This window comes from Paenibacillus ottowii (assembly GCF_050516475.1).
GTDB lineage: Bacteria > Bacillota > Bacilli > Paenibacillales > Paenibacillaceae > Paenibacillus > Paenibacillus ottowii.
In genome coordinates this window covers 2,026,482-2,084,152 of sequence record NZ_CP191577.1, presented here as the reverse complement: position 1 = coordinate 2,084,152, position 57,671 = coordinate 2,026,482, and the positions used below count along the sequence as shown (strand labels likewise).

The 57,671-nt window shown below is 45.7% G+C and carries 52 protein-coding genes, 2 tRNA genes and 1 pseudogene (2 of these 55 cut by a window edge); 42 read left to right on the top strand and 13 right to left on the bottom strand.

Annotated elements, in window-relative coordinates; genetic code table 11:
- The 6 genes from ACQQ6X_RS09930 to ACQQ6X_RS09905 all read left to right on the top strand — a co-directional run.
- Positions 1-305, top strand: partial view of a GNAT family N-acetyltransferase gene (locus tag ACQQ6X_RS09930; protein ID WP_305165183.1) — the 3' portion only. 283 nt of this gene lie to the left of the window's left edge; 305 of the gene's 588 nt are visible here — the last part of the coding sequence; the start codon falls outside the window, past its left edge; the stop codon is at positions 303-305.
- A 192-nt stretch (positions 306-497) separates the two neighbouring features.
- Positions 498-980 (top strand): DUF2809 domain-containing protein, encoded by a 483-nt coding sequence (locus ACQQ6X_RS09925; protein ID WP_305165182.1) that lies wholly within the window; start codon positions 498-500, stop codon positions 978-980.
- Positions 981-1,040: 60 nt separating this feature from the next.
- Positions 1,041-2,252 carry a rhamnogalacturonan acetylesterase gene (locus ACQQ6X_RS09920; protein ID WP_305165635.1) on the top strand — a complete coding sequence of 404 codons (1,212 nt, stop codon included), beginning with the start codon at positions 1,041-1,043 and terminating at the stop codon, positions 2,250-2,252.
- 115 nt (positions 2,253-2,367) lie between these two features.
- On the top strand, positions 2,368-3,312 hold the full coding sequence (locus tag ACQQ6X_RS09915) for a class I SAM-dependent methyltransferase (protein WP_305165181.1): 945 nt from the start codon (positions 2,368-2,370) through the stop codon (positions 3,310-3,312).
- Positions 3,313-3,592: 280 nt separating this feature from the next.
- Positions 3,593-4,150 (top strand): hypothetical protein, encoded by a 558-nt coding sequence (locus ACQQ6X_RS09910; protein ID WP_305165180.1) that lies wholly within the window; start codon positions 3,593-3,595, stop codon positions 4,148-4,150.
- Between the two features lie 28 nt (positions 4,151-4,178).
- The gene (locus ACQQ6X_RS09905) at positions 4,179-4,739 is read left to right on the top strand and encodes a GNAT family N-acetyltransferase (protein ID WP_305165634.1); all 561 of its coding nucleotides are present in this window, start codon (positions 4,179-4,181) and stop codon (positions 4,737-4,739) included.
- Positions 4,740-4,741: 2 nt separating this feature from the next.
- On the opposite strand, the gene ACQQ6X_RS09900 is transcribed toward ACQQ6X_RS09905, so the two are convergent.
- Both ACQQ6X_RS09900 and ACQQ6X_RS09895 read right to left on the bottom strand, forming a co-directional pair.
- Complete coding sequence (locus ACQQ6X_RS09900; protein ID WP_305165179.1) at positions 4,742-5,083, bottom strand: GIY-YIG nuclease family protein; 342 nt, start codon at positions 5,081-5,083, stop codon at positions 4,742-4,744.
- 33 nt (positions 5,084-5,116) lie between these two features.
- On the bottom strand, positions 5,117-5,875 hold the full coding sequence (locus tag ACQQ6X_RS09895; protein ID WP_305165178.1) for a DUF2087 domain-containing protein: 759 nt from the start codon (positions 5,873-5,875) through the stop codon (positions 5,117-5,119).
- Positions 5,876-6,046: 171 nt separating this feature from the next.
- On the opposite strand from ACQQ6X_RS09895, the gene ACQQ6X_RS09890 reads away from it, so the two are divergent.
- The 3 genes from ACQQ6X_RS09890 to ACQQ6X_RS09880 are packed head-to-tail and all read left to right on the top strand — an operon-like array spanning position 6,047 to position 7,256.
- Positions 6,047-6,400 carry a hypothetical protein gene (locus ACQQ6X_RS09890; RefSeq protein ID WP_430493574.1) on the top strand — a complete coding sequence of 118 codons (354 nt, stop codon included), beginning with the start codon at positions 6,047-6,049 and terminating at the stop codon, positions 6,398-6,400.
- A 53-nt stretch (positions 6,401-6,453) separates the two neighbouring features.
- A complete protein-coding gene (locus ACQQ6X_RS09885) occupies positions 6,454-6,885 on the top strand; it encodes a hypothetical protein (protein ID WP_305165176.1) in 432 nt (143 codons plus the stop codon).
- Between the two features lie 2 nt (positions 6,886-6,887).
- Positions 6,888-7,256 carry a barstar family protein gene (locus ACQQ6X_RS09880; protein ID WP_305165175.1) on the top strand — a complete coding sequence of 123 codons (369 nt, stop codon included), beginning with the start codon at positions 6,888-6,890 and terminating at the stop codon, positions 7,254-7,256.
- A gap of 96 nt (positions 7,257-7,352) precedes the next feature.
- Here ACQQ6X_RS09880 and ACQQ6X_RS09875 read toward each other — a convergent pair whose 3' ends face one another.
- Positions 7,353-7,658 (bottom strand): hypothetical protein, encoded by a 306-nt coding sequence (locus ACQQ6X_RS09875; RefSeq protein ID WP_305165174.1) that lies wholly within the window; start codon positions 7,656-7,658, stop codon positions 7,353-7,355.
- A 130-nt stretch (positions 7,659-7,788) separates the two neighbouring features.
- On the opposite strand from ACQQ6X_RS09875, the gene ACQQ6X_RS09870 reads away from it, so the two are divergent.
- Positions 7,789-7,862: transfer RNA gene (locus tag ACQQ6X_RS09870), tRNA-Pro, on the top strand.
- A 251-nt stretch (positions 7,863-8,113) separates the two neighbouring features.
- Here the strand turns inward: ACQQ6X_RS09870 and ACQQ6X_RS09865 are convergent.
- The gene (locus ACQQ6X_RS09865) at positions 8,114-9,385 is read right to left on the bottom strand and encodes an MFS transporter (protein ID WP_305165173.1); all 1,272 of its coding nucleotides are present in this window, start codon (positions 9,383-9,385) and stop codon (positions 8,114-8,116) included.
- Positions 9,386-9,971: 586 nt separating this feature from the next.
- Here ACQQ6X_RS09865 and ACQQ6X_RS09860 point away from each other — a divergent pair.
- The 3 genes from ACQQ6X_RS09860 (at position 9,972) to ACQQ6X_RS09850 (ending at position 14,838) form a co-directional block, all read left to right on the top strand.
- The gene (locus tag ACQQ6X_RS09860; RefSeq protein WP_305165172.1) at positions 9,972-12,869 is read left to right on the top strand and encodes a 2-oxoglutarate dehydrogenase E1 component; all 2,898 of its coding nucleotides are present in this window, start codon (positions 9,972-9,974) and stop codon (positions 12,867-12,869) included.
- A gap of 5 nt (positions 12,870-12,874) precedes the next feature.
- Complete coding sequence (gene odhB, locus ACQQ6X_RS09855) at positions 12,875-14,167, top strand: 2-oxoglutarate dehydrogenase complex dihydrolipoyllysine-residue succinyltransferase (protein ID WP_305165171.1); 1,293 nt, start codon at positions 12,875-12,877, stop codon at positions 14,165-14,167.
- A gap of 140 nt (positions 14,168-14,307) precedes the next feature.
- Positions 14,308-14,838 carry a YfiT family bacillithiol transferase gene (locus ACQQ6X_RS09850; protein WP_305165170.1) on the top strand — a complete coding sequence of 177 codons (531 nt, stop codon included), beginning with the start codon at positions 14,308-14,310 and terminating at the stop codon, positions 14,836-14,838.
- 100 nt (positions 14,839-14,938) lie between these two features.
- Here ACQQ6X_RS09850 and ACQQ6X_RS09845 read toward each other — a convergent pair whose 3' ends face one another.
- The 4 genes from ACQQ6X_RS09845 to ACQQ6X_RS09830 all read right to left on the bottom strand — a co-directional run bounded on the left by ACQQ6X_RS09845 (position 14,939) and on the right by ACQQ6X_RS09830 (position 18,651).
- Positions 14,939-15,943, bottom strand: coding sequence for an alpha/beta fold hydrolase (locus tag ACQQ6X_RS09845; protein WP_305165169.1), 1,005 nt, complete (start codon positions 15,941-15,943; stop codon positions 14,939-14,941).
- Positions 15,944-15,968: 25 nt separating this feature from the next.
- The gene (locus tag ACQQ6X_RS09840) at positions 15,969-16,943 is read right to left on the bottom strand and encodes a type I phosphomannose isomerase catalytic subunit (protein ID WP_305165168.1); all 975 of its coding nucleotides are present in this window, start codon (positions 16,941-16,943) and stop codon (positions 15,969-15,971) included.
- Between the two features lie 171 nt (positions 16,944-17,114).
- Positions 17,115-17,696: a class I SAM-dependent methyltransferase gene (locus ACQQ6X_RS09835; protein ID WP_305165167.1), complete on the bottom strand. Its 582-nt coding sequence runs from the start codon at positions 17,694-17,696 to the stop codon at positions 17,115-17,117.
- A 1-nt stretch (position 17,697) separates the two neighbouring features.
- A complete protein-coding gene (locus ACQQ6X_RS09830; protein ID WP_305165166.1) occupies positions 17,698-18,651 on the bottom strand; it encodes a TIGR01212 family radical SAM protein in 954 nt (317 codons plus the stop codon).
- Positions 18,652-18,957: 306 nt separating this feature from the next.
- Between ACQQ6X_RS09830 and ACQQ6X_RS09825 the strand changes: the two genes are divergently transcribed.
- A complete protein-coding gene (locus tag ACQQ6X_RS09825; protein WP_063209951.1) occupies positions 18,958-19,155 on the top strand; it encodes a hypothetical protein in 198 nt (65 codons plus the stop codon).
- A 104-nt stretch (positions 19,156-19,259) separates the two neighbouring features.
- Positions 19,260-19,973, top strand: a complete 714-nt coding sequence (gene trmB / locus ACQQ6X_RS09820) for a tRNA (guanosine(46)-N7)-methyltransferase TrmB (protein ID WP_305165165.1) — start codon at positions 19,260-19,262, stop codon at positions 19,971-19,973.
- Positions 19,974-20,018: 45 nt separating this feature from the next.
- Here the strand turns inward: trmB and ACQQ6X_RS09815 are convergent, their stop codons facing one another.
- Both ACQQ6X_RS09815 and ACQQ6X_RS09810 read right to left on the bottom strand, forming a co-directional pair.
- Positions 20,019-21,152 carry an MGDG synthase family glycosyltransferase gene (locus ACQQ6X_RS09815; RefSeq protein WP_430493601.1) on the bottom strand — a complete coding sequence of 378 codons (1,134 nt, stop codon included), beginning with the start codon at positions 21,150-21,152 and terminating at the stop codon, positions 20,019-20,021.
- A 51-nt stretch (positions 21,153-21,203) separates the two neighbouring features.
- Complete coding sequence (locus tag ACQQ6X_RS09810; RefSeq protein ID WP_063209948.1) at positions 21,204-21,731, bottom strand: phosphatase PAP2 family protein; 528 nt, start codon at positions 21,729-21,731, stop codon at positions 21,204-21,206.
- A gap of 601 nt (positions 21,732-22,332) precedes the next feature.
- Here ACQQ6X_RS09810 and ACQQ6X_RS09805 point away from each other — a divergent pair.
- The 9 genes from ACQQ6X_RS09805 to ACQQ6X_RS09765 all read left to right on the top strand — a co-directional run bounded on the left by ACQQ6X_RS09805 (position 22,333) and on the right by ACQQ6X_RS09765 (position 30,729).
- The gene (locus tag ACQQ6X_RS09805; protein ID WP_149035888.1) at positions 22,333-23,571 is read left to right on the top strand and encodes a glycosyltransferase family 2 protein; all 1,239 of its coding nucleotides are present in this window, start codon (positions 22,333-22,335) and stop codon (positions 23,569-23,571) included.
- Between the two features lie 319 nt (positions 23,572-23,890).
- Complete coding sequence (gene infC / locus ACQQ6X_RS09800) at positions 23,891-24,388, top strand: translation initiation factor IF-3 (RefSeq protein WP_007429515.1); 498 nt, start codon at positions 23,891-23,893, stop codon at positions 24,386-24,388.
- A gap of 20 nt (positions 24,389-24,408) precedes the next feature.
- Positions 24,409-24,609, top strand: a complete 201-nt coding sequence (gene rpmI / locus ACQQ6X_RS09795; RefSeq protein ID WP_007429516.1) for a 50S ribosomal protein L35 — start codon at positions 24,409-24,411, stop codon at positions 24,607-24,609.
- Positions 24,610-24,661: 52 nt separating this feature from the next.
- Entirely contained in the window at positions 24,662-25,021 is a 360-nt protein-coding gene (gene rplT, locus ACQQ6X_RS09790; RefSeq protein WP_007429517.1) for a 50S ribosomal protein L20, read from the top strand.
- Positions 25,022-25,388: 367 nt separating this feature from the next.
- A complete protein-coding gene (locus tag ACQQ6X_RS09785; RefSeq protein ID WP_149035890.1) occupies positions 25,389-26,426 on the top strand; it encodes a BMP family lipoprotein in 1,038 nt (345 codons plus the stop codon).
- A gap of 138 nt (positions 26,427-26,564) precedes the next feature.
- Entirely contained in the window at positions 26,565-28,103 is a 1,539-nt protein-coding gene (locus ACQQ6X_RS09780) for an ABC transporter ATP-binding protein (RefSeq protein ID WP_305165163.1), read from the top strand.
- Positions 28,096-29,175 carry an ABC transporter permease gene (locus tag ACQQ6X_RS09775; protein ID WP_064795330.1) on the top strand — a complete coding sequence of 360 codons (1,080 nt, stop codon included), beginning with the start codon at positions 28,096-28,098 and terminating at the stop codon, positions 29,173-29,175. The genes ACQQ6X_RS09780 and ACQQ6X_RS09775 overlap by 8 nt, the downstream gene beginning before the upstream one ends.
- 1 nt (position 29,176) lies before the next feature.
- Positions 29,177-30,136: an ABC transporter permease gene (locus ACQQ6X_RS09770; RefSeq protein ID WP_010349245.1), complete on the top strand. Its 960-nt coding sequence runs from the start codon at positions 29,177-29,179 to the stop codon at positions 30,134-30,136.
- 257 nt (positions 30,137-30,393) lie between these two features.
- A complete protein-coding gene (locus ACQQ6X_RS09765; protein ID WP_305165162.1) occupies positions 30,394-30,729 on the top strand; it encodes a hypothetical protein in 336 nt (111 codons plus the stop codon).
- Between the two features lie 34 nt (positions 30,730-30,763).
- Here the strand turns inward: ACQQ6X_RS09765 and ACQQ6X_RS09760 are convergent, their stop codons facing one another.
- Positions 30,764-31,204, bottom strand: a complete 441-nt coding sequence (locus ACQQ6X_RS09760; RefSeq protein WP_305165161.1) for a GNAT family N-acetyltransferase — start codon at positions 31,202-31,204, stop codon at positions 30,764-30,766.
- 612 nt (positions 31,205-31,816) lie between these two features.
- On the opposite strand from ACQQ6X_RS09760, the gene ilvB reads away from it, so the two are divergent.
- The 11 genes and pseudogenes from ilvB to abc-f all read left to right on the top strand — a co-directional run bounded on the left by ilvB (position 31,817) and on the right by abc-f (position 46,058).
- On the top strand, positions 31,817-33,562 hold the full coding sequence (ilvB, locus tag ACQQ6X_RS09755; protein WP_305165160.1) for a biosynthetic-type acetolactate synthase large subunit: 1,746 nt from the start codon (positions 31,817-31,819) through the stop codon (positions 33,560-33,562).
- A gap of 1 nt (position 33,563) precedes the next feature.
- Positions 33,564-34,049: an acetolactate synthase small subunit gene (ilvN, locus tag ACQQ6X_RS09750; protein ID WP_013370080.1), complete on the top strand. Its 486-nt coding sequence runs from the start codon at positions 33,564-33,566 to the stop codon at positions 34,047-34,049.
- Between the two features lie 162 nt (positions 34,050-34,211).
- A complete protein-coding gene (ilvC, locus tag ACQQ6X_RS09745; RefSeq protein WP_013309387.1) occupies positions 34,212-35,204 on the top strand; it encodes a ketol-acid reductoisomerase in 993 nt (330 codons plus the stop codon).
- 126 nt (positions 35,205-35,330) lie between these two features.
- The gene (locus tag ACQQ6X_RS09740; RefSeq protein WP_305165159.1) at positions 35,331-36,872 is read left to right on the top strand and encodes a 2-isopropylmalate synthase; all 1,542 of its coding nucleotides are present in this window, start codon (positions 35,331-35,333) and stop codon (positions 36,870-36,872) included.
- A 205-nt stretch (positions 36,873-37,077) separates the two neighbouring features.
- Positions 37,078-38,154 (top strand): 3-isopropylmalate dehydrogenase, encoded by a 1,077-nt coding sequence (gene leuB / locus ACQQ6X_RS09735; RefSeq protein ID WP_149035896.1) that lies wholly within the window; start codon positions 37,078-37,080, stop codon positions 38,152-38,154.
- A 321-nt stretch (positions 38,155-38,475) separates the two neighbouring features.
- A complete protein-coding gene (locus ACQQ6X_RS09730; protein ID WP_013370083.1) occupies positions 38,476-39,015 on the top strand; it encodes a peroxiredoxin in 540 nt (179 codons plus the stop codon).
- Between the two features lie 261 nt (positions 39,016-39,276).
- Entirely contained in the window at positions 39,277-39,693 is a 417-nt protein-coding gene (locus ACQQ6X_RS09725; protein ID WP_007429530.1) for a hypothetical protein, read from the top strand.
- Between the two features lie 336 nt (positions 39,694-40,029).
- Positions 40,030-41,133 (top strand): ATP-binding protein, encoded by a 1,104-nt coding sequence (locus ACQQ6X_RS09720; protein WP_149035897.1) that lies wholly within the window; start codon positions 40,030-40,032, stop codon positions 41,131-41,133.
- 341 nt (positions 41,134-41,474) lie between these two features.
- On the top strand, positions 41,475-43,616 hold the full coding sequence (locus ACQQ6X_RS09715) for a putative bifunctional diguanylate cyclase/phosphodiesterase (protein ID WP_305165158.1): 2,142 nt from the start codon (positions 41,475-41,477) through the stop codon (positions 43,614-43,616).
- Between the two features lie 109 nt (positions 43,617-43,725).
- Positions 43,726-43,796 (top strand) — tRNA-Gly (locus ACQQ6X_RS09710).
- Between the two features lie 398 nt (positions 43,797-44,194).
- Positions 44,195-46,058, top strand: a pseudogene (abc-f, locus tag ACQQ6X_RS09705) (ribosomal protection-like ABC-F family protein).
- 133 nt (positions 46,059-46,191) lie between these two features.
- On the opposite strand, the gene ACQQ6X_RS09700 reads toward abc-f, so the two are convergent.
- Complete coding sequence (locus ACQQ6X_RS09700; RefSeq protein ID WP_430493573.1) at positions 46,192-46,386, bottom strand: hypothetical protein; 195 nt, start codon at positions 46,384-46,386, stop codon at positions 46,192-46,194.
- 105 nt (positions 46,387-46,491) lie between these two features.
- Here ACQQ6X_RS09700 and pheS point away from each other — a divergent pair, with 105 nt between their 5' ends.
- The 3 genes from pheS to ACQQ6X_RS09685 all read left to right on the top strand — a co-directional run bounded on the left by pheS (position 46,492) and on the right by ACQQ6X_RS09685 (position 52,232).
- Positions 46,492-47,523 (top strand): phenylalanine--tRNA ligase subunit alpha, encoded by a 1,032-nt coding sequence (gene pheS / locus ACQQ6X_RS09695; RefSeq protein ID WP_305165157.1) that lies wholly within the window; start codon positions 46,492-46,494, stop codon positions 47,521-47,523.
- Between the two features lie 28 nt (positions 47,524-47,551).
- Positions 47,552-49,999 carry a phenylalanine--tRNA ligase subunit beta gene (gene pheT, locus ACQQ6X_RS09690; RefSeq protein ID WP_305165156.1) on the top strand — a complete coding sequence of 816 codons (2,448 nt, stop codon included), beginning with the start codon at positions 47,552-47,554 and terminating at the stop codon, positions 49,997-49,999.
- 208 nt (positions 50,000-50,207) lie between these two features.
- Positions 50,208-52,232: a DNA repair protein gene (locus ACQQ6X_RS09685; RefSeq protein ID WP_305165155.1), complete on the top strand. Its 2,025-nt coding sequence runs from the start codon at positions 50,208-50,210 to the stop codon at positions 52,230-52,232.
- 151 nt (positions 52,233-52,383) lie between these two features.
- On the opposite strand, the gene ACQQ6X_RS09680 is transcribed toward ACQQ6X_RS09685, so the two are convergent.
- A complete protein-coding gene (locus tag ACQQ6X_RS09680) occupies positions 52,384-52,743 on the bottom strand; it encodes a phage holin family protein (RefSeq protein WP_063209932.1) in 360 nt (119 codons plus the stop codon).
- Between the two features lie 153 nt (positions 52,744-52,896).
- Between ACQQ6X_RS09680 and ACQQ6X_RS09675 the strand changes: the two genes are divergently transcribed.
- The 4 genes from ACQQ6X_RS09675 to ACQQ6X_RS09660 form a co-directional block, all read left to right on the top strand.
- Positions 52,897-55,266 (top strand): endonuclease MutS2, encoded by a 2,370-nt coding sequence (locus tag ACQQ6X_RS09675; protein WP_305165154.1) that lies wholly within the window; start codon positions 52,897-52,899, stop codon positions 55,264-55,266.
- 52 nt (positions 55,267-55,318) lie between these two features.
- Positions 55,319-55,732 (top strand): DUF350 domain-containing protein, encoded by a 414-nt coding sequence (locus ACQQ6X_RS09670; protein ID WP_014599569.1) that lies wholly within the window; start codon positions 55,319-55,321, stop codon positions 55,730-55,732.
- 55 nt (positions 55,733-55,787) lie between these two features.
- A complete protein-coding gene (locus ACQQ6X_RS09665) occupies positions 55,788-56,504 on the top strand; it encodes a hypothetical protein (protein ID WP_305165153.1) in 717 nt (238 codons plus the stop codon).
- Positions 56,505-56,620: 116 nt separating this feature from the next.
- Positions 56,621-57,671: the 5' portion of an MFS transporter gene (locus ACQQ6X_RS09660; protein ID WP_305165152.1), read on the top strand. 203 nt of this gene lie beyond the right edge of the window; the window shows 1,051 of its 1,254 coding nt (coding positions 1-1,051); its start codon is at positions 56,621-56,623; the stop codon falls past the right edge of the window.

Sequence of the window (57,671 nt, the reverse complement as noted above, 5' to 3'; positions counted from 1 at the left end):
GCAGCGGTCTGCATCATATTGATTGGGACGCACGAAGATTTGAAATTGGATATTGGCTCAGAACCTCATGGACTGGAAAAGGTATTATAACTGAGGCCGTGCACAGTATTACGGATTTTGCCATACAGCATTTGCATGCCAATCGGGTGGAGATTCGTTGTGATTCTAGAAACACGCGCAGCGCCAAGGTAGCAAAACGTGCAGGTTTTACACTGGAAGGAATTTTAAGAAACATCGAGTATGATGAAGAGGGGAGCATGGCACACCAAATGGTTTTTGCCAAGGTGCGTGGTATCGAATTTTAGCGGGCGCTTGAAGGATGCTGTGGAGGCTTATTATGATTCATGATATGACGAAAAATACAGACAAGTTGGTGTGCATACAATATGACATCAGCTTAAGGTTCAGCAATCTTGCAAACGCTATCCCAAGGGATGCTATACGAGCTTTTCAGCCGTTTAGTGGATGTTTTTCAGTGTTCGGACAGGTAATGTAATATGAGAAACATTCGTAAAAGCAACAGTAGGGGAGTTATTCTGAAAAATATGGAGAGGTTCCACTGGAAAGCTCGTGCTGTGTATTTGGTTGCTGTGCTGGTCATGATCTTGTTGGGTTTGGGAAGCCGGGCTTTCTCCACCCACTTACCTGCATTCGTTGCTAATCATTTTGGGGATGCCTTGTGGGCGTGTATGATTTATTTTGGGCTGAGAATGTTGTGGGTGAATCGTCAGTTGTCTGTAGCTCTTTGGGGCAGTTTGCTGTTTTGCTTTGCTATTGAGTTCAGTCAGATGTACCAGGCTCCCTGGATTAACCACATTCGGGCGACAACCCTGGGCGGCCTAGTGCTTGGCAAAGGGTTTCTGACCATGGATCTGATCAGGTACACGATGGGTGTTGTGACCTCCTGGGCACTGGACCAAGGCTGCCAGAGGCTGGCCGGAATCAACAGACGTATAGACGATGACAAGCCACTCAAATAATCTGAGAAGCGAGGGTTGCGCTTGAAACAAAAGAGAAAGCGTCACAGGTTGTTGGGTAAGATGATTGGGTTATGCGCAGGGTTCAGCTTGTTGTTTGCAACTATACTTATTCCAGGGCAGGCGTTAGCCGAGAAGCAGCTTGCGGCGCCTCTTCGTTTTGATTTTGGTCCTGGAGATGTAGCAGACGGCTACACCCAGGTCACTGCCAAGGATGCTTACACGCCTGAGCGTGGCTATGGATTTACCGATCTTTCCAAGGTAACTGAAGAGAACCGTGGTGGAAGTGATGCTATACGCTCAGATTTTGTGCGTGTTCAAGGCTCATCCTTTGTCGTCAATTTACCACCTGCGGATTACACGCTTTCTCTAATTGCCGGAGATACTGCTGGAAACACGGATATTACGGTTAAAGCCGAATCCATTGTGAAAGTAGAACCTACTACCAAAACAGCAGGACAATTTGTTGAGGCTGCGTTCGAGCTTGCACTCATCGACGGTCAGCTCGAATTGTATTTCTCAGGAAATGAAGCGAAGATCAACGCCCTGGTTATCACTCCCAAGGAAGCTCGAACGGCTGGAGAGCATCCTTCCGTATACCTTGCAGGAGATTCTACGGTTCAAACTTACAAAGCCTCGATGAAGCCTCAGGCAGGCTGGGGGCAAATGATTGCTCCATTTTTTACAGATGAGACTATTTTTGTGAACCGTTCTATTGGTGGACGTAGTACGAGGACCTTTTTGGTTCAAGGGCGGTTAGATGATATTTTACGAAATATCCGTCCAGGAGATTACCTGTTTATACAGTTTGGGCATAATGATGCTGCGATCAATAATCAGGAGCGTTATGTTTCACCGGCCGATTACAAAGTATACTTGAAAACGTACATCCAAGGAGCCACCCAACGCGGTGCGATACCTGTGTTAATTACTCCTGTAGGCCGCCGGGATTATGATGCAGCAAGCGCTTCGTTTCGGATCAGTTTTCCGGAATATGTGCAGGCCATGAAGGAAACAGCCTCAGAGACGAAGGTTGCGCTGGTCGATCTTAGTCGATTGAGTGTAGACTACTATGATACACTGGGACTGGAAGGAACACTTCCGTTATTTTTACATTTGGATCCAGGTGTCTATCCTGCATTTCCTGATGGTGTGAAGGATGATACACATTTTCAGGAGTATGGTGCGGAGCAAATAGCCCGGTTGGTAGCCCAAGGGGTTCGTGACTTGAATATTCCTTTATCTTCTTATGTAAAGGCAGAAAAGTTGCAATAGCACTGAGTTTCCATAACCATGATACACTCAGAAAACAAGCTGACCCTACCCAAACCCAGAAATATTTAGGATTGGGTAGGGCATTAATGTTCTGTACCTTAAAGGAGGAAGCAGCATGACAGTCGCTCAACTTCATAATCTTATTAACGGTCAACTCCTGCATAATCAGCATCGGAGTTTATTTTACATGCGCGAGGGTTCTGTTCTGCTAGGACCTTCAACGGAAATGACGTACTGGCTGACGCAGCGAAGCCCGGAACTGATCCTCATGCTTCAAAGTTTGAAGCGCCAACATACATATCATGTTTTTGTGAAAGATGTAGCGGCCAAAATACTGTCCCAGTTTGTAAATACCAATCAGTATCTACATTTTCACACAAATCATGCAAGGGAGCTTGCGGAGCTGTATGATCGATTTTTCACCCGGATTGAAAGGCTGTTTCAAAAGAAAACTATAGCTGGAGCAACTCTGGACTTACTGCTTCAGCAGCATTATGGGCATTTGAGAGATTTCCTTATTCGTACCAATGGACGTGAAATGTTCGAGAAGTATGCAGAGAGTGAGTATACCTTTTGGATACCTTGTGAGGAATATACGCCGGAGCTGCAAGCCAATCTGCTAGGATTGGACCTTGCTCGTTTGCAAGAGCCTGTTCTAGATGTTGGTTGCGGATCAGAGGCACGGTTGGTTACCTACTTACGTTCCTTGGGAATTGAGGCTTACGGAACAGATCGGCTGGCTGAGACAGAAGGTTGTGTCATTCAAGGGGATTGGTTAGAGACCACTTATGGAGAAAGTACATGGGGAACGATCATTTCACATATGGCATTCTCCAATCATTTTATACATCATCATCTGAAGACAGACGGCAATATCCAGGAGTACGCTCATAAACATATGGAGTTGCTTAGAGCCATTCGGCCAGGAGGGAGCTTTATTTACAGTCCTTGCCTCCCATTCATGGAAGAGCTTTTGGATGCCCGAATGGGGTATCAAGTAGAGTATATCGAGTCCTCTAAAGGTTACAGAGCTACGAAAATAACGCGTACACATTCATAAGTACTAGTACCAATCATTTGTCAGATTCACTCTTGGAATGGTATTATAAGGATAGATATTACTCTATTTGGGATTCAGTTAACAATCAGGATTCTCATGACATTGATTTGATCGCATTGTTGCCCTGGATAATAATTATTCTATAGGTAACGAGGGATTTTTCAGGGAAGATTAAACCATATTTTCCTAAAAGCCGATATATGGAAATGAGGCGAAAACACACTGTTATTATGCCCGTCGCAAAAATGGATGTAATAATTGGGTTAGGAGAGTAGAAGAAGTGTCCGATCTGTATACAAAAAAAGAAGTAGAAGATTATGTAACGAACGTGGCTTTCGAACGACCTTTAGGTGTAAGCATTTCAGCTATTTTACTGATTTTTAATGGAGCACTCCTGTTGGTGACACAGCTATTGACGCTTAATGCATTAAATGAGGCTTCTACATTATTAGGCATATGCAGAGGCATGTTTCAAGGGTTCATTGCTCTACTCGGTTTGGCAGGAACGACTGCCGGCGTTGGTATGTTGTTTGGTAAGAGGTGGGCTTGGTGGCTGGCATTATTTTATTTTACATATGAGACCATGCGTTATGCGTGTGCCATTCTGTTTATTCCCGATATCTCCCCAGCGCTAGGCGGTGTGCAGCTTAGCCCTGCTCTATACTACGTTAAATATGGTATGCGTGTTATTTGGAATTTATTTTTTACAATATTTCTGTGTCGTAGTACTGTGACTAGCTTTTTTCAAACAAGTGAAATCAACAAGTGGAGAGCATGCGTCACATTATTTCTCATCAATGGAGTGTTGGTGGGGATCGGATGGTGGTTGATTAAATAGGTTTTTCGATGTAGAGGGGAGATGTATGATGGCAATGGAAACGTTTCCGACTTTGGTGACTGATCGGCTTTATTTAAGACAGCTTACATTAGCAGACGCGGAGGACATATTCACCTATTTCTCCAGAGATGAAGTCACAAAATATTATGATTTGGAAAGCTTTACGGAGGTAGAGCAAGCAGAGAAATTTATTCGTTCCATGTTAACCAGATATGAGAAGCAAGAGGGCTTTCGTTGGGGGATTACGCTAAAAGATGCTCCTGAGCGGATCGTCGGCACAATTGGATTTCATAACTGGCAGAAGGAGCACTCCCGTATCGAAATCGGCTATGAGCTGGCACCGGAATACTGGCGGCAAGGCCTGATGACAGAAGCGATGGAGGTGGTGGTGGATTACGGCTTTCAGTTGCCGCAGGTTCACCGTATAGAAGCCTTCATTGATCCAGACAACGAAGGCTCCAGACGGCTGCTGCTCAAAAGTGGCTTTACTAAAGAGGGTCACTTGAGAGATTACTTTTATGAAAAAGGTCAGTTTGTGGACGCTGTTGTTTTTGGCTATCTTCGCAAGGAGTTTTCCGCGGAGCAGTAAGTTTACAAATATCCTTTGTCCCCGTAAGGTTGGAGTCGATCAAGCCAGGTCTGCTCCAGCTTTGCCAGCGCGTCTTTGACATCAAAGAATTCCGAATCCTTTTTCTTCAAAACATCCAGCACTTCAAATTCAAACGAATCTTCGCCGTACTCATTCCATTCCTGTTGTAGTTGTTTATTCTTAAATCCACCCATATTTAGCTCAAAACGCCGTCCATTCAGCGACTTTAAATTCGGCGTGGAAGAGACGAAAATTTTCCCATTGCGTGTATTGCGAATACAATAGATTCCCGCCTCTGTCTTCATCTCCATGTATTGCTGAACTAGTTCTTTTCTCCGATCCATTGTCGAATCCCCCTATTTTATAAATGTCTAGCTTTACGATTCCTTCAACCAATATTCACTGCCATCCGGTTTGCGATCTAGTAGACCATATTCGATCATATATCTTCGCACCGTGACATAATCGTCGTATACTTCCTGTAAAATCGCATTGATATCTTTTTCATGATATATTTGTCCCTTCACAAAACGACCCGCAATTTCACGCAGCACAATCAGCTTGTGCTTTTCTTGCATTTTAAAGGTCTTTAGGCGACCGTCTGTACCATTCGGAAAATACTTTGTGAGTATCTTTTGCTTTTCGTCTTCTGTAATGTTGTAGCGTTCGTCTACCATCCGTGCTCGTACGGGTACTTCTACGATGGCGGGAGCGTGACGATCTTTCTCTTTTAACAGTTCCATTAATGTGAGAAATACCTTGGCCTGCCGTTCTTTCTCCTTGAGACCAAAGCGATGATTGCGTATGGTGGATGCGCTGCCGATTCCGGTTTCCTTTTGAATATCCGCATCGCCCATCCCTTGATAAAATAACTGAAGCAGCCGATTCTGATGATCCGTCAGTCCGGTCAGCTTTTTGTCCAGACCGATCAAATAGTCAAACACCGAACCGTACGTCCGCTCAATATGAAGGCGCATATACCGCTCCGCGTCATAGAATACCCCTTGATCCTGATATATGATGCCTTGTTCGTATCGTTGTCCATCCAGCAGGCAAACCACCTGCTCCCGTTGGCGTATATATCCGCGCTTCAGTTCTTCAACGCCAGCATTCCAGAATAGTTCGGAATGATCCATTTTAGCAAACACCTCAATTAATTGATGATTATTTTATAGACAATATAACATTTTGTTTATTTTAAATCAATGAGTTGAAATTTATTCAGGTCCTTGACATTGTTCGTTATGTACAAAAGAGACATAATTTTGTTATTATATGTAAATTATTATTGCGTTGGGACTGGATAGTTGTTATATACTGTAAATGTAATTGCCATTACATTAGCTGATCTAGGAGACAGTGGAGCGGTGCTGCCACTTATCGACTTGTTAAGAAATCCAAAGACCAAGGGGAATAGAGGAACACTGTTATATGCTTTAGAATTTTTTGATGTATCTGAGCAGGTTGTGGTGCTGGTAGATTTACTGGATGATACCTTTGAAGCGAGCAGACAGTCTTATCAATTGATAAGTAACGTGCAAGATAAAATTACTAAAGCTCAAAAGGAACTATGTAGACAAATGATAAGAAGGAAGCTAGCTGATCATAAAAACAAATGTAAGCGTGACTTTTTGCTAGAATCTTTAGAACTTTTTACATGATTTTATATTCCTAAAATGCTATATTCCTTAAAATTATTGTGAGGAGATATGATATGAAATATAGATTTGCTGTTATGGATGATGAAAGTGGGCTCACAGTTGGTTTTTGTCGAGATATGGTTGGATTAACGGCTGATATCATGGTCGAAACGTATGAAAAGGTCATGTTTGAACAATTTGTCTTTAATGAGGAATTCATAAGAAACATAGCAAAGACAAAACAATCTATATCCAACTTGTACATTGCTATTTTAGATGATGAAGAAAAAGTGATTGGAAGCTATTATTTTCATTTACCTGAATCCTACATAATCCATAAACAAAATTACAATAAAGAAAATTTCCATCTGGAGTTAACAGGCATGTTTGAAACGAAGCCCTCCTCTGTAGATTTAAGATTATGGGAGTTTTTAAAGGGAGCTCAGCCGCATGAGAATAATATATGGCATACCTTCTCTCTAAAGAAGAGCGATCCGGATGGCTAAACGTGACTAGAATATATTCTGCATCTAATCATTTTGCCAGACCGGATAAACGAGGAGAAGTCTACACTTTAGAGGGCAAATACATATCTGATTTTACAACATTTTTTATAGCACTTGGTGAAGCGATTAATGGGCCGGGAGGGTACTTTGGATTTAGCTTGGACAGTATATCGGACTGTCTCTGTGGAGGTTTTGGGGCAGTAGGACCGTTCACGATCAATTGGAAAAATGCACATTATTTATTGGAAAGATTTGAGGAAGAATGGGACCAAGAAAAGAGATGTTATGAATTTTCATCACAGCAATATTTTATGGATCTTTTAACGATCTTGGTATCAGGTGATGTTACCGTGAATTTTTCTTCGAATTAAGGTCGCAAAGCAAGAAGGAGATTTGGAAATGGAATACAAAAATCAATGCAACCACCTTATATATGGAAGGAAATTGTATTTAAAGTTTGTACAGGGCTATTTTAGCGAACGTAACAGTTGCTGACTAATAAATATGAGCGGATTGTGAGTGAAGCTGATCAATTCTTGCACCACAGCACCAGCAGGAGTGCTAAAACCCCAATCAGCTTCGAAAAATATTTTTTTCTGCTGCTCTGATGCAGGTGGCTGAGGTTCTTCCAAGCCATATTGCTCTGCTAGTCTCTCCTTCGTTTTTTGATCTATGACAAGTTCATCCTGTGCAAAGGTGTAGCACATAGGAATGCTTAATTGTACTAAAAAAACTAATAGTACTGCGGAAATGATTATTTTTTTGCTCTGCATGGTTAGCTCCTGTGATCTAAGATTTTAGTCTATACTTTTTGTGTCACTCAGACTAAACTATGCCTTTACAGTCTTTTATGACCAGATTATAATGGTAAATAACAGCAACGATTTACATACACTGGTTCATCGGGGTATAGCGCAGTCAGGTAGCGCGCACCCTTGGGGTGGGTGAGGTCGTGGGTTCGAATCCCGCTACTCCGATAATAATCCAAATGTCCTGCGGGTGCGGATCGTGCGCCTGCCGGGCATTTTTTTTGTATATTACATCTATCCTATCGCTCTTTGTCGCTACTGGCTTTTGACGAGCTAGCCGTATACAACGAATGTATGTACTTGTGAGGCATTGAAGGGAGATAGGATGGAGCCACTTCTGCTTCTGCACGGGATTGGAGGCAAAAGTGACAAATCAACAATCCCTTCAATGCTACCATTTATAAACTTTTTCCATTTGCCTATAAAGATTCCTGAAGGGCCTTAGAAGAAGTGCTGTAATCAGCATAACGGGGAAGCACAATAGTGTAGTATATTCCTACAAAAACGGTACAGACCCCAACTAATAAAAACAAGAACTCAATTGAAATAAATGAAGGAAAGCTTACAGCAATAAAACCTAATGTAAGAGACTGGGACAGCATCATTAACGGATTAATCAAACCTTGCACACGTCCCATCATTTGAGGATCTACAATACGAGGCAGCCATCCTCCTATGCCAATGTTAATGAACGGAAGGATCAGTGCAATGACAAAATTGATAATCAGAAAAGCATAGAGGTGGTTAACAAATCCAAGTGTGCATATCCCCAGTCCGGCTACCAGAACTCCGGCTGCAATCATTTGGTGTAGCTTTAACTTGGCGGAGATGAGCGAAGCGATTAGGGTACCAAGCAACACACCAGCTCCAAAAATAATACCTGCCCATACCGTATACTGCTCATAGTTGCCTGGAGCTAGTTTATATTTAAGAATAAACATCGGTAAAACGCTAAAACCACCATTTAAAATACCAAACATAAAAAAGCCTGAAACCAACCAAAGCAATAGTCTGTTGCGTAATATGTAAAGAAATCCTTGTTTAAAATCGATCATGACAAGTTTGAATTTTAGTTGTTTAAAATGATGTGCCCCGTTCGGAAGGCGTACTTCCTTGGAAATTTTGCAGGAGCGAATAAGCAGTGCAGACACAATAAAAGAAACAGCATCAATGAGGATGGCTCCAGTAATTCCAAGATGCCAGTAAACGACCGCCCCGAGAGTTCCTCCAAATAACATGAAAAGGCTCCCCATCATTTGATTGAGACCTGCGGCAATGGTGTAATCATCTTCGCTTAATATCCCCTGTACAATGGCACTTTCGGCTGGGAAGAAAAATTTGGAGACAGCACTACGGATGAAGAGGAGGGCAAATATCAAAGGAATCGAATCGACCCAAATAAAAATAAGCAAGCATAAAGATAAAAAAGCGCTAATCCAGTCACAATTAACAGCAATTTTTTGTCTGTCCATCCGATCTGCTAGCACTCCAACCACGAGAAATACTACCAGCATCGGGAGCGAATACATTAACTCGGCAATCGTTGCATAGTAAGGCTGATTTGAAAACCGTTTCAACAAATAAAACATGAATGCAGTAACCCCGATAACTCCTCCCATTTGTGAGGCAAAGGTTGCCAGAAAAAATCTGACATAATTCTTGTTTCTAAGTATTTGTTTTAGTCCAGTCACAGTTCCATCCCTTTCACTTTCAAAGCGGTTTTTAGATGCCTAAGTAAAATAATAGTGAAAAGCAGGAAAATTGTACAGAAAAGTGACTTTAATGTCACTTTAAGTTTGAATTTGCATCATATCGGCAACCTAAATAACCAGCCATCGCTCGATATCCAATGGCTGGTTATTTAGGTTGCCAAGTGTTTGATTCCTGACTCACAAAAGGGTGTCAACCTCAATCTTTATTAAGCTAACGTCTCGCCATTTGTAGCGATTCTTTTTATATCAGTCACAGATTTAAGTTTGCGATTAAGATATCTTTTTATATCACATCCTAATCTTTAGATGATAAAGACTACAGAATTACAGAACAACCCGATTCATCTCATTTACGCATGGATATGTTGAGAAAAAGGAAATGCTCATAGCTAGAAAAGTTTATACAATGGAAGAGAAATAAACACTGTGAAATTCGACTTTTGATGATGGATTTCATATAATGTGAACATAGTGTGAATTACTCAAATTTAAGATTTATCAAAACAACAAAATGAAAATGATTTCCGTCCAGCTATGAATTTCAAAATTTGACGGAGGGAACGAGATGACAATGGAAGAGAGCAGCAGACAGGTACCTTGGCAGACGTATTACGGACCTAATCTAGGTTATGTGCAGGACCAGTATGAAAAGTATGTAGCGGACCCCGGAACAGTTGATCCGGCTTACCGCGAGCTGTTTGATCAATGGGGCGAGCCGCCACAATCCGAATATTCGGCTGCTTCCATGATAGACAACAAATTGCAGGGCCCCCCTACAAATGCTCTGGGGAACCTTGATTCAAACACATTGCAGAAAGCGGTTACAGCGGGCAAAATGGTGTGGAATATCCGTGAATACGGACATTTGGCCGCCCAAATTGACCCACTGGGACTGGATGAAGAGCAGGATACACGGTTGCTTGATCCAGCATCTTACGGTTTAACTGAACAAGACCTGAAGGCTTTTCCAGCCTCTTTAATATGGGATAACGCTCCTGCGGGAACACTGAATGGATGGGAAGCCATTCAACGGCTACGTGTAGCATACACAGGACCGATTGCCTATGAATTTAGTCACATTCATAACGAGGAGGAACGTAGCTGGTTGAATAGCTATGCTGAATCCGGTTGGTCCTCCAAGCCACTCACAACACAGGAACGCAAGTCTTTGCTGGGCAGATTGATAGAAGTAGAGCAATTCGAAGAGTTCCTGCATAAAACATTCGTCGGGCAGAAACGTTTCTCCATCGAGGGTAATGATGTGCTTGTCCCTGTACTCGACGAGATTATTCGTCTAACTACAAATGCGGGAGCAAGTCATGTCCTGATGGGGATGGCGCATCGCGGCCGTCTGAATGTATTGGCACATGTGCTGGGCAAGCCTTACAGCAAAATTTTCTCTGAATTTCATCATTCGCCGAATAAGGATCTGATCCCGTCGGAAGGTTCCACAGGAATTAACTACGGCTGGACTGGGGATGTAAAATACCATCTGGGTGCGGATCGTTTTGTAAAAGATGGGGAAGCCGTACAGGCCCGTCTGACATTGGCGAACAACCCAAGTCACCTGGAATATGTCAATCCGGTGGTGCAAGGATTTTCACGTGCAGCGCAGGAGGATCGCAGTGAGGCTGGTTATCCGAAGCTGGATGTCAGCAAGGCGGCTACCATTATTATGCACGGTGATGCGGCGTTCCCAGGTGAAGGTATCGTAGCCGAATCACTCAATTTCACGAATTTGCGCGGCTTCCGTAACGGCGGTACAGTGCATATTATTGTCAACAATCGTCTGGGCTTTACGACAGAGAGTGTTGATTCACGTTCGACCCGTTATGCCAGCGACCTGGCTAAGGGTTACGAAATTCCGATTGTACACGTGAACGCGGATAATCCAGAGGCTTGTATTGCTGCCGCTCGTATGGCCGGCGAATACCGCAATCGTTTCAAGAAGGATTTTCTGATTGATCTGATTGGTTACCGTCGTTATGGTCACAATGAATCCGACGATCCAGAAACAACCCAACCGCTGGTGTATCGTAAGGTGAAAAATCATCCAACGGTGAGCAAATTGTATGCTCAAAAGCTGATGAAGCAGGGCATTGTCGATGAAGGGTATACTGCCAGTCTTATCGATAAGGTCCAAATCCGACTGAAGGAAGCACATGAGCATGTGAAGAATCAACCGGAAGAAGAGCCTGAATTTACAGCTGTGAAGGCGAAAAAGAATCAGAGCACACCGATCCGTACGGCGGTTGAATTGAAAAAGCTGCGCCAAATCAATGAAAACTTGCTCAAATGGCCACAGGCTTTTCATGTATATCCGAAGCTGGAACGAATTTTACAACGTAGAAAAACAGCTCTGAACGAGGGTGAAAAGGTAGATTGGAGCTTGGCGGAGACGCTGGCTTTGGCCACTATTCTAGCAGACGGCAAGCCTATTCGTATGACAGGTCAGGATGCGGAGCGAGCTACTTTTGCTCATCGTAACCTTGTGCTGCATGAGCCTGAAACCGGGCGTACCCATTGCCCGCTGCATACATTGCCGGAAGCACGTGCTTCGTTCAGTATTCATAACAGTCCATTGTCTGAGGCGTCGGTTCTCGGCTTTGAGTATGGGTATAACGTGTTTTCTCCTGAGACGTTGGTTATTTGGGAGGCGCAATTCGGCGATTTTGCCAACTGTGCGCAGGTTATTTTCGACCAATTCATTTCCGCCGGCCGTGCCAAATGGAGACAGAAGTCCAGTCTGGTAATGCTGTTGCCGCATGGTAGCGAAGGACAAGGGCCAGAGCATACGAGTGCACGTCTGGAGCGTTTCCTCCAGTTATCTGCACAAAATAACTGGACTGTCGCCAATTTGAGCAGTGCCTCACAGTATTTCCACCTGCTGCGCCGTCAGGCTGCATTAAGCGAAAGCGAGGAAGCACGTCCGCTTGTGATGATGTCGCCCAAGAGCCTGATTCGCAACAATCGTGTCGCTTCGCCTGCTTCTGAATTCAGCGAGGGAACATTCCGTCCTGTGTTGGAACAACCTGGTCTGGGATCACGTCCGGATCGCGTAGAGCGCATTATACTTTGCAGTGGCAAGATTGCCATTGATCTGGAGGAAGCGTTGGAGAAGGATAAGAACGGGAATGAGGCCGAAGAGCGTCTGCACATTATTCGTGTGGAGCAGCTATATCCTTTCCCGGCAGAGGAAATTCGGAATATTTTCAGCCGCTTCCCACATGCGAAGGAGTTCGTATGGGCTCAGGAAGAACCTAAAAATATGGGTGCCTGGAGTTATATGGAGCCTCGTCTGCGAGAGGTTGTGCCACAGGGAGCGGAAATTCGCTACGCAGGCAGACCGGATCGTTCCAGCCCGGCGAGCGGTTATCAGCAAGTACACAGCCTAGAACAACAGCGAATTATTCAATCGGCGTTGAAGCAGGATTCCAAAAACAATATTACACTGGGGAGGTAGCGGCTGTGAGCGATATTATAGTGCCAGCAATGGGGGAATCCATCACGGAAGGAACAATCTCCAAATGGCTTGTGAAGGAAGGGGATTCCGTAGGACAGGGAGATGTTCTTCTGGAACTGGAAACGGATAAGGTTAATCTGGAAATTAGTGCGGAAGAAGCAGGTGTGGTCCAAAAAATCCTTCGTCAGGAGGGGGACACCGTGGTTATCGGAGAAGCTGTTGGCTTGATCGGAAGCGGCAGTGCGGAAGCAACCGGGGCCGGAGAAGCCGCAGCGACTCAGGCGCCTGAGGCGCCGTCTGCAGCAACTTCACCAGCTTTCGTAGAAGGCGGCGGTAAAGCAGTAGAAAAGCCTGCATCGCCAATTCCCTCCAATAGCGACGGGAATGGTCAGACGGCATCACCATCCGCCCGAAAGCTGGCGCGTGAGCGCGGGATTAATCTGGAGCAGGTACAGGGAAAGGACCCGCTCGGACGTGTGTTCCAGGAAGACGTAAAAACGCATAACAGTGCTGAAGCATCACGTACAGCATCTGTACCTTCGCCTCCTGTTGCTGGCAAGCCTGTGCCTCCGTCCCCAGCTCATACAGAGTATAGTAAGCCTGTGGAGCGGCATCGGATGTCCCGTCGGAGAGCGACGATTGCCAAGCGTCTTGTGGAAGCACAGCAAACAGCCGCCATGCTGACCACTTTTAATGAAGTGGATATGACTGCCATTCTCGATGTGCGTAAACGTCGTAAAGATAAATTCAAGGAGAAACACGATGTAGGGTTGGGTTTCATGTCCTTCTTTACGAAGGCAGTGGTTGGTGCGCTCAAGCGCTTCCCTACGGTGAATGCAGAAATCAATGGCGATGATATCGTACTGAAAAAATACTATGATATCGGGATTGCTGTATCTGCCAAGGAAGGTTTGGTCGTTCCCGTTGTCCGGGATGCTGATCGCCTTGGTTTTGCTGAAATCGAGAAGAGCATTGCGGATTTGGCTAGCAAAGCCCGCTCCAATTCTCTTTCGCTGGCAGACTTGCAAGGGGGAACTTTTACCATAACCAATGGAGGTATTTTCGGTTCCTTGCTGTCTACGCCAATTCTGAATACGCCGCAAGTAGGTATTTTGGGCATGCACAAAATCCAGCTTCGCCCGATTGCCATCGACGAGGAACGTATGGAAAATCGTCCGATGATGTATATCGCGTTGTCCTACGACCACCGTATTATTGATGGTAGCGAGGCGGTCCGTTTCCTGGTAACGGTCAAAGAATTGCTGGAAGATCCCGAATCATTGTTGCTGGAAGGATAACATAAATCTGGCGAGTGTATCACCTCTGCACGTTCATGGCAAAAGCAGACTCTTGCGGGTCTGCTTTTTTTCCTGCATAGTACTAACATAAGGCTATAGGTATTGCAGACATTCAGATACAGAGAAGGGCGGGAATTGTTTTGGACAAAGACTTGCGCTACCCGATTGGACCATTCGTGATTCCAGAACCCATTACAGAAGAACAGCGGATTACATGGATCGACGACATTGCTGAATTGCCTGGAAAACTGCGTCAAGCGGTCGAAGGACTGAATGAGCAGCAGCTCAATACGCCTTATCGCGAAGGGGGATGGACGATTCGGCAGGTTGTGCATCATTTGGCGGACAGTCATATGAATAGCTATATCCGTTTTAAGCTGGCGCTGACCGAGGATACACCGACAATCAAGCCCTATGATGAGGGGCGTTGGGCCGAAATACCAGATGCTAGGGAGCTGCCGCTGGAACCTTCGTTGCAACTGCTGGAAGGACTACATGAACGCTGGGTGACCATGTTGCGTTCGTTAGGGGAAGATCAGCTGCATCGAACGTTTATTCATCCTGAATCAGGCCAGACGATCCGTCTGGAACGAAACATTGGTATCTATGCTTGGCATGGCAAACATCACACAGCTCATATCACTTCCCTGAAAGAGCGAAATGCATGGTAATTAACTCATAAATGATACCCTGATGAAGATAAAAGAATACAAAAGAAACCTTTAAAGCACGATAAAAGTGACTTTAAAGGTTTCTTTTGTTATTTCCTCGCTAGGATGATGACTTGGAGGAAGCTGATAAAGTGGATGCTTCGGAGGCTCCAGATAAAACGGAAACAGAGGTACCCTCTGTGTTAATATGACGGTCAAGCCAGTCCACGATGTCATTCATTACCTCTTCGCGATTGGTTTCATGCAGCATCTCATGGCGACCGTCAGGATAGAGACGATACTCTACGTCTTGAAGATTCAGGCTTCGATACATATCCACTAGCGACAGCACACCTTTGCCGAACAAGCCCACTGGATCACGATCCCCGGCAAAAATATAAACGGGCAGTTTGGGATTGATTTTTTTTAGCGACGAAGGCCAGTGGATTTCTTGTAACAGCCTGAAAAAATCAAGAAAAAAGCCTGTCGTGCAAATAGCTCCGCATAATGGGTCGTGCAAGAACTGATCTACTTCATCAGGATCACGGGACAGCCAGTCGAATGCTGTACGCACAGGACGAAAGGCGCGGTTAAAGCCGCCAAAGACCATAGCGTTGAGCAGCATGCTGCGATGATCCATCCCCTGCAATTTTCCTTGCAGCAGAGCAACCTGCTCTCCGAGTTTCAGCAGACCACGTCGGCCGTTGGTTCCTGATAAAATAAACCCGTGATACGACTGCTGATCATCATACATCATTTTTTGGGTTAAAAATGACCCCATGCTGTGACCTAGTAAAAAACGAGGTTGATCAGGGAATTCCTTGGCCACGATTTCGCCTAGCTCCAGCATGCCTTTTGCCATTCGGTTGAACGCATTGGCTCCTGGCATACCCAGCTTATCAGGATCACCAGCTGTGCGCCCATGGCCGATATGATCGTTGGCATACACGCCGTAGCCAGAAGCGGTAAGCTTTTCAGCCAGCCGAATGTAGCGGTAGGACGTCTCACACATGCCATGCGAAACTTGAACGATCCCTTTGACGGGAACATCTTGCTCGGGCAGCCAGCGGTAGGTAAAAAGCTCTGTTCCGTCATCTTCAGCGATGGTGAAGGTGTATTCCCGCATGATTAGACATCACATCCTTTAAGCTTTAAGGAAGATAAGATCTAAGTACGGTCATTCCGTCATTCAGCGTGTAACCGCCGAGATTAGCGGGGAGCAGGAAGCAATCTCCCGCTTTGCAGGAAAGAGATTCCGTATTATTGTCCCATGTTATGGTCCCACTGCCTTCGCAAACCACAAGAATAGTGAAGCTGTCTTCCGTTGTAGAAAGTGTCCAACTTCCATCTACAATACCCTTTTCCACAACAAAATACTCACAGGATGCCAGTTGGAGCCATTCTCCAGGCTGCAAGCCATCCGTTTTCATCGTTGTTGCGCCTGCACCTTCGTAGGAAGTTACATTAAGGGAATCCTCGATGTGCAGCTCACGAGGTTTGCCGTCCAGACCGGGGCGGTTGTAGTCATATAAACGATAGGTTGTATCCGAATTTTGCTGGATTTCAGCAACAACAACACCCGCACACAGTGCATGTACGGTTCCAGCAGGAATGAAGAATGTATCGCCTGCTTCAACTGGAACCTGGCGCAAACTGCCCATGATATCTCCGCTTTCAAGAGCTGTACGCAGACTTTCACGGGTTACACCTTCGGTTAGACCATAAATAATTTTGGCATCCGGCTTGGCATCAAGCACATACCACATTTCAGTTTTTCCTAATTCTCCAGCTGGAAGTCCAGCGTAATCATCTGTCGGATGCACCTGAACAGATAAGTCATCATTACAATCCAGTAGCTTGATCAAAAGTGGAAAACGTCCGCCTTTTTTCGATACACCCTTTGCCCCAAGCCAATCCTGTCCGTAGGTCTGGCGAATTTCATCCAGTCCTTTTCCAGCCAGCTCGCCATTGATGACCGTTGTTGTCCCGTTCGGATGATCAGCAATCATCCATCCTTCACCAATATGTCCTTGTGGTGGGGTCAGACCAAATTGTTCTAAGGCTCGTCCTCCCCAAACTCTCTCTTTAAACTCAGGTTGAAATTGCAGCGGGTATGGCTTTAGCATTGTTTCTCTCCTCCATAATGAGTAATGAGTGCAATCTAACTGAATCAGGAAATCAAAACGTGCCGCTGGGCCATAAACCAGGATGAATAAACCCATATGGCGCTGAAAATATATGTAAGGCGGCTAAAAAAGCTGCTCATTACCTAAATATACGAGTGTAACACCCCGACATTATTTCTTTTCAACCGCCACTATGTAAGGTGAAGCATCTCGTTGTAATTGACGGTAAATAATGCTTTGACCGCTGGAGACTGGAAGGGCAGAAGCCCATTGAAGGACGGCTTCTGCTTCCTCCCTGCCGCCGGCGTGCCCAGGATATAATACGGTAGTCAGAATCCCACGCGGCCGCAGCAACTGCAAGGCAGCTTCAAGTGCGACGAGCGTGCTGTCTGTATGCGTGATGACCGTAGGATCTGCCCCTTCAGACGGCAAGTAGCCGAGGTTAAACATGACCGCAGCCACTTTGCCATGCAGCCGGTCTGGAATGGCCTGCTGCATTTGCTCATGGCCTTGCAGCAACAGTGATACTTCTGCTAATGAAGGGGAAGTGTCTTCTTCCAGCCGACGACGGGCATAATCCAAGGCTTCCTGCTGGATATCGAAGCCGTAGACACGCCCCCGTTTGCCAGCTGCTTTAGCCAGAAACAACGTATCTGCGCCTGTGCCGACGGTGGCGTCTATAGCAGTATCGCCTGGCTGCACCCGTGCAGCTACCAATTGATGAGCATAGCTCAGAACAGACAGGAATCCCATTTTAAGACTTCCTCCAGTATTTTCCCTGCCACGTTTCACGTGATTTCAGTTCATTATCAATGCCGTTAAGCACTTCCCATTTTTTAAGCGACCACATGGGGCCCATCAGTAAATCGCGGGGTGCATCTCCGGTCAACCGGTGAACGATCATTTCAGGGGGCAAAAACTCCAGCGTATCTACAATGAGCTTTATGTACTCGTCCTTTTCCAAAAAGCGCAGCAATCCTGCTTCGTATTGCTTGACCATCGGCGTTTTGCGCATGAGATGCAGCAGATGAATTTTGATGCCCTGCACATCCATATCTGCTACTGCACGTCCTGTATCGAGCATCATTTCATGTGTCTCCTGGGGCAGACCATAAATGATATGGGCACACACACGGATATTTCGCTTACGCAGCTTTTCCACCGCATCCAGATAACATTGAGTATCATGAGCGCGATTAATCAGCTCAGAGGTCGATTCGTGGACGGTTTGCAGACCCATTTCGACCCACAAATACGTGCGTTCGTTCAGCTCGGCTAAATAATCCACGACATCATCAGGCAGGCAATCCGGACGTGTAGCGATGGACAGACCGACAACGCCGGGCTGCTCTAAAATAACCTCAAAGTATTCTCGCAGCTCCTCAACCGGGGCATACGTATTCGTGTAGGCTTGAAAATAGCCAATATATTTAGCGTTGGGCCATTTTAAATGCTGGCGGTCCCGAATCGTATTGAACTGGGTGACCAAGTCATCACGGCGACGTCCGGCAAAATCACCTGATCCGCGTGCACTACAAAAGGTACAACCCCCTTTGGCGATAGAACCATCGCGATTTGGACAGGTAAAACCCGCATCCAGCATGACTTTAAATACTTTATTTTGAAATTGCTCACGCATTTCGTAATTCCAGGTATGGAACCGTTTATCTCCCCACAGGAGAGGAGCAGGCAACAAATCTGTTTTCATGGGTGTACTCCTTTTTTTACGATCACCCTATTGTAACAAAATTCAATCTTAAATGGGAATCACTTGACCGAGAAAGTCATTAAAAAGTGCGGATTTTATGGCTTTCCGGATTGAAAAAGGTTACACAATATGTTATATTGTAAGCGGTACCAGACATATGATAAAAGGACTGTTTTAATCCTGAAGATAAAAAGTTATCAGTCGCTAATGGTTATTCTTCAGGGAGGCAGCTATGCTGTTTCTATCGCCTGCTTTAGGGGAAGTGCACGTCGGTTCCATCACAAATAACCCGTGAGGTGATCTTTTATGGAAACGCAGGATAAGACGCGTATGGATAAAGTTACGGTTGAGTTGACCTTTGATGAGGCGTTAGCATTGACGGGCGTCCGTTTTGGACAGGATCGTCAGATTGGCACGTCTGCACGTCAAAAAATCAGAGCCGCTTGCCAAAAGACAATTGATTTTTCACCTGCTGATGGGGTAGACTATGAACAATTAAATTAGTTGGACCCCAATCCAAATATATTGAAAAAGGAATTTCATTTCCGTATCTTCAAGCGGGGGTGAAGTTCCTTTTTCCTTGATAACAGAGTATATGGAGGAGTAACATGCGTTTACGCGGAAGAAAAGGAATACGAGAAAGTCTGGAAGAACAGCAAGATCTGGTCATCTTGGAACCAACACAGTATAAGGGGAAATGGCAGCAGCTTTTTGGTAATGATCGTCCCATTCATGTGGAATTTGGCATGGGTAAAGGGCAATTTATAAGCCAAATGAGCTACCGAAATCCAGAGGTTAACTATATCGGCTTTGATATGTATGATGAGCTGGTTCGCCGTGCTACTGAAAAATCCCGTCTGGCCTGGAGTGATTCAGAGGTTGTTACACCGCCTAATATCAAATTAGCCCTGGCAAACATCGAACAGATCGAAAATGTTTTTGAACCAGGAGAAGTAGAACGCATTTATCTGAATTTTAGCGATCCCTGGCCTAAGGCCAAGCATGCACGCCGTCGTTTGACGCATCCGCGTTTTTTGGACAAGTATCGTCAGCTTTTGAACAGCAAAGGGCAAATTCATTTTAAGACGGACTCGGAGACACTGTTTGAGTTTTCTCTGAATTCATTCGCTGACAGCGGTCTGCAAATGACGAATATTTCGTTAAACCTTCATCGTGACGGAATTAATGAGGAGCATGTCATGACGGAATATGAACAGAAGTTCATGGGTAAAGGTATGAATATTCATCGTGTCGAGGTGTTGATTGGGAAAGACGCTTTGGCAGAGTACGAAAAAACACGGCTCGAAAAATACGGAAAGTAACCATAGACAAAAATAAATAAAGTAAACAAGACAGGGTGCTTCCTTTTAGGAAAGCACCCTGTTCGGTTCCAGTATATCCAAAATACTCTGTGCGCTCTGAAGAGGATAATATCGCGCTACATTATGGATGTGCTCTTGTCGTTTGCGAACGATTTCTGGAAAATCGTATAGCAGACGGTTCATCCATTTCACGACAACATCCAGCGAAGTAATCGGTTCTCCGAAGCCTTGAGCCGTAAAGTATTGACAATTTTCCTCCTCCTGTCCAGGGAGAGGCTTGTGAAACAGCATCGGAATCCCTTTGGCCAGCCCTTCGGTACATGTCATACCGCCAGGCTTGGTAATGAGTAGATTCGATACTTCCATTAATTTGTCGATTTCCCGGGTGAATCCAAAAATATGAATGTTCGGATGATTGAACCGAGGATCCAGCTCCATTTTACGACGAATTTTATCATTATGCCCCAAACAAAAAATAAATTGAATTTTTTCTCTCCAATTGGTAAGCGAACGATGTATGACTTCGTCGTTCATCAGGCCCCAGCCGCCGCCCATAACGAGTACCGTCGGGATGGATTTTAGCCCAAACTGTTCTCTGATTTCATCATGCCCAGGATGTTCCCAAAAATTTGGATGAACCGGAATACCAGTTACCTGGATTTTTGATACGGAAACTCCGCGCGCGCGCAGCTTACGCATGACTTCAGGCGTAGACACAAAGTACCGGTCAACCTCGGGACTAATCCATGTGCCATGTGCATCGTAGTCTGTAATGACGGTACACAGCGGGACATGTAAGCCTAAGCGCTTCAAACGTGAAATGACCGCGCTCGGGATAGGGTGAGTACATACCACCAAATCGGGACGAAGCTGCCGGAGAATATTTCGGGTCTGTGTGTAGAACAGACGGTGCAAAGCGAGCGTTGTAAGACGGTTTAATGACTTTTTGTATTGATGACGGTAAACCAATCCGACTAGGCGAGGCTGCGATACAACAGTCTTCTTGTATGCTGTAATAATAAGCGGGGCCATTCTCGGATTCAAAAAGCTCCCCAGCTCCAGCACTCTTGTCTGCACATCCGGAGAAAGCTTCCGCAAGCTGCTTGAGAGCGCATAGGCAGCTTGAGTATGTCCGGCACCGAAACCTTCCGATAATAATAACACTCGTTTTTTAGCCACTCTCATTTCACCTGTTCCTGCTGGGATGTTCTCAATCATACCATATCGGCTTTAAGGCCAGAATGCAACCGTTCCTATTGCTGCAGACGTTCCGATGACTGCTCCTGCAAGCACATCCGTGGGATAGTGAAGCCCCAGATAAATTCGGGAAAAACCTACAATTATCGCTACAGGTAGCAGCAATAGTGCTAGCATGGGTGACTGCAGCATAAAAGGAACGGTAGCTGAAAAAATAGCGGTCGTGTGCCCTGAGGGAAAAGAATGATCCGACAAGGGATTGCGGAATGTATTTGTGCCTGGTAGCGCCAGGTACGGACGTATCCGCGGGTACAGCTTTTTAACGATAGCTACAGGGATGTGACTGATCGCAAGAGCGATAGCTCCCTTCATGCCGGAGTCTTTCCATGGATACGGAGCGAGCCACCAAATAAGAAGCGTAGAGGCTATCGTAAAGGTAGCCCCGCCTAAATGTGTGAGATAATATAGCCAAAAGTTCAAAAAACGGTTGTGTAAGCGTCCGTTGATCCATTTGAACAACCGCTGCTCCAGACTTACAAGTTTTACGACTAGACGTTGCATTTGGTTTCCTCCGGTTGCCGGTTCAGGTCTGTCGGCAAATATTTTGAATCAATTTGATATTAATCAGGTCTAAGTAATTATTCTCTTGCTCTCATCATATTTTTAAACGCTATTCATTTCAAGAATCACCACTTACCTGGTTCAATTCTACACAAAAATGTTAATGGAATATAAGCCGTATTGTATAACTTTCTTTGCGTTCATCCGTCTAATAAGATAGAGTGGTTAGAAGTGGTTGCTAATTGGCCCACAAAAAGGAGGGACCAAAGAAATAAAAAGTTAGCAAATGGATGAAAATAAGACCTAAGCGTCATGAATGAGAGGTCCAGCGCCGCAATCTCGGTTCAAACGGGAATTTGTCGTGTTTTTTTGCTGCTGAGACCCGTTTAGGGGCTTTGACAAAAGATTGAAAACCAACGAAAATCGTAATGGCATTCCTGTGTCAGCCAAAAGGGGGCTGCACAGAGCCAAAGAAGAAAGCAAGGGTCGGGTCAAAAACTACAGAAAAGGCGCACAAAGCGCCGCAACTTGCGCTACACAGATAGAAAACAGACAAACGCAAGATTTTTAAAGGGGTATAAAAAGGGGGTAACAAGAGATCATGTTAGACGCTATTTTTGTGACGCTCCAGGTCATACTGGCGGTGATCGCAGTCTATCAGTTTGCATTCTCCTTGTTCGGATTGGTTCGTAAGAAAAGAAAAGAGCAAGCGGCTCCAGAAAAATCATTTGCTATTTTAGTCGCTGCCCACAATGAAGAACAAGTTGTCGGAGCATTGATGGAAAATTTAAAGGAGCTTGACTATCCAAAGGAACTGTACGACGTATTCGTAATCTGTGATAACTGCACAGATAAGACAGCGGACATCGTTCGTGCTCATGGCATGAATGCATGTGAACGTACGAATCCGAACTTGCGTGGTAAAGGCTACGCTATTGAGTGGATGCTCAAGGAGCTGTGGGCTATGCCGCGGCAATATGATGCCATTGTCATGTTTGATGCCGACAACTTGGCGCATACCAATTTCTTGAGCGAAATGAACAATGACTTGTGCTCAGGCGCCCGTGTCATTCAGGGGTATATTGATACTAAGAACCCTGAGGATTCCTGGATCACAGCAGCCTACGGGGTATCTTATTGGTACATCAACCGTTTGTGGCAGCTGTCACGTCACAACCTGAATATGGCTAATTTCCTTGGTGGTACAGGCATGTGCTTTGAAACAAATCTGCTCAAGGAAATGGGTTGGGGTGCAACAAGTCTGGTAGAGGATTTGGAGTTCACCATGCGTTGTACACAACGCAACGTATACCCAAGGTTTAATTACGATGCCAAGGTGTATGATGAGAAGCCGTTGACATTCAAAGCTTCTTCCAGACAGCGTCTGCGCTGGATGCAAGGTCACTTCACGGTTGCTCGTCGTTACTTCTTCCCGTTGTTGTGGCAAAGTATCAAAGATAGAAGCCTGATTAAATTCGATATGGCTCTGTATGGTCTGAACGTGTATATCGTACTGTTTACCTTCTTGATGACAGTAGCGATGTGGGTAGATATTGTATTATTTGGTGGACCCAATATTGAAAATATCTACGTACAATTCCCTGCTTGGACCGGTTTTGTGGCTATAAGTCTGAATATTATCACCTTTTTGATCGCGATGATCTTGGAAAAGGTCACGTTCAAAAAAGTGTATCTGTACTTGCTGCTCTTCCCAGTCTATCTGGTTTCGTGGTATCCGATTACGTTCTATGCGTTCTTTACACAGAACAACAAGCAATGGAGCCACACCCAGCATACCCGTGTTGTTCGTCTGGAAGAGGTTCAGAGCAAGCAAGGTTAATGATTGTTGAAGTAAAACTATGAACCTACAGAGGACGTGTACACCTAATTTTCATAAAAGTATTGACGCCTCTGTAGTAACATGATATGATATTCGAGTATGTTAATTGAAAAGTATGGATTAACAAGCAGAAGGTCCGACTTCTCACCTGTCCGGTATTGCCGGCTGGTCATGATCCAATGATTTGTGAATTTAACTTTCATGATGAATTGAGTATCAGACAGGGATGTCGGCTGCATAGTCGTCATCCCTTTTTTGTGCTTAAACACAATACAACAATAACAGGTTCTGGAGGTGGAGGGTTATTAGTAAGGAACATATGATCAATGATGAGATTCGAGTGAGAGAAGTACGTCTGGTTGGTGCAAACGGGGAACAAATCGGGATTAAACCGACTCGTGAAGCTCTGCAAATGGCGATTGACGCAAACTTGGATCTCGTGAACGTGGCGCCTCAAGCGAAGCCGCCCGTGTGTCGGATTATGGATTACGGTAAATTCCGTTATGAGCAACAGAAGAAAGAAAAGGAAGCCCGTAAAAACCAGAAGATCGTTGACATCAAAGAGGTATGGTTCCGTTCCAACATCGAGGAACATGACTACCAGACCAAGTTTCGCAATGTGGTGAAGTTCCTGAATGAAGGGGACAAGGTGAAATGCTCCGTTCGTTTCCGCGGTCGTGAAATTACCCATGCTAATGTGGGACAAAAAATTCTCGAACGTGTAAAAACGGAAGTTGCTGATCTTTGTACCGTGGAGCGCCAACCCAAGCTCGAAGGACGCAGCATGATTATGATATTGGCTCCAAAGAGTCAATGACAAATTAAGGAGGAAGTTCAATGCCAAAAATGAAAACACATAGCAGCCTTAAAGGCCGCTTCAAAATTACCGGTACTGGTAAAGTGACGCGTTACAAAGCTTACAGAAACCACTTGCTTTCCCACAAATCCAAACGTGCAAAACGCGTTCTGGGTACTAACCCTGAGATGGCACCTGGGGACGTTAGACGTTTGAAACAAGGTCTTGCTAACCTGAAATAGTATAAGCACGGCAATAAATAAAGTATAAACATTATTTGGGAGGTCTTTTGATATGGCAAGAGTAAAGGGCGGATTCGTCGTTCGTCGTCGTCATAAAAAAGTATTGAAGCTTGCTAAAGGTTATTTTGGTTCCAAACACCGTATTTTTAAAACTGCTAACGAGCAGGTAATGAAATCGCTTGTTTACGCATACCGTGACCGTCGTCAGACGAAACGTAACTTCCGCAGATTGTGGATCGTGCGTATCAACGCAGCAGCTCGTTTGAATGGTTTGTCTTACAGCAAATTGATGCACGGTCTGAAATTGGCTGGTGTGGACATTAACCGTAAAATCTTGGCTGATCTTGCAGTCAATGATATTAATGCGTTCAACTCTTTGGCAACTGTTGCTAAAGGTAAAATCAACGCTTAATTAAGGCGTAAAAGCCACGAAAGTGGTAACAAAGGTGTCCCGAGCAGTACGCTGTGTAGGGATGCCTTTTTTTGTACATACTTAACACTAAAAAAGACTTTGTTTTCTTCAAAATACGAATAAATATGACGTAAGATGGCAGAATGTATGGATTTCTCAATTTTGTAACGCTTACATTTTTGGAAATCTAAAAAAAATTGACCCAAGGTTATTAATTGGCTAGATTTTAGTCGATCATAATTGTATAATCTCTAAAGTAAGTCTTCTGTACGATCTGTCTCGTCAGTAAATGACATGAAAATGATGTACATTTTCTAAAGAAAAGAGACAGTCCAGGGATCTAACACTAAGGGGGAACAGTATCAGCATGAAGAAATTGTTTAGTATGTCTTTGGTTATGCTGCTGGCGATCTCGGTCATTCTCGCAGGCTGCGGTAACAAAAATCAAGGTGCGTCCAACGCAAATGGTGGAGAAGCAGGCGGTTCTGCCAAAACATCAAATGTCCAACTTGGCATGGTTACAGATGTGGGCGGAGTAAACGATAAATCGTTTAACCAATCTGCTTGGGAGGCACTTCAAGCTATTCAGAAAGAATCAGGCGTTAAAGCTAAATACTTGCAAAGTAAATCCGACCAAGATTATATTCCTAACCTGAATCAATTCGTTAAGGGTGATTTCAACCTGACTTGGGGAATCGGTTTTAATCTGGCGAATGCGATTGGACAAGTAGCCAAAGACAATCCGAACAAAAATTTGGCGATCATTGACAGTGTTGTGGATGCGCCTAACGTTAAATCGGTTGTATTTGCTGAAAATGAAGGTTCCTTCCTGGTAGGGGTTGTGGCTGGTAAACTTACTAAAACAAACAAAGTTGGTTTTGTGGGTGGACAAGAGAGCCCGTTAATCAAACGTTTTGAAAAAGGATTTGAAGCAGGGGTTAAGGCTGTAAATCCAAAGGCACAACTGATTGTGAACTATACGGGTGCGTTTGATAAGCCAGATCTTGGTAAGGCTGCTGCAGCAACGATCTACAATGATGGTGCGGATATTATTTTCCATGCAGCTGGCGGATCAGGAACAGGCGTATTTAACGAAGCACTCGCACGTAAGCAGCAAGGTCAGCAAGTATGGGTTATCGGCGTAGATAAAGACCAATCACTTGAGTTTGGTGACGGAGTAACATTAACTTCGATGGTAAAACGCGTAGATGAAGCAGTAAAACGCGTATCCCAAGAAGTAATTGACGGTAAGTTTAAGGGCGGTGTCGAAACACTGGCTCTGAAGGATAACGGAATTGGATTGGCAGATACATCTTCGAAAAACGTTCCTAAAGACGTGCTTGATCTTGTAGAACAATACAAGCAAAAAATCATTAAAGGCGAGATTAAAGTTCCTTCGAAATAAGTTAGACTGCAGAACATAGAGGTGGCGACAAGGCTGGTTCATAAGACTAGCCTTGTTCTTACGTCTGGAGTTATAAGATTATAATGGTCAAAATCAGCTCATTGGAGCACATACTATAAAGTGTATAAGGGTGATCTCATGGATGCAGCGACCCCCGTCGTTGAGTTAAAGCAAATTACAAAACGATTCCCCGGCATCGTTGCCAACGACTCCATCAGCATCAAGCTGCATAAGGGAGAAATTCATGCCCTTTTGGGTGAGAATGGTGCGGGTAAATCTACGCTTATGAATATTCTTTTCGGACTGTATCAGCCGGATGAAGGGACCATTGAAATGGGAGGAACCCCCGTACAGATTGATAGTCCTAATAAGGCAATTGATCTGGGGATCGGCATGGTACATCAGCATTTTAAGCTCGTACAGCCGTTTACCGTAACCGAAAATATTGTCCTGGGTTTGGAGCCACGTAAAGGTCTGAAAATCAATTATAAAAAGGCTGCCGCAGAAGTACAGCGGTTATCTGAGCAATATGGACTTCAGGTGAATCCGAATGCCAAAATTGAGGATATATCTGTGGGTATGCAGCAGCGTGTGGAAATTATCAAGACGCTCTATCGCGGTGCAGATATTCTGATTTTCGATGAGCCAACCGCGGTGCTGACACCACAGGAAATTTCTGAGTTGCTGGACATTATGAAGCGCTTAGTCGCTGAAGGCAAATCAATCATTCTTATCACGCATAAACTCAAAGAAATTATGCAAATTGCAGATACGGTTACGATCATTCGCCGAGGTAAAGTTATTGATACGGTCAAAACCTCTGAAACAACACCAAATGAGCTGGCGGAGAAAATGGTAGGCCGCCGTGTGTCCTTTAAAGTGGATAAGAAGCTTGCTCAACCAGGACAAACTGTACTGGAAATGAACAATGTAATTTCTAAAAACAAGGACGGCATTCATGTTCTGAATGAATTAAACCTGCAGATCAAGGCTGGCGAGATTTTGGGGATTGCTGGGGTAGATGGCAATGGACAGAGTGAGCTGATTGAAGCTTTGACAGGATTGCGCAAGGTGGATAGCGGAAGTATCCGTTTGCTCGGAAAAGAACTGACAAACCAGCCACCGCGCAAGATTTCAGAGGCAGGCGTTTCACATATACCGGAGGATCGCCATAAGCATGGATTGGTGCTCGATTTTTCCATGAGTGAGAATATGGTGCTCGAGACGTATTATCAGGCACCTTACAGTAAAAACGGCTTTTTGAACAAGGACGCTATAGAAAAGCAGGCAAAAAGCCTTATTGAGAAGTTTGATGTAAGAACACCGGATATTCATACCAAGGCAAGAGCGTTATCTGGTGGGAATCAGCAAAAGGCTATTATAGCGCGTGAAATTGATAAAAACCCAGACCTTCTCATCGCAGCTCAGCCTACACGCGGGCTGGATGTTGGGGCTATTGAGTTTGTCCAAGAACAATTGATTGCCCAGCGAGATCAAGGCAAAGCGGTACTGCTTATTTCATTTGAGCTGGACGAGATTATGAATGTATCCGATCGAATTGCTGTTATTTATGAGGGCAAGATTGTCGGGGAAGTGCTGCCTGAAGAAACGAATGACCAGGAACTGGGACTCATGATGGCAGGAAGTGCAGTGAAGAAAGGAGTAGAGAATGGCTAACCTATTGAAAATATTCACAAAAGACTCCTTTGTTCTGGCACTGGTCTCTATTGTTTTTGGCCTCATTCTGGGTGCTATCGTGATGTTAATTGGCGGGTATGACCCTATTGTGGCGTACTCTGCATTGTTTAGCCGTGTGTACGGAGACACCTACAACTTTGGCGAAGCGATCCGTGAGATGACTCCTTTAATTCTAACGGGATTGGCATTTGCTTTTGCGGCTCGTGCCGGGTTGTTTAATATTGGCGGCGAAGGTCAGTTTCTGGTCGGTATGACAGCTGCTTCGATTGTGGGCATCAAACTTCATGGGTTGCCTGCTATCATTCATGCACCGCTAGCTGTGATTGCAGGAGCCGTTTTCGGAGGCTTGTGGGCTGCGATTGCTGGCTATTTGAAGGCCAAACGAGGCGTTAACGAAGTTATTACATGTATTATGATGAACTGGATCGGACTGTATTTGGCTAACTTGGTGATTAATCAGTTCGCACTTTTGGAAGGGGAAAATCGCTCTGTAGATATCCAACCTTCCGCTTCTATTTCCATTGATTGGCTGTCCCAGATGATGGGGAATGCTCGGGTTCATTGGGGCACCGTTATTGCTGTGCTGGCGGCAGTGTTTTTCTATATTTTCATGTGGAAAACAAAGCAGGGCTATGAGCTTCGGGCTGTCGGATTTAATGAGGATGCATCTCGTTATGCAGGTATGAATGTAAATCGTAATATCATAAAAGCGATGTTTATTAGTGGTGTTTTTGCTGGATTGGCTGGTGCCTTTGAGGTGTTGGGGGTTTTCCATTATCAATCTGTTATGGCAGGATCACCGGGAACCGGCTTTGACGGCATCGCTGTGTCTTTGATCGGGATGAATAATCCGTTCGGTGTACTGCTCGGCTCTGTTTTGTTCGGGACGCTTACGTATGGTTCTGCGGGGATGAGCTTTAGCGCGGATGTACCGCCAGAAATTATCCGGGTAGTTATTGGCTCGATTATTTTCTTTATTGCCGCCCAAGGTATTGTGCGTTGGGTTGTAAAGCCGCTGTATTCCAAGCGGAAGAAAGAGAAGGTGTTGTAAAATGAGTTGGTTAACACTTGGTGAATTAATCCATACGACGCTCGTTTTTGCGACGGCGATTATTTTTGCGTCTCTTGGCGGAGTTTTTTCGGAAAAATCCGGTGTAACGAACCTCGGGTTGGAAGGACTTATGGTATTTGGCGCATTTGCGGCAGGTGTCGGCGGATTTTATGCCGAGCAAGCGGGATTAGGAGGCACCTCTGCGGCCTGGGTAGGCGTACTGTCAGCTGCGGTGTTTGGTATTCTGGTTTCGCTAATTCATGCTGTAGCTTCCATTACGTTCAAGGCCGATCAGGTAATCAGCGGGATTGTCATTAACTTTCTGGCAGCAGGTAGTACACTGTATATGGTTAAGCTGTTATTTGAGGGTGATGGTGACACCGGCCGGATTCAAGGCTTTAACGAGATTTCCATCCCTTATCTGGTGGATATTCCGATTGCAGGAAAAGCATTTTTCCAAGCCTATCCAACCACATATCTAGCTATTCTATTGGTTATTATTGGCTACTTTACTTTGTATAAAACACCGTTTGGCTTACGTTTGCGTTCAGTAGGGGAGCATCCAGGTGCAGCCGATACAGTGGGGATCAAAGTCAATCGCCTTCGTTATATCGGTGTTATGATTAGTGGTGCGTTGGCTGGGATTGGTGGGGCTACAATCACTTTGACTACGACCAATATGTTTTCACATAATACGGTTTCAGGGCAGGGTTATATTGCTATTGCCGCTATGATTTTCGGTAAATGGAATCCGCTCGGTGCTTTTGGCGCGGCAGTGTTTTTCGGTTTTTCACAAGCGATTCGCAACTATGTACAGTTGTTTGCATGGTCGCAAAGTATTCCCCAGGAAATTATTTTTATGTTGCCGTATCTCCTGACGATTATTGTGCTAGTAGCGGCAGTTGGACGTTCACGCGCTCCAGCCGCATTGGGTCAACTGTACGATCCAAGCAAGCGTTAATAGCTCCTATACGGCTGAATGTTTTTGGATAGACACATTAGTATATTTAAAAAACTGGTATCTGCATGTGCAGGTACCAGTTTTTTTTATATTGTGCAGGCATTTAAACATACGCTTCAGGCATGAATGGAATAGACTGTGCTATGCAGATTGGACGGACGCTCGGCCCCTGTCAGCTCAGTCTATTTTGTGGTGGTGGTGAGCTATCAAGGAGCCGTTCAATCTGTCCATCCGTTGAGAAAGAAGGAGGAAATACGATGAAACAGGCAGTAACCAGAAAGCAGGTGGAGAAGCTTGTCGGCAAGGTCATCTTCGCCACACGTAAGGATGGCTCCCGGGTCAGTGGTAAGCTGATTCGCATTTCGGGTAACCGACTAATTCTTCAACCCAACCGTAAGAAGAAAGTAAACACGAAAGCGATTATTCCGCTGGTGCTTTTTGATTTGCTAGCCATTGGCACAGCTCCATACGTTGGTGCCTACGCTGGCTACGGTCCAGGTTATGGAGGACCAGGTTATGGTCCGCAGTATGGACCGTATACAGACGGGGGATACCCCGGGGTAGGCTATCCATTTTACCCCAACTTTTTTTAGTTCTTCAACAACACGAGCCCGAAAACCATAATTTTCAAAGCGATTTTTCGAGTTCGTGGCATCGGCTTAGAGCTACGTAACGCAGCATGTGGTATCGATGACGTAAATAAAAATGGATCCCTCGCACATTGTCTTCGTCCACCATCACTTTAGCTCGCTTGCAGCGTCGCAATCGGCCGTATTGTTCGGCACACTCCAGCAACTTTTTTCCGTATCTTTTACCTTGATGAGCCGAAGCGATTGCAATCAAATCAATGTATAATAGTTCTCCGTGCAGCATAACATGAATGAAGCCAACAACCTGTGCATTATCCGGTCTGCAAGCTACAAAAGTGATGCCCCGGTTTAAGCGCCGGGGTAATTCTTTTCGTATTTGATCCATTTCTTGGGCACTTAAATGCGATAGGGGGACAAGCTCTTGCTCGATTAGACGAAAGATCATTTTGTCATCTTGGGCGCAACGTTTGCGAATCATAAACGGGCCTCCTTTTTTACCCTTTTAGCAAGATATGTCATGGCTTTGGAGGTGTACAAAGTCTCTCTGTGCGGTCTTTTTTATATTATGCGGATACCTCTTATAAGCGTGCGGCTCAGAGGTGCTAAAGCAGAGAAACATAAATTTTTATGAAATCTGGGTATTGACTATCCCAGATGAGGGACATATAATGTGTCTAAACATTTGAAAGAATGACATGAACACAACGGCAATGAAGAGGACGAAGTGATTAGGGCTCTTTTGTTCAGAGAGTGAGGCATTAGCTGCAAGCTTCACCAAAATCCCTTTTTAACGAGCTCACCTCGGAGCTGTTTTCCTGAAAAGTATTTGGGCCCATGAGCTTAACGGTGCGCTGAATCGCCTATTAGGGAAAATCGTACGGTCTACGTTACAGACGCCAGATATGGAGATCCTTTGTGATTTCTGTACCTGCCAAGGTTCGATATTGCGAAATATCGGGCAAACACGGGTGGTACCACGGAAGCTACAGCCTTTCGTCCCTCAGCAACAGTAAGTCTGTTCTAGGGATGAAAGGTTTTTTTGTATTTACAAATGTAAGCTGTATGTAAATTTTGTAAAGGAGGATGACCAATGAGTGCACAAATTCCTGAAGTTAGGTCAACCGATGAATTACGTGAAAAGTGGATGAAACCTGAAGTGATTACAGGTTCGGAAATTTTACTCCGTAGCCTTTTGCTGGAGGGAGTAGAGTGTGTCTTCGGATATCCTGGTGGTGCAGTGCTTTATATCTACGATGCCATGTACGGCTTCAAGGATTTCAAGCATGTCCTCACTCGTCACGAGCAGGGAGCTATTCATGCGGCAGATGGTTATGCACGGGCAAGCGGTAAAGTTGGTGTCTGTATCGCGACTTCCGGACCTGGAGCGACAAACCTGGTAACTGGGATAGCGACAGCTTTTATGGATTCGGTGCCGTTGGTGGTCATCACGGGTAACGTTATATCTTCCCTGATCGGTACAGATGCTTTCCAGGAAGCTGATATCACGGGAATTACAATGCCGATTACGAAGCACAGCTATTTGGTGAGAGACGTAGAGGAGCTGCCGCGAATCATCCATGAGGCATTTCATATTGCCAACACAGGTAGAAAAGGACCGGTACTGATTGATATTCCGAAGGATATCTCCGCAGCCCAGACATTGTTTGTTCCACAAACGGAGCCTGTGACCATGCGGGGTTACAACCCGAAAGTGTTGCCCAACAAGATTCAACTAGACAAGCTGACTCAAGCTATTGCCGAAGCAGAACGTCCATTTATTCTAGCAGGCGGAGGAGTTGTTTACTCCGGTGGACATGAAGCACTTTACGAATTTGTTCGTAAAACAGAAATTCCGATTACGACAACTTTGCTTGGATTGGGAGGATTCCCAAGTGGACATGAACTCTGGACAGGGATGCCGGGAATGCACGGAACATACACCTCTAACCAGGCGATCCAACAGTCAGATCTGCTGATCTGTATCGGTGCCCGCTTTGATGATCGGGTGACAGGCAAGTTGGATGGATTCGCTCCTCAAGCCAAAATTGTACACATCGATATCGACCCTGCTGAAATTGGAAAAAATGTGGCCGCGGATATTCCAATTGTAGGTGACGTGAAGGCAGTATTGGAATTGCTGAATCAGGATGTGAAACGTGCGGACCTGGCAGATGCATGGAGAGCGCAAATTCAGCAATGGAAGGCAGAGAAGCCTTTTTCTTATAAGGATTCGGAAACAGTGCTTAAACCACAATGGGTTATCGAATTGTTGGATCAAACGACCAAGGGCGGAGCAATCGTTACGACGGACGTGGGACAGCACCAAATGTGGGCGGCACAGTATTACAAATTCAATCAGCCACGCTCATGGGTCACCTCTGGTGGACTGGGTACGATGGGATTTGGTTTCCCTTCTGCGATCGGTGCTCAAATGGCCAATCCTGACAGATTAGTAATATCGATTAATGGAGACGGCGGTATGCAGATGTGTTCGCAGGAGCTAGCCATCTGTGCCATCAATAATATTCCGGTCAAAATCGTAATTATCAACAACCAGGTACTTGGAATGGTTCGCCAATGGCAGGAACTGATCTATGACAATCGGTACAGTCACATTGACCTGGCTGGAAGCCCGGATTTTGTGAAATTGGCCGAAGCATACGGTGTCAAAGGACTGCGTGCTACGAACAAGGAAGAAGCACGTCGAGCATGGCAAGAGGCGCTTGATACACCCGGACCGGTCGTTGTCGAGTTTGTAGTCAGCAAGGAAGAGAATGTATATCCGATGGTGACGCAAGGTTCGACCATTGATCAAATGCTGATGGGGGACGAGTAGAATGACAACAAAAAATACCATTGCTGTACTGGTAAATGATCATCCCGGCGTTTTGCAACGTGTGTCTGGACTGTTTGGCCGCCGTGGCTTTAACATTGAGAGCATCACCGTGGGTCAATCGGAGGAAGTTGGATTATCCCGTATGGTCATTGTGACTGTAGGAGATGAGAACAACCTGGAGCAGATTGAAAAGCAGCTTTACAAGCTGGTTGATGTGATCAAGGTCATCGATCTCAGTTCCAAGCCAATGGTTGCTCGGGAATTGGCGATGATTAAAGTGAAGGCCGAACCGCCTCAGCGGCCAGAAATTATGGGCGTGGTAGAGACGTTCAGAGCAGCTGTCATTGATGTTGGAACGACAAGCCTGATCGTTCAGGTCATTGGCGATACTGAAAAAATCGATGCGATGATCGAGTTGTTGAAGCCTTACGGTATTCGCGAGTTGACCCGAACCGGGGTTACAGCTATGATACGTGGAAATGCATAATTTGAAGCTTTAACGATTTACCGCTTATAGCGCATTACATCATTAAAGAACCGCCCGCATAAGAGCGGGTGCTCGAAGAGATTTTTAAATGCCACTTGGAGGCAAAGTCTCTTGGACTACCCGCTCATTATGAAGGGTCCAATTAAAAGGAGGAATTTAACCATGGCAGTTACAACGTACTACGAAAAGGATGCAGAACTCAGCGTATTGAAAGGAAAAACAGTGGCCGTTATCGGTTACGGTAGCCAAGGACATGCTCAAGCACAAAACTTGCGTGACAGTGGTGTGAATGTTGTTATTGGTTTGCGTGAAGGCAAATCAGCTGATGTCGCAAGAAACGACGGTTTTGAAGTTCTGAACGTAGCTGATGCAACAAGCCGTGCAGATGTGGTTCAAATTTTGTTGCCTGATGAAACTCAAGCTTCTGTTTACAAAAATGAAATTGAACCTAACCTGAAAAAAGGCGCAGCACTTTTGTTCTCCCATGGTTTTAATGTTCATTTTGGACAAATCGTAGCTCCTAAAGATAGCGATGTATTGCTGGTTGCTCCAAAATCCCCAGGACATATGGTACGTCGTACCTATGTAGAAGGGTTTGGTGTACCGGGGTTGATCGCAATTGAACAGGACGCAACAGGTCAAGCCAAAGAAATCGGTCTTGCTTATGCAAAAGGCATTGGCTGTACACGTGCGGGCGTAATTGAAACCTCCTTCCGTGAAGAAACGGAAACGGATCTGTTCGGTGAGCAGGCGGTATTGTGTGGCGGTGTGAGCGCACTTGTAAAAGCGGGCTTTGAAACATTGACTGAAGCAGGATACGCTCCTGAGATGGCATACTTCGAATGCTTGCATGAGCTTAAGCTGATCGTTGACCTGATGTATGAAGGTGGATTGGCAACAATGCGTGATTCCATCAGTAATACAGCGGAATATGGCGATTATGTAACTGGACCACGTGTGGTAACGGAAGATACAAAGAAAGCTATGAAGGATGTATTGACTGACATTCAACAAGGTAAATTTGCTCGTGACTTCATCCTTGAAAATCAATCCGGACGTGCATTCCTGACGGCTACTCGCCGTAATGAAGCTAACCATCCGATTGAAGTGGTGGGCGGACAATTGCGTGAAATGATGCATTGGATCAAAAAGTAATAACCTTTTGTACTATAAGCTCGACATCATGAATTATTTATAAATATTAATTACAATGCGGCCCTGCTTATTGCGTGAGCCGCATTGTAATTTAAGGGTCCAAAATGCTGAGGGAGGTGCGTTAGGTTGCGCAAAATATATGTATTTGACACCACTTTGAGAGACGGAGAACAGTCACCTGGCGTGAACTTGAATACTCGTGAGAAAGTGGAGATCGCTCATCAGTTGGAGAAGCTGGGAATCGATCGTATGGAGGCTGGGTTCCCTGCTGCTTCTCCGGGTGATCTGGCGGCTGTTAATGCAGTAGCAAAAGCTGTAAAAAATTCGACCGTTATTGGCCTTTCGCGTGCAAGGGAACAAGATATTGATGCGGTACGCGAGGCACTCAAGGGAGCACAGGACCCATGTATCCATATCTTTTTGGCAACCTCTCCGATTCATCGTCAGCATAAGCTACGGATGGAGAAGACGCAGGTGTTGGAAACTGCTCGTGCAGCCATTCGTTATGGGTTAAAGTATTTGCCAAAAGTGGAGTTTTCTTTAGAGGATGCAGGACGTACAGAGCTTGATTTTGTGGTTGAAATGGTCACCATGGCTGTACAGGAAGGGGCTTCTGTCGTCAATATCCCGGACACGGTAGGTTACTTAACACCTTATGAATATGGAAATATATTCAAACACATCAAACAAAATGTGGTCGATGTGGAGAAGATTCAATTGAGTGCACATTGCCACAATGACTTGGGAATGGCTACTGCTAATACGCTTGCTGCCATCCTGAACGGGGCAGATCAGATCGAGGGAACTATTAACGGTATCGGTGAACGCGCTGGAAACACGGCTATTGAAGAAATCGCCATGGCATTGGAGACGAGACAGGAATTTTTCCAAGCCAAAACGTCTCTGCAATTGTCTGAAATTGCACGCACGAGCCGTTTGGTTAGCCGCTTGACAGGGATGGTCGTGCCGGGCAACAAGGCGATCGTGGGTGCCAACGCTTTTGCGCACGAATCAGGTATTCACCAGGACGGCATGCTGAAGGAGAAGACGACCTATGAAATTATGACACCGGAAAGCATCGGTCTGAAAGAAAGCAAGCTGGTGCTGGGCAAGCATTCAGGGCGTCATGCTTTCCGTGAGCGTTTGGTCGAGCTGGGCTACGAATTGAGCGAAGAAGATCTGAATCGCGCTTTTGGCCAGTTTAAGGATTTGGCTGATAAGAAGAAGGAAGTATCGGACGATGATATCCTGGCATTGCTGGAAGAAAAATTGGCCGATGCACCTGAAGTCTTCAAGCTGGAAACCATTTTCGTAACTTACGGAAACAAGGCTACGCCTTCCGCACAAGTGCGCCTGGTGAACGATGAAGGCCAAGTGATCGAGACAGAAGCTGAAGGGAATGGCTCAGTCGATGCGATCTATAATGCGATTGACCAAGCCAGCAGCGAGAGTGTTGTACTTTCTGATTACTCCATTAAATCGGTTACCCATGGCAAGGACGCTCTAGGGGAAGTACATGTGGTGCTGACTCAAAACGGAATATCTGTACAGGGCCGCGGGGTAAGTACCGATATTTTGGAAGCAAGTGCACGGGCTTATGTGGATGCACTGAATGGTTTGATCGACAAGCGTAAAAATTACAGCAATCGCGTAGATTATAAATCCTAATTTTATACAGACCTAGGCATTGAACATAGACAGGATCGGGTTGTTTCCGATCCTGTTTTCTTATTTTCCGATAAAAAAACGAGCTTATAGGCAGAGCCTATTGAATTGATAGATTCTATATCTTGGTCAAAGCCATGCTCTATATGTTACAAAGAAGGTATGAGAAATACGGTCTTATGGCTGTATAACAAGAGGAGTGTACGTGATGACAGACGTTAAAAAGATTGCAGTAATAGCGGGAGACGGAATCGGACCTGAAGTGGTCGCAGAGGCAGAGAAAATTTTGAAACGTACGGAAGAAGTGTTTGGCCTTTCATTTGAAACAGAGCATGCGCTGTTCGGCGGGATTGCCATTGATAAGAAGGGGACTCCATTGCCGCAAGAAACACTGGCCGTATGTCAATCTGCGGATGCTGTGCTGTTGGGAGCGGTCGGAGGACCACAATGGGACAACAATCCTAAGGAACTTCGTCCTGAAACTGGATTGCTCGGTATTCGCAAAGAGCTCGGTCTGTTTTCGAATCTTCGTCCTGCTGTCGTTTTTGATTGTCTTAAGGACGCGTCTACATTGAAACCAGAAGTATTGGAAGGAACGGACTTGATCGTGGTGCGCGAACTGACGGGCGGGATCTATTTCGGTGAGAAGTACAGACGAGAGAGTGCTCAGGGTGAGGAAGCGGTCGATACTTGCGCATATAATGTAACAGAAGTCGAGCGTATTGTTCGCCAATCTTTCGAAATTGCACAAAAACGCCGCAAAAAGCTCGCATCGGTGGATAAGGCCAATGTACTGGAAACTTCCCGTTTATGGCGTGAAGTCGTTAACCGGGTCGCTGTAGATTACCCAGATGTCGAGCTTGAACATGTATTAGTCGATAACTGTGCCATGCAATTGCTGCGCCGTCCATCCAGTTTTGACGTCATTGTAACGGAAAATATGTTCGGTGACATTCTTAGTGATGAAGCAGCTATGCTGACCGGGTCCATCGGGATGCTCTCCTCTGCATCACTTGGAGAAGGCAGCTTCGGTCTGTACGAGCCGGTGCACGGCTCGGCGCCTGATATTGCAGGCCAAGGACTGGCGAATCCGATTGCAACAATTTTGTCCGTTGCTTTGATGTTCCGCCTCACCTTCGGGTACGAGAAAGCAGCCGATGCTATTGAGAAAGCGGTAGCTGAGGTACTGGATGCAGGACACCGTACAGCAGATATTGCGGTGGATAAATCTCAAGCGATCTCGACAGCTCAAATGGGCGATTTGATTGCGGCAGCTATTCGCTAAAGTTTCCGGAAAGGCACCTGTTTTGAAAAAAAAGCTTCCTATTATATAGGGCGGTTATACAGTATAACTTTACAGCAAAAGTTTGACATCGTAGCTCCTGAGCAATCAGGAGCTACTTGCGTATCAAAAAGCTCAAAATGTGAAAAGATTATGAATTTTTGAGCTAGTTTAAAATAATTATAAAAAAGTAATGGTTATAATATTGACTTTGTTTTCAGCGAATGATAACATTTATCAAGTAGGTGGTTTATTACAATACAGATGATTGAGGAAAGCACAATTGGTGTTTTTCTTACATATTTAAAAGGAGGATTTCACATTATGGCAGAAAGATTGGTAGGAAGACCCGCACCTGATTTTGCATTGGAAACAGTGTCTGGAGACGGTCAAGAATTTGGCTCGGTGAAACTTTCCGATTACCGTGGCAAGTGGCTCGTATTTTTCTTCTATCCACTGGATTTCACATTTGTATGCCCAACAGAAATTACAGCATTGAGCGATGCAGCAGACCAATTCAAAGAGCTGGATACTGAAATTTTGGGTATCAGTGTAGACTCCGTGCATAGTCATAAAGCATGGATCAACACAGCTAAAGAAAACAACGGTCTGGGCAAATTGAACTTCCCATTGGCTTCTGACATCACGAAGAAAACAGCAAGCGACTATGGCGTTCTGATCGAAGAAGAAGGCGTTGCATTGCGCGGCTTGTTCATCATTGATCCAGAAGGCGAACTGAAATATCAAGTGGTTAACCACAACGATGTAGGTCGCAGTGTAGAAGAAACATTGCGTGTACTGCAAGCTTTGCAATCCGGTGGCTTGTGCCCAATGAACTGGAAACCAGGCGATAAAAATCTGTAATATCAGCTTCACAAGTTGAATTTAAACAAGCAAGCCCCCAACATGCGGTTACTCTGCCGATGTTGGGGGCTTGCTTGCCTGCGCTGTTCAGCGGAACATCTGGGAAGTAGCCTGTCTGAATCATGTAATACAGAGTGAAGTAACAAATAATTATGGAAATGTTGTTGTGTTCTGGAGGAATTTTGCCTGATGAAAGCGAATAAGGTATTGTAGAAGATAAGCAAGGCAGAACAGGTTTTGTTCAGAGGAGGCTGAGCCCGGATGAGTTATTGCTGTGGAGCAAGCATGGTAGGAACCAAGGGAACGCTGAAGCATTACCGCACCCAAGTCCATAATGTTCCTTTGCTGTTTTGCCCGGTATGTCGTCGCATTGAAGTTCATTATAAAGTCGAAAATGAGTATGAAATTTTGGCTGAGTATGCACATGGAGATGGGGCATCCGAGATTGATTTTCAGGATTATGTTATGGAAGACGATGACACGATATTTGAAAATTGTGTGAATCGCGAGAGCGAAGATGCATTTGAAATTGTGAAGCGCCAAATTGACATGTCGCTGGATTTATTGATGGTGGCCAAACAAATGAACGATGAGAAATGGCAGGGAGAGCTTAAGAGAAGACTGGCTGTTATGAGCCAAAGACGCTCCCGGCTTCAACATAATAAGAGCGGCAGTTGACATCCTACACACCAAAGAAGCTCTCAATTCTGGAGAGCTTCTTTGGTGTGTAGGGCGCTTTTCTTAACTTATTCTTTAATTTTGGTAATGTTGCGCAGATATTATGACGAAAGAAAATAGGAGAAAAATGTGGATTCGACACTTTTTCCGATTGACTGTGATCCTTAATCTTGTCTATCATAAAATAAGACTCGAATCGAAAAATATGGTCGGAGTTGAATAAAACTGTTTTCTACACCATTTGAAGGGTAATCGATAGATACCTTTCTCTTCTTCAAGAATATTACACGTCCGATACGGCCAGTTTATCATTCCGATACAAGGGGGAAGCCTGGCATGATCAGTGAATTCCAAGAAGCCTTGCTTGATACCGTGGGAGCTTGCCCTTCCACACAGATCGCCAATAATAAGTATGAAAATGTACTGGAGAACCTGGATAGTGGTATCATGCTGTTTGACAGTGACGGGGTACTGACCTTTATTAACGTGCAAATGGCGAGATTACTGGAGTTACCACGTAGTTCGCTTGCGGGTCGCAACCTGATGCAAATTTTGCATCATCCTGAGTTAACTCGGTTTAAGAAGAAGAAAATCATGCGGATTTATAAAGAAACTATCTTTCATAGAAAGCGCTATCACGAGTTGATTGATGAGTATGGTCGGCATTGGTTAATAACAGTGACCTACGGTGATCAGATGGATGGCGATTTTTTATTTAGCGTAAAGGATGTGTCGGATTATAAGCAGATTGAGCAGACGGCGTATCAAAATGACAAGCTGGCCATGCTCGGACGTATTTCGGCCTCTATCGCCCATGAAATCCGTAACCCGCTTACTGCAATCCGGGGCTTCATTCAATTACTGCGACCGCACTTGGTGGAGTTGGGCAGGGATGAGTATGCCCGCATTATTTTAACCGAAATCGATCGTGCGAACGACATTATTTACGAGTTTTTAAATTCGTCCAAGCCTTCGGCTCCGCAAAAAACAGCTGTATCTGTGATGGGACTTCTAAAAGAAGTAGTAATGCTCACAGAAAGCGAGGCGTTGATGAAGGGTTGCCAGATCGCACTGGATGAAAATGATGAGCTCATGAAGGTTTCCATTGACGTGAAGCAGATTAAACAGGTTATCCTCAATATGATTAAAAATGCGATGGATGCCATTGAGAGCATCGGCGGGGAACGAGAAGGATGCATTGATATCCATACAATACTTGAGGGGCCTTATGTTCACATCTGCATTGAAGACAACGGGTTAGGTATGGACAATAATACATTATCCCGTTTATTTGATCCTTTTTTTACAACAAAAGAAAGTGGAACCGGCTTGGGATTGGCTGTGAGCTATCGTATTATCAAAAATCACGGAGGCTTCATTCATGTTGACAGTAAGCATGGAAGCGGTACACAATTCAAAATTACCCTTCCTGTAGTCTAATATGGAGAGATTTTCACAGAGGGGCCCTGTACATACTATTTCTGTTATAGTGTACAGCCTTGAGGTATAGGTATAACCCATTGGACAAATGTCGTCTGAAGCGCATAATCTGAAAAGATAATGCGCTTTTTTGGTACTGTAAGCTCGTGCATTTGCGCAAATGCGAAAATAAATTCATGGATATAGAACAAAAAAATGATTCACCTTTCACAGATTAAATGCTATTATATACCAGAATACAACATTTTTTTTGATACTATAGACTTAAACAACGGCTTCCAAAGCTGTCAAACGTCTTAGATGATCGGAAACTCCGATATGCAGGGGGCTGAAGAGGCTGAATGAATATACGGCTGGAAGTAAAAAAAACGATAGGCATCGGTATGGCTGCGATAGTTTTGTTTGTCCTGGCCCAGTTATTTCACGTAACTTTGAATAAAATATACTCTTACAATGTATTTTTCTTCGTATACCCAATTTTAGGATTTGCCTGTGCTGCGATTTGTTTTTCTATTTTTTATCAATCCTGGTCCGTTTTGCTGGAACAGTTAACCTGGCAGAGACTTCTTATTGCCCCAACCTTTCTGGTGGCTGGTCTGCTTTACCTGGTTCATATCGTTTCGTTTAGTTTTGTAAGCCTGACGGACTTTGCTTTGTCTCCAGGCATTTCGTTGTGGCTGCTGTTTGTAATTCGAGCCTTTACCTCTGTTATGCTCCTATTCGTCTGTTCTCTTCCATTTAGAAAAACAAAGTCTGAATACAAGACAGTGGCTTTGTGGGCGGGAATAGGTTGCACTTTGCTGATTTTAGGAGTTATTAAGGCCTATGATGCAGGCTTACCAGATCTACGTATAAGGTACGAATTAGGCAACCTAGGCTTGACATTGAATCTGGTAGTCATGTTGCTGCTGGTCCTTACATTTATTTTTGGAGTACGAAAATATCAGAAAGTTCGCCCGGCGGAGTTGGGCATGTTGCTAATGGTTCGTGGGATCGGGCTGTGTGTTGTGAGCCAGTTGTTTTATTTATTTTCTGGGCAGATGAGTGATATCAATCATCTTATAGGACTTTTGACTAACGTGATTGCCTTTTATAGCCTGTTGAACGGTTTGGTCAGACTCATGGTTCTGGTTCCTTATCGGGAAAAACAGGCGGCAGAATCTGAGTTTAATCATATCGCTTATAACGATGATATAACAGGCCTACCCAATCGCCGACGTCTTTCCCAGCGGCTGGATAAAATATTGCGCAACTCATTGAAGTCTGATGAGACAGTAGCTCTTTTAGTGCTAAATATTGATCGTTTCAAAGCGATTAATGATTCGCTTGGACATACGGCAGGCAATTATTTGCTGTATGCGGTAGGCGAACGCTTGGCCCGTTTTTGTCGTGAAGGAGAAGCAGTCTTTAGCATGGGCGGAGATGAGTTTGCCTTTCTTCTAATGGGCTATGAAGATTCAGATGCTGTGAGAAATCGTATTGATGATATGGTAAAGCTGTTTGATCAGCCTTTTGATATTAATGGGGAGTCGTATCATGTGATGGTGAGCGTTGGCATCGCTTTATACCCGTGGGATGCGAATCAGAGCGAACAACTTATCCAGCAGGCAGATACTGCTGTTCATAGTGCGAAGGAGCAAGGCGTGAATTTTCAGCGGTATGCTAGTGCGATGCAGATGCGAGCGCATGAAAGACTGCAACTGGAGAATGATTTGCGGCGAGCGCTTGAAAATGAGGAATTTTCGTTGGTATATCAGCCACGTGTCCACCTGCAAAGTGGCGAGCTAACGAGTTTGGAGGCGCTGGTGCGTTGGAATCATCCTCATCGCGGGATGGTCATGCCGGGCGATTTTATTCCAGTGGCTGAAGAAAGTGGCCTGATCGTGCCCTTGGGGGAATGGGTGCTGCGTGAGGCATGTCTCCAAAATAAACAGTGGCAGGAGCAAGGATATCCACCCATCCCGATATCGGTCAATTTATCCATGCGCCAATTTCAGCAAAAAAAACTGGTGGATGTTATTCGGGGCATTTTGGCCTATACGAAACTGGAACCACGCTATTTAGAGCTGGAGATTACAGAGAGTATGACTTTTGATAAGGACAGGGCCTTTGAACAATTAAAAAAAATAAAGGCTATCGGTGTGGCCATCAGTATTGATGATTTTGGAACGGGTTATAGCTCACTGCATTATTTGAAAAATCTCCCGATTGACCGTCTTAAAATTGACCGTTCCTTTGTAAATGAGGTACTGGTCGATAGCAAAAATGCGGCCATTGTATCTACCATTGCCTCTATGGCTCACCATCTAAAGCTGAAGGTCACGGCTGAAGGGGTGGAAAATGAGGAGCAGCTCCAATTTTTACAGGCCCAGGATTGTCATGAAGGACAGGGGTATTATTTTAGCCGCCCCATCCCGGCAGAAGTGTTTGAAAAATTGTTTTTACGTAACCCTGTGAATTGGCTGATTCAGGATGGGATGTAGTATGCTTGCATTTTCCAGAAAGGTAAGTTATACTGGATAACATCCTGATTCAGTTGGTTGACGAGAGCTTAAGTGTGTGTCATACATATGGATCAAGATGTTATATAATGCGGGTGTAGTTCAATGGTAGAACTTCAGCCTTCCAAGCTGATAGCGTGGGTTCGATTCCCATCACCCGCTTACTATTTTAAAATTTTCGAACCCTTGTGAATCAAGGGTTCTTTTTATTTCCAATTGGATAATACTCTTAGCCGGGCTGTGGTTCATTCAATACAACTTTGGTAATTGGGGATAACCCCAGTATTTTCAAATATGCTGTGATCTGCTATACTGACTGCAAGTAAGTATCCCATAAAAAGGAAGGTAACCATACGTCCGATGAAGTAAGCACACTGATTTTCCCATTCAACTGCATGTTACTGGCAGGCGGCTGCAAGCTGCAACGGGAGAAGTGTGTCTGAAATGAAAGAAACAAATCATAGCAGTCATTCTATATTCCTGTATGCAAGCCGCAGCCTTCTGCGGCTTTTTTTATTGCTTCTGGTGTGAAAACCGGACTGGGAAAGGATGATCGTGGTATGAAAACCATTTTGCGAGTTCGCAACGTAGTCAAGGAATGGAACGGGACATCTTTATTAGAGAAGGTGTCGCTGGATGTGACGGAAGGTGAACGGCTCGCGCTGTTCGGAAGAAATGGAGCAGGTAAAACGACGCTATTGCGAATATTACTGGGAGATGAAGCGCCAACCTCTGGTCAAGTAGAGCATGATTTGCCATTGGAAGAGCGCGGCTGGCTGAAGCAGCAGGATACGTTGGATGGGTCTCGAACCGCACTGGAGGCCGCACAGCAGGCCAGCCCTAAACATTGGCATCTCAAGCAAGCATTGAGACAGCTGGAAGCTCACCTAGCCAATCCTGGGAAGGATATGGAGCATCATTTGGAGCGTTACGGGGAGCTGATGGATCAATACGAGCGTCTGCAAGGCTTTGCCTGGGAGTCTGAGGTGGAAAAGGCGCTTACCCGAATGGGTATGCCTGCCCAGACGTGGTCGATTGCTTATGGTGATCTGAGCGGCGGACAGAAGACGAGAGTGCGGCTGGCTGGACTGATGGTCAGACAGCCGAAGTTGTTGGTGCTGGATGAGCCAACCAACCATCTGGATGCCGAAAGCTTGCTCTGGCTGGAGCAGTGGCTGTCCACGTATCCTGGAACATTGCTGTTTGTATCGCATGACAGAGCTTTTTTGGATAAGGTGGCTACAAGCTTGGTTGAGCTGACACCCATGGGCATTAAGCGCTATAAAGGCGGCTATAAGGAATATAAAGCGCAAAAGGAGCGGGAGCTGCGAGAGCAGGAGGCGAGCTATCGGAGGCAGGAACTGGCGAGACAGGCGCTGGAGGAAACAATTCGAAATTATAGGGAATGGTTTCATCAGGCGCATCGTAGCGCATCTAAAGTCGAGGTGGCTATTACGCAGAGTTCTTACAAGGCCAAGGCTAAAAAAATATTTCCCGTTATCATGCGAAGGAAAAGGAACTGGAGCGGCTGGAGGCTAACAGGGTAGAGCAACCGCGTGAAGCTCCGTCTTTGCACATGAAATTAAGTGACAGCGGCTTTCAGGCTAAATATTTGCTGCGTGCTGAGCAGGTTGACTTTAGCTACGATGAGCGTCTCATTGTGAAAAATCTAAATCTGAACGTTGCACGTGGGATCGTTTGGCTGTTCGGGGACCCAATGGAATTGGCAAAACCACGCTGCTTCGGTTATTGACAGGTCAGCTGGAACCGCAGATAGGGAAAATTACAACTAACCCACAGTTGAATATCGGATATTTTTCACAGGAGCTGGAGCAGCTTCCAGAGGACCAGACGTTGCTTGACAGTCGGCTTGCACTCCCTACGATGACCCAAACCGAAGCGAGAACGGTGCTGGGCTGTTTTCTATTTGCCAAAGAGGATGTATTTAAAAGGATCGGAACGCTCAGTATGGGTGAAAAATGCAGGGTAGCTTTACTGCGTCTGTACTTTAGTGGAGCCAATCTGCTAGTGCTGGACGAACCGACAAATTACTTTGACATTGAAACCCGTGAAATTGTAGAGGATTCTTTGCGCCGATATGATGGAGCGCTGGTACTCGTCTCGCATGACCGGGAACTGGTACGTTGTACGGCAACTCGGCTGCTCGATATGAAGCCGGGAGGCGGATATGAGATCTATGAAGGGACGGCCGACGAAAAACAAGAAGATGAACGGAGCCGCATCCGAGAGCCAAAGGATCAAGAGGAGCGGGAAAAACGTCTTAGATTACAGCTGCGTCTTACCGAATTGATGGGAATGGCAGGGACGAGTGAAGAAGATAAGGAGGTTTTGAGCGATACCAGGCGCATTCGTGCTAAGCTGGATCGGTTAAATGATCCCGATATCTATAGGAATGAAATATAGGCGCTGCTTGCCAAAGTGCAGTAGTTTGCATATAATAATGAGCAATAGTTCGTATTTTGAAAATGTCTTGATGGAGAAGAGTAGGCAGTGTCCGATTGAACAGGGAGGAAGCGCCGTAGGATTGAGAGCGTTTCTACAAATATTGGGCTGTTGAAGTTCGCTCCGGAGCAGTTCCTTGAACCTCAAGCGTCATGTAAATGGCGGATGTGTAAGTAGGGGATACCGGTTCACGACCGTTACAACGTGCAGAGCGAGACGATGATGTATTGCATGAATGATCACCCGAACTGGTTGCCGCAAGGTAAAGTATCGGGTAGCTGATCTTCATTGTCTAACGAGGGTGGTACCACGGTCTTTTCGTCCCTTTCCGGGAGAAAAGACCTTTTTTTGTTGTCTGAAAAGCTGGATATGAAGAAAGGGGACTGAACAGGCGATGAGCGAAACCATCCAAATGAAGGAACATTTGCTGGCCTTGAAGGAAGAAGCACTGGAAGTATTGGAGAAGGTGGCAACACCCAAGGAACTGGCTGAACTACGAGTTAAATATTCGGGTAAAAAGGGTGCACTGACTGAAATTTTGCGCGGTATGGGCAAGCTGAGCGCGGAAGAGCGTCCAGTTGTTGGACAGGTAGCTAATGAGGTGCGCGAGGCGATTGAAGAGGTCGTTAACCGTAAGCAGGACGAGTTCACGAAAGCAGAAACGAACGAGCGTTTGCAAGCAGAGAAAATCGACGTTACGCTGCCTGGGCGCGCACTGCCGCAAGGCGGGCTCCACCCGCTTAACAAAGTGATCGAGCAAATTGAGGATATTTTTACAGGTATGGGATATCGAGTGGCTGAGGGTCCGCAGGCCGAGACCGATTATTATAACTTCGAAGCATTGAATCTCCCTAAAAATCACCCGGCACGGGACATGCAGGATTCATTTTACCTGACCGAAGATTTATTGATGCGTACCCATACGTCACCGGTTCAGATTCGCGCAATGGAGGCGATGAAGGGTGAAACGCCTATTAAGGTGATTTGTCCGGGTACGGTATTCCGACGTGATGATGATGATGCAACACATTCCTTCCAATTCCACCAAATTGAAGGTCTTGTGGTTGGGAAAGACATTCGTATGAGTGATTTGAAAGGGACCTTGCTGCAATTTGCACGCGAAATGTTCGGGGAATCGACCGAAATCCGGTTGCGCCCAAGCTTCTTCCCGTTCACCGAGCCAAGTGCTGAAGTAGACGTGACTTTTGTGAAGAAAAACGGCGAGCGCGTATGGATCGAAATTTTGGGCTGTGGTATGGTGCATCCGAAAGTGCTGGAGATGGGTGGTTTTGATCCCGAGGTGTACAGTGGCTTTGCATTCGGTATGGGTGTAGAACGGATAGCCATTTTGAAATACGGCATTGACGATATTCGTCATTTTTATAACAGCGATCTGTCGTTCTTGAAGCAGTTTGCGCGTCAATAAACAACTATATCAAGGGAAGTGAACCCATATGAAAGTATCATTCGAGTGGCTGTCCGAGTATGTATCACTGGATCAAGTGAGTGCGGAGGAGCTGGCAGAAAAAATCACCCGTTCGGGCATTGAAATTGATGAAGTCGAACATCGCAACCAAGGAATTACTGGCGTCGTTGTAGGCTATGTCAAAAGCAAGGAAAAGCACCCGGACGCGGATAAGCTGAATGTGTGTATTGTCGATGCGGGTCAGGGAGAGGACTTGCAAATTGTGTGTGGTGCCAAGAACGTGGATGCAGGTCAAAAGGTTCCTGTTGCAGTTGTAGGTGCCAAGCTGCCAGGAGATTTCCATATTAAAAAGGCTAAGCTGCGTGGTGTTGTGTCCATGGGTATGATCTGCTCGGCCAAAGAACTGGGCATGAATGATAAGCTGTTGCCAAAAGAGTTGCAGGAAGGCATTTTGGTGCTGCCAGAGGATGCTGAAATTGGTACGCCGATTACGAAACTGCTTGCCTTGGATGATCAGGTGCTGGATTTTGATCTGACACCCAACCGCTCGGATTGCCTGAGCATGCATGGAGCTGCTTATGAAGTGAGCGCTATTCTAGGACGTGACATTTCGCTGGCTGACCCTGCTAAGGATCTGGTGGAAATTAGCGATGCAGCGGCAGATCATCTGTCCGTAAAGGTAGATGTTCCTGAACTGTGTACGCACTATGCAGCACGTTATATCACAGGTGTAAAAGTGGGTCCTTCCCCATTATGGATTCAAAACCGTCTGATGGCGGCAGGGGTTCGTCCAATTAACAATATCGTCGATATTACGAACTACGTCATGCTGGAATATGGCCAGCCGTTGCATGCTTTTGATGCGGATAAGCTGGAACATGGAAATATTGAGGTTCGACTTGCTCGTGCAGGCGAAACTTTGATTACACTTGACGATCAGGAACGTAAGCTGGAACCGCATATGCTGCTGATTACGGACGGCGTAAAGCCAATTGCATTGGCTGGCGTGATGGGCGGAGCCAATTCCGAGGTTACGGATGCGACAGTCAGCATCGCACTGGAATCTGCGAAGTTTGACGGCGGTATAGTTCGCAAAACATCCCGTCAACTGGGACTGCGCTCGGAAGCAAGTCTGCGTTTTGAAAAAGAGGTTGATCCAGGCGCTGTTATACCTGCTGTAAATCGTGCAGCTGCGCTGATTCAGCGTTATGCCGGGGGAACTGTACACCATGGCATCGTAGAGTCTGTTTCTGCAAAAGCTGAAAACCGCATTATCAAGCTGTCGCTAGATAAAATAAACCGATATTTGGGAACCGAACTGTCCCTGCTTGAGGTGAAGACGATTCTTGGTAGACTTCATTTCGCATGTGGCGATGTAGAACAAGGGGTGTTGGAAGTTGAAGTACCTACACGCCGCGGGGATATTACTATTGATGTGGACTTAATCGAAGAAGTGGCACGTCTGTATGGCTATGACAATATCCCAACCACGCCGATTGAAGGACCAACAACTCCAGGAGCTTTGACAGCATCGCAATCCCTGCGTCGCTCTTTGCGTAGATTGCTGGCTCATGGTGGTTGGCAGGAGACGATCAGTTACTCTTTTGTACATCCGCAAAGCACAGCCTTGTTTAATGCTCTGACAGAAGGCAGTCACCCGGTACGTTTGGCCATGCCTATGAGCGAAGACCGGAGCGTTTTGCGTACGAGTATCATTCCGCAGATGCTGGATACAGCGGTGTACAACATAAATCGCAAGCAGGATAATCTGGCCATTTTTGAGATGGGAACTGTATTTTATACAGAAGAACAGACATTAACCCGCCAGCCGCAGGAAATTCAGGTGCTCAGTCTATTGCTGAGTGGGGTTCGCCGTGAAAAACAATGGAACATCGGTGCCGAAAAGGTTGATTTCTTTGATATTAAAGGTGCGCTTGAAACGGTGTTTGACTATTTCGGACTAAGTGCCAGCATTCGTTATGTGGCTGACCAACCACAAAGCTACCACCCAGGACGTTCCGCTTCGGTATGGCTGGATGTAAATGGTAGCCCTCAGCGGATCGGTACGATTGGGCAGATTCATCCGGAACTGCAACAGTCCTATGGGCTGAACGATACGTATGTAGCAGAAATTGCGTTGCAACAGCTCATTGAGCATGCAAACTCCCATATTCAGTTCAAAGAGCTGGCTCGCTTCCCGTCCGTGGAACGTGACATTGCTCTCGTGGTGGATAAAGATGTTGAGGCAGGGGAGCTGCTTCGTGTTATTCACGCTGCAGGCGGGGAACTGTTGCAGGATGCACGGGTGTTTGATGTATTTACAGGCAGCAAGCTTGGTGAAGACAAGAAGAGCGTGGCTATTTCCCTGACCTATCGTCATTGGGAGCACACGTTAACGGATGAAGAGATCAATGCGGCGCATTCTCCTGTCGTTACGTCTCTGGAACAAACTTTTGGAGCGGAATTGAGAAAGTAGCAGGAAATGCGGGAAGCCGTATCGAATCTTAGTGACAGAGGTTCGATACGGCTTTTTGGCCTATCATCATCGAAGCTCTCTACTCTGATATTCACCCGCTGCGGGGAAGCCGGGCTAATAAGGTTGAACGCTTCACGGAAGGCGGGTTACCCTAGTACCGGACACATCTTAGAATCAACATACAGTAGTATTGAAGGAGGGCATAATTGTGACTACACCAGATCGTACTCGCGTAACTGTAGAGATCTACGGTACTTCTTATAAACTTGTCGGTAGTAATAGTGATTATATGAAGCAGGTTGCCAATTACGTAGATGAACGTATGCATAGCATTTCTCAAGCTCATTCGCGTCTGGATATGCCCCGAATTGCCGTGCTAGCTGCGGTTCATATGGCTGAAGAAGCTGTACAAATCCAGGAGATTCAGAGCCATATGAACCGTTTGGCAGCGGAACGGGCGGAACTCCGGGGAGATCTGGCGCAACTCCAGACGGCTCTAGGGGAACAGCAGCAGAAAAATTCAGATATGCAGCAAGCTCTTATTCAATTGAGGGAAGAAAAAGAAACAACGCAGAAGAAGCTGATGGAAACTGAATCTGCATCAGCCAAGGAAATTGCCGAGCTGAAGGCAAAGCTTGAGCAGCAGGAGAAAAAAGCGGCTGAGCTTGAACATGAACAAAAGCAGGCCAAGCGTGAATTAGAGGAATTCCGTCAAGAAGCTTCTCGGAAGCTGAAGGAGCAGCAAGAAGCTGCGAATGCGCGTGTTCGGCAGACAGAAGAGCAGCTGAAGAAGGAAATAGTCGAAGCGGCCAAGCAAGCTGAAGCTAAGCTTTCGGCTGCGGAGAAGACTCATCAGGAGCAGAAGCGTATAGAGCTGGACAAATTGCGATCTGCTTTGCAGCAAGAGCATAGCCAGAAGCTAAGCGAATGGCAGACCAAGTGCTCCGGGCTGAATGAGCAGCTGGAGCAGGAACGTAGACAGGCTGAATTGGCGCTAAATGAAGAAAAGCTCCAGCATGAGGAAGCACAACAACGTGCTGAGGAAGCTGCACTGGAGCAGGAGATTCGGATTGAGGAGCTTCAGGAGCAATTAGAACAAGTGCAGGCAGGAAGCGCAGAGCTTTCTTCTCGCCTGGAGGAGGCTCAAGAGCAAGCTGCAGCATTGAAGCAACAACAGTCCGAGCTGGAGGTCGAGCTGCAAGCACAGCAACAGGCGGCAGCAGAGCGGGAGCAGGCGGATACGCGTGCACGTGAAGAACTGCAAAGCAGATATGATCAACTGGCGGCTGAAGCCAAGGCTACGCAGCAGCAGGCAGCCAAGCTAGAGGAAGAACAGCGCCGGATGCAGAAGTTGCTAGAGCAAGCTCATGTATCTTCTCGCAAGCTGCAGAGCGAGCTGGGTGCGCTGGCTGAAAGCGAGAAGTCATGGAAGAAACTTGCAGAAGAGCGTCAGTCGGCAGCCGAAGAACTGGAGCTTACCCTGCTGGAAGCGCATGAACAGAAGAAAGCGATAGAGGAGCAACTGCAGCAGACCATGGCTGAGGTTGAAGCTACTAACGATCAATATGCTTCGCAGCAGCAACGTCTAGTTCAACTTGAAGCGAAAATTAAGGAGCTGTCACCTGAGCTGATTCGCGTTCAGGACGAGCTTGAGCAAGCCAACATTCGAGAGCAAGAGGGCGCAAAGGCGTATCAATTGCTTCAGGAGCAATATGGAAGCATGAAGAGCCGAGCCGGACAACTGGAACAACATATTAAGCAGCTCCAGCAGGAAAACCATGACCGGCAAAGTGAACTGGAACGTGCTGAGAAGGCTTCTGCGGAATGGCAGCATAAATATGATCAGTTGAAGGCTGAAGCGGAACGTCTGGAAGCTGAAGATGCTGCCCGTAAGGAAGAATTTGCATCTTGGGAACGGGAAATAGCGGTAACGCTCGAACAGAAGGAACAACTTCAGGAGGAGATTCGTTTCGCAGTTGAAGCTGCCAACACTGCAAAGGCAGAACAGCAGTCCATCGAGCAGGAACGGAAAGCCTTGCAGTCTGAATTAGAAGAAGTGGGTCAGAAATATGAAATGGCGGCTCATCAGCTTCGGTTATTACAAGTACAACAGGACGTAGATCGAGAAAATACAGAAAAAATTTCGACAGAATTACGTCAGCTCAAAGAAGAATACACCAAGCTTCAAACGGAGTATAATGAATGGATTGAACTTATTGAACAGGATCAGTAGATACGGATTATAAACGTAAGGCAATCCCCAGCTGCTCATGGCTGGGGATTTTTTTGTTTATGGTCATGCTAAGAAGTGTAAAATGGCAAAAAGCTGTCCTTTGGCAGATGAATCTGCTTCGGGACAGCTGTACTGGAAGTGTCTGCTAAAATTATTTCGCTTCCTTGCGTCCGGCTTCAAACGGTGTCGATACCGGGATAAACAGATCGATAATCCCGATAACCAATGCAGCGAGCAATGCGCCCATAATCGAAACACTGACATGGGCCACGACATATTGAGCGACCCAGATAACCAGAGCGCTCACTAGAAAACCAACGATACCACGTCCAAATGGGGAAACGCGTCGACCAAATATCGCCTCGACGATATAGCCAATCAAGGCAATGACAATGGCAAGGATCAGCGCACTCCAAAAGCCGCCTACACTAAATCCGGGAACGATCCAGCTTACGACCATCAGAACCAGAGCGGCAACGATGAAACGTACAATGTGCCCGAGAATGCTCACGGAATAACCTCCTTTGTTTTTTTGAATTAACAGGGTTAGACAAAGGTTAGTGTGTGGCATGAAGAGCTTTCTTATGTGTAAAGCAGAGTTGGCAAATAGCGTAAGTTTGCTGCTTTCGGTATAATATAGATATAAGTGAAAGGAGCAGTGAAGTTGGACTCTAAAATTTTCAAAACCCTTGAATATCAAAAAATTCTAAATAAACTAAGTCACTATGCCCAAACGGCAACGGGACAACAGACAGCTCTTCGATTACAGCCCAGCGATGATTTGGAGCATATCAAGAAATTGCTGAAAGGTACGGATGAGGCCTATGCTGCTGATCGGCTGAAAGGAGTGCCCTCCTTTAATGGAGTGGTGGATATCACTCCAGCGGTGAAGCGTGCCCGTATTGGAGGGACGTTAAGCCCGCAGGAGTTGCTTGGTATTCGGACAACGGTTCAAGCTGCACGCCGTATACAGGTATATGTGACAAGTTTGCATGAGGAAAATCCTGTTGAAACATTGCTGTATTGGAGTGAGCAGCTATCGGAACAAAGAAGTTTGGAAAACTCGATTAAAGGCTGTATTGACGAAAATGCAGAGGTGCTGGATTCCGCCAGTACAGAGCTTTCACAAATTCGCCGCGAGCTGCGATCAGGTGAAGTGCGTATCCGTGAAAAGCTGGATTCCATGATTCGCTCTTCAACCGTATCCAAAATGCTTCAGGATCAGTTGATTACGATTCGTGGAGATCGGTTTGTCATCCCGGTCAAAGCCGAATATCGTTCTTATTTTGGCGGAATTGTGCATGATCAATCCGGGTCAGGCGCAACATTGTTTATCGAGCCTGAATCCATCGTAGCCATGAACAACAAGCTGAGGGAAACCAGGCTAAGAGAAGAGCGTGAAATTGAAGTCATTTTACAAAAACTGACCGCACTTGTCGCAGAACAAGCGGATATGTTGCTGTATGATGTGGATATTTTGGGCAATCTTGATTTTATTTTTGCGAAAGCGCGTCTTGCTCGTGAAATGAAGGCAACTCTGCCTTTAATGAATGATCGCGGGTACTTGAAGTTGAAAAAGGGTAGACACCCTCTAATTCCATTGGAACAGGTCGTTCCCATAGATGTGGAGCTGGGTAATTCGTACACCTCGATTATTGTTACCGGACCGAATACAGGGGGGAAAACCGTTACCCTGAAAACGATAGGTCTGCTAAGTTTAATGGCGATGTCTGGACTGTTTGTGCCTGTTGAGGATGAAAGCCAGCTATGCGTATTTGATGTAATCTATGCCGATATTGGTGACGAGCAGAGCATTGAGCAAAACTTGAGTACATTTTCCAGTCACATGACCAATATTATTAGCATCTTGAAGAGTATGACACCTAAAAGCCTTGTATTGCTTGACGAGGTGGGGGCAGGAACAGATCCGGCCGAAGGTTCGGCGCTGGCTGTGTCCATTCTGGAACATATACATGCTCTGGGTTGCCGTATGGTGGCGACGACTCACTATAGTGAATTGAAGGCGTATGCCTATGAGCGCAAAGGAATTATTAATGCAAGTATGGAGTTCGATGTTGCTACCTTAAGCCCGACGTACCGCCTTCTGGTCGGTGTACCCGGACGAAGTAACGCTTTTGCCATTGCCGAGCGATTGGGATTGCCGGGGCGGATATTAGATTATGCTCGTGGCGAGGTAACGGAGGAAGACCAGCGCGTCGAGCACATGATTGCGTCACTGGAGCAGAACCGTTTGACCGCTGAGCAAGAACGGGAAAAAGCAGAGCAGCTGCGTAAGGAAATGGAAGCATTGCGTACCCGTCATCAGACCGAGCTGGATAAGCTGGAGTCACAACGGGACCGCATGCTGGAAAAGGCTGAAGAAGAAGCAAGAATTCTCGTGGATAAGGCTCGTAGTGAAGCAGAGAAAATTATTACTGATTTGCGCAGATTGGCTCAGGAAGAGGGAGCTTCGGTTAAGGAGCACAAGTTGATTGCAGCTCGTAAAGAACTGGATGAAGCAGAACCGAAGCAACGCAAGAAAAATACAGCCAAACGTTCAACCACTACGCGTACTCGTTCCATCATGGCTGGCGATGAAGTATCAGTTCACAGTCTGAATAAAAAAGGTCACGTGGTTGAACTGACTGGCAGCAAGGAAGCTATCGTTCAACTGGGCATCATGAAAATGAAGGTCAGTCTGGACGATCTGGAGTTGCTGCAACCAGCCCCAACGACTACTCCAAGGGTCCAAAAGCCAGTCACTGGCGTTAAGCGGACACGGGATGATAATGTGCGCAGTGAACTTGACCTTCGGGGAGCCAACGTAGAGGAAGCACTGATGGAAGTGGACCGCTTCATGGATGAAGCGTTTTTGGCTAATCTGGGTCAGGTATACATTATTCATGGCAAAGGTACCGGGGTCCTGAGAACCGGTATTCAGGAGTACCTTCGCAAGCATAAGCATGTGAAGAGCTATCGTATCGGTAACTACAATGAAGGCGGCACGGGTGTAACGGTTGCTGAATTGGAATAGATATAGGTTGCTGACCGAGAACGCTTGGTAGAACGGGAGGGACGAGGTGAAGATGGCGATTGATGAATTGCTATCGCATCCGTTGGGGATGATGCTGGGTTATTTCTCCGTGGCGGTGCTGGAGTTAATTGTTTTTTTATCCTGCTTTGAGCTGGTAACCCGTTATAAATGCTGGGAAGAGATCAAGCGAGGCAATGTTTCGGTAGCCATGGCAACGGGTGGAAAAATGTTTGGTATTTGCAACGTGCTCCGCTTTGCAATGGAGGCTAAATCCAGCGTGTATGATACGATGATCTGGTCGTTCGTTGGCTTTTTACTGCTGCTTGCGGCGTACTTTCTTTTTGAATTTCTGACACCAGTATTTTCTATCGATCAGGAGATTAAGGAGGATAACCGTGCAGTTGGCTTGTTCTCCATGATTATTTCTATATCACTTTCTTATGTGATTGGTGCGAGTGTAACTTGACACATCCTGTATACTAGAGCTTGGTATACGCATTGGAACGGAAGGATGATAAAGCTTGGAAATGACGATTTGTCCATGGTGTAACATGGAAATTATCTGGGATGAAGAATTAGGACCTGAAGAAGAATGTCCTTATTGCCATAATGATCTGAAGGGATACTCAGACATCACCGATGAGGAAGAGGAGTCTGAGTCTGTTCCTCCACCTGTTCACAAACATAAGGACGGGCATGAAAATGCAACACATGATCATGCGTACCATGCGGGCTCTGTAACTCCCGCGCTCCACGCTCATGGAAAAGAAGACCTTAAGGGTTACCGTACATTGAGTATTCAGCTTGGCGATGATGACGAGCAGGATATTTTATATGAGGCAGAGGATGAAACGGTGGTTGAAAAGCCGGCTGATGCACCGTTATTGCAGGATAATGAGCTTCACAAGCTGCCTGTGCTGCATACTTTACAAAAATTTGAGGAAAGCGGTGCGGATCTTATGGCTTATGAACAAGGTGCTGAACAAATACTCGACAGACAAGAGGAAGTTCTTGAATGTTCCCAATGCGGAGAGTATATGCTGCATGCGGGTTTGCAAACCGTCACCAGAGAAGGTTTTGAACCATCGATATCTCCAGTGCTCGGCAAGCCTGTTCTGGATTTGCCGTTCGTTTTGAATGTTTATGTGTGTCCTAGCTGCTTCCATGTTCAGCAGACTTTGTCAGAGGATGACCGCTTGCGGATGCTGGAGAAGCTCAGTGGTATTTCCAATAATTAAATAGCAATTCCCCGGATAGGTCCAAGCTCAATACGGGCATGTTAAATCAAAGAAAACTTTGAACAGGCTGGCTCGTAATAAGTTGATTGGTGATTTTTCCGTTAGGGGGAACTGCATTGAAATCAAACCTGAACGGACAATCCATTCTGCTACTAAGCTTGAATGGATTGTTTGTATTTGCAGCAGCATTGTCCGGTACATTTCTTAATGTGTATTTGTGGAAAAGCAGGCAGGATTACGCGATGATCGGATGGTTTAATGTCAGCCAACAAATCGCGCTGGGAATTATGGTTTGGGTGGCTGGAAAGTGGGTCAAGGAACATAACAAAATGAATGCCCTACGCGTCGGAACCGCATTGTCTGGCCTATTCTATCTAATCGTGTTGTATACGGGACCTCAGGCTGTAAACTACATATGGCCGCTCGGAATGTTATTGGGTGCAGCATTAGGTTTGTTTTGGTTAGCGTTTAACGTCATTTTTTTCGAAGTCACGGATCAGACAAGTCGTGATCATTTTAACGGATGGGTGGGTCTGCTGGGCTCGTTTTCCGGTATAGTGGGCCCGTGGCTCTCTGGTTGGATTATTGCGCGCATGGAGGATGATGCGGGGTATCGCGTGATATTCAGTATTTCCTTGGCCTTTTATGTCGTAGGAGTGGTGCTGAGCTTCTTTCTCCGCAAGCGTAAACCGACAGGAAAGTACAATTGGAAGGAACCTAAGCAGCGATTGTCACAAAAGGGGAGTATGTGGCGTCCGTTGTCGTTATCGCTTGTTACACAGGGCATCCGTGAAGGGGTATTTGCTTTCCTGATTACACTGCTCGTGTATGTAGTTACTCAACAGGAATGGAAGCTAGCACAGTTTTCACTTATTACATCAGGGGTTTCATTTTTTAGCTTTTGGGCTGTCGGAAAATGGCTGAAGCCACACTATCGCTCGGCTGGTATGCTGTTGGGTGCTGTGCTGTTGGTGATCGCGCTTTTACCGTTATTATGGCGTATGGAGTATAGTACATTGCTGATTATGGGGATTGGCACGGCTTTATTCATGCCTTTGTATTTAATTCCTATGATTTCTGCGAGCTTTGATCTGATGGGAACGAGTGAAGGAGACGCTAATCAGAGAGTGGAACTGGTGGTACTGCGCGAACTATGCTTAATGATAG

Coding starts and splice junctions, on each gene's coding strand:
- ACQQ6X_RS09885 (WP_305165176.1), top strand. CDS start 6,454: ATGAAATATAGATTTGCTGTTATGGATGATGAAAGTGGGCTCACAGTT.
- ACQQ6X_RS09920 (WP_305165635.1), top strand. CDS start 1,041: ATGATTGGGTTATGCGCAGGGTTCAGCTTGTTGTTTGCAACTATACTT.
- ilvN (WP_013370080.1), top strand. CDS start 33,564: ATGACAACAAAAAATACCATTGCTGTACTGGTAAATGATCATCCCGGC.
- rpmI (WP_007429516.1), top strand. CDS start 24,409: ATGCCAAAAATGAAAACACATAGCAGCCTTAAAGGCCGCTTCAAAATT.
- rplT (WP_007429517.1), top strand. CDS start 24,662: ATGGCAAGAGTAAAGGGCGGATTCGTCGTTCGTCGTCGTCATAAAAAA.
- ACQQ6X_RS09725 (WP_007429530.1), top strand. CDS start 39,277: ATGAGTTATTGCTGTGGAGCAAGCATGGTAGGAACCAAGGGAACGCTG.
- ACQQ6X_RS09765 (WP_305165162.1), top strand. CDS start 30,394: ATGAAACAGGCAGTAACCAGAAAGCAGGTGGAGAAGCTTGTCGGCAAG.
- ACQQ6X_RS09845 (WP_305165169.1), bottom strand. CDS start 15,943: ATGCGGGAATACACCTTCACCATCGCTGAAGATGACGGAACAGAGCTT.
- ACQQ6X_RS09835 (WP_305165167.1), bottom strand. CDS start 17,696: ATGGGATTCCTGTCTGTTCTGAGCTATGCTCATCAATTGGTAGCTGCA.
- ACQQ6X_RS09810 (WP_063209948.1), bottom strand. CDS start 21,731: ATGCAACGTCTAGTCGTAAAACTTGTAAGTCTGGAGCAGCGGTTGTTC.
- ACQQ6X_RS09825 (WP_063209951.1), top strand. CDS start 18,958: ATGGAAACGCAGGATAAGACGCGTATGGATAAAGTTACGGTTGAGTTG.
- ACQQ6X_RS09760 (WP_305165161.1), bottom strand. CDS start 31,204: ATGATTCGCAAACGTTGCGCCCAAGATGACAAAATGATCTTTCGTCTA.
- ACQQ6X_RS09860 (WP_305165172.1), top strand. CDS start 9,972: ATGACAATGGAAGAGAGCAGCAGACAGGTACCTTGGCAGACGTATTAC.
- ACQQ6X_RS09770 (WP_010349245.1), top strand. CDS start 29,177: ATGAGTTGGTTAACACTTGGTGAATTAATCCATACGACGCTCGTTTTT.
- infC (WP_007429515.1), top strand. CDS start 23,891: ATGATCAATGATGAGATTCGAGTGAGAGAAGTACGTCTGGTTGGTGCA.
- ACQQ6X_RS09785 (WP_149035890.1), top strand. CDS start 25,389: ATGAAGAAATTGTTTAGTATGTCTTTGGTTATGCTGCTGGCGATCTCG.
- ilvB (WP_305165160.1), top strand. CDS start 31,817: ATGAGTGCACAAATTCCTGAAGTTAGGTCAACCGATGAATTACGTGAA.
- ACQQ6X_RS09905 (WP_305165634.1), top strand. CDS start 4,179: ATGGCAATGGAAACGTTTCCGACTTTGGTGACTGATCGGCTTTATTTA.
- ACQQ6X_RS09720 (WP_149035897.1), top strand. CDS start 40,030: ATGATCAGTGAATTCCAAGAAGCCTTGCTTGATACCGTGGGAGCTTGC.
- ACQQ6X_RS09715 (WP_305165158.1), top strand. CDS start 41,475: ATGAATATACGGCTGGAAGTAAAAAAAACGATAGGCATCGGTATGGCT.
- ACQQ6X_RS09875 (WP_305165174.1), bottom strand. CDS start 7,658: ATGCAGAGCAAAAAAATAATCATTTCCGCAGTACTATTAGTTTTTTTA.
- ACQQ6X_RS09900 (WP_305165179.1), bottom strand. CDS start 5,083: ATGGATCGGAGAAAAGAACTAGTTCAGCAATACATGGAGATGAAGACA.
- ACQQ6X_RS09840 (WP_305165168.1), bottom strand. CDS start 16,943: ATGCTAAAGCCATACCCGCTGCAATTTCAACCTGAGTTTAAAGAGAGA.
- ACQQ6X_RS09830 (WP_305165166.1), bottom strand. CDS start 18,651: ATGAAAACAGATTTGTTGCCTGCTCCTCTCCTGTGGGGAGATAAACGG.
- ilvC (WP_013309387.1), top strand. CDS start 34,212: ATGGCAGTTACAACGTACTACGAAAAGGATGCAGAACTCAGCGTATTG.
- leuB (WP_149035896.1), top strand. CDS start 37,078: ATGACAGACGTTAAAAAGATTGCAGTAATAGCGGGAGACGGAATCGGA.
- ACQQ6X_RS09805 (WP_149035888.1), top strand. CDS start 22,333: ATGTTAGACGCTATTTTTGTGACGCTCCAGGTCATACTGGCGGTGATC.
- ACQQ6X_RS09775 (WP_064795330.1), top strand. CDS start 28,096: ATGGCTAACCTATTGAAAATATTCACAAAAGACTCCTTTGTTCTGGCA.
- pheS (WP_305165157.1), top strand. CDS start 46,492: ATGAGCGAAACCATCCAAATGAAGGAACATTTGCTGGCCTTGAAGGAA.
- ACQQ6X_RS09670 (WP_014599569.1), top strand. CDS start 55,319: ATGGCGATTGATGAATTGCTATCGCATCCGTTGGGGATGATGCTGGGT.
- ACQQ6X_RS09780 (WP_305165163.1), top strand. CDS start 26,565: ATGGATGCAGCGACCCCCGTCGTTGAGTTAAAGCAAATTACAAAACGA.
- ACQQ6X_RS09925 (WP_305165182.1), top strand. CDS start 498: ATGAGAAACATTCGTAAAAGCAACAGTAGGGGAGTTATTCTGAAAAAT.
- ACQQ6X_RS09730 (WP_013370083.1), top strand. CDS start 38,476: ATGGCAGAAAGATTGGTAGGAAGACCCGCACCTGATTTTGCATTGGAA.
- ACQQ6X_RS09895 (WP_305165178.1), bottom strand. CDS start 5,875: ATGGATCATTCCGAACTATTCTGGAATGCTGGCGTTGAAGAACTGAAG.
- ACQQ6X_RS09700 (WP_430493573.1), bottom strand. CDS start 46,386: ATGAAGATCAGCTACCCGATACTTTACCTTGCGGCAACCAGTTCGGGT.
- pheT (WP_305165156.1), top strand. CDS start 47,552: ATGAAAGTATCATTCGAGTGGCTGTCCGAGTATGTATCACTGGATCAA.
- ACQQ6X_RS09915 (WP_305165181.1), top strand. CDS start 2,368: ATGACAGTCGCTCAACTTCATAATCTTATTAACGGTCAACTCCTGCAT.
- trmB (WP_305165165.1), top strand. CDS start 19,260: ATGCGTTTACGCGGAAGAAAAGGAATACGAGAAAGTCTGGAAGAACAG.